Annotated in this window: 51 protein-coding genes (2 of these 51 cut by a window edge); 28 read left to right on the forward strand and 23 right to left on the reverse strand. The window is 68.3% G+C overall.

Translation table 11 applies throughout. The annotated features are described in order from the left end of the window. The 5 genes from AzCIB_RS03975 to AzCIB_RS03995 all read right to left on the reverse strand — a co-directional run. Positions 1–114 carry the start of a sensor domain-containing diguanylate cyclase gene (locus AzCIB_RS03975; RefSeq protein ID WP_050414693.1) on the reverse strand. 1,608 nt of this gene lie to the left of the window's left edge, so only the first 114 of its 1,722 coding nucleotides appear in the window; it begins with the start codon at positions 112–114; its stop codon lies off the left edge, out of view. An 80-nt stretch (positions 115–194) separates the two neighbouring features. After that, the gene (locus tag AzCIB_RS03980) at positions 195–1,352 is read right to left on the reverse strand and encodes an FAD-dependent monooxygenase (protein WP_050414694.1); all 1,158 of its coding nucleotides are present in this window, start codon (positions 1,350–1,352) and stop codon (positions 195–197) included. After that, positions 1,339–2,691, reverse strand: a complete 1,353-nt coding sequence (locus AzCIB_RS03985) for an aminopeptidase P N-terminal domain-containing protein (protein ID WP_050414695.1) — start codon at positions 2,689–2,691, stop codon at positions 1,339–1,341. Before AzCIB_RS03985 ends, AzCIB_RS03980 begins: the two co-directional genes overlap by 14 nt. A gap of 57 nt (positions 2,692–2,748) precedes the next feature. Further along, complete coding sequence (gene murU, locus AzCIB_RS03990; RefSeq protein ID WP_050418209.1) at positions 2,749–3,429, reverse strand: N-acetylmuramate alpha-1-phosphate uridylyltransferase MurU; 681 nt, start codon at positions 3,427–3,429, stop codon at positions 2,749–2,751. 8 nt (positions 3,430–3,437) lie between these two features. Continuing rightward, complete coding sequence (locus AzCIB_RS03995; protein WP_050414697.1) at positions 3,438–4,442, reverse strand: aminoglycoside phosphotransferase family protein; 1,005 nt, start codon at positions 4,440–4,442, stop codon at positions 3,438–3,440. 114 nt (positions 4,443–4,556) lie between these two features. On the opposite strand from AzCIB_RS03995, the gene AzCIB_RS04000 reads away from it, so the two are divergent. The 4 genes from AzCIB_RS04000 (at position 4,557) to rsmA (ending at position 10,280) form a co-directional block, all read left to right on the forward strand. Then, complete coding sequence (locus AzCIB_RS04000; protein ID WP_050414698.1) at positions 4,557–6,974, forward strand: LPS-assembly protein LptD; 2,418 nt, start codon at positions 4,557–4,559, stop codon at positions 6,972–6,974. 29 nt (positions 6,975–7,003) lie between these two features. Further along, the gene (locus AzCIB_RS04005; protein ID WP_050414699.1) at positions 7,004–8,323 is read left to right on the forward strand and encodes a peptidylprolyl isomerase; all 1,320 of its coding nucleotides are present in this window, start codon (positions 7,004–7,006) and stop codon (positions 8,321–8,323) included. 6 nt (positions 8,324–8,329) lie between these two features. Continuing rightward, entirely contained in the window at positions 8,330–9,316 is a 987-nt protein-coding gene (gene pdxA / locus AzCIB_RS04010; protein WP_232299352.1) for a 4-hydroxythreonine-4-phosphate dehydrogenase PdxA, read from the forward strand. A 178-nt stretch (positions 9,317–9,494) separates the two neighbouring features. Then, positions 9,495–10,280, forward strand: coding sequence for a 16S rRNA (adenine(1518)-N(6)/adenine(1519)-N(6))-dimethyltransferase RsmA (gene rsmA, locus AzCIB_RS04015; protein ID WP_157058416.1), 786 nt, complete (start codon positions 9,495–9,497; stop codon positions 10,278–10,280). Positions 10,281–10,354: 74 nt separating this feature from the next. Here rsmA and AzCIB_RS04020 read toward each other — a convergent pair whose 3' ends face one another. From AzCIB_RS04020 to AzCIB_RS04040, 5 genes are all read right to left on the reverse strand, one after another. Beyond that, on the reverse strand, positions 10,355–10,549 hold the full coding sequence (locus tag AzCIB_RS04020; RefSeq protein WP_050414702.1) for a YgaP family membrane protein: 195 nt from the start codon (positions 10,547–10,549) through the stop codon (positions 10,355–10,357). A gap of 91 nt (positions 10,550–10,640) precedes the next feature. Beyond that, the gene (locus AzCIB_RS04025; protein WP_050414703.1) at positions 10,641–11,318 is read right to left on the reverse strand and encodes a Crp/Fnr family transcriptional regulator; all 678 of its coding nucleotides are present in this window, start codon (positions 11,316–11,318) and stop codon (positions 10,641–10,643) included. A gap of 13 nt (positions 11,319–11,331) precedes the next feature. Beyond that, positions 11,332–12,093, reverse strand: a complete 762-nt coding sequence (gene xth, locus AzCIB_RS04030) for an exodeoxyribonuclease III (protein WP_050414704.1) — start codon at positions 12,091–12,093, stop codon at positions 11,332–11,334. A 153-nt stretch (positions 12,094–12,246) separates the two neighbouring features. After that, positions 12,247–12,789, reverse strand: a complete 543-nt coding sequence (locus AzCIB_RS04035; RefSeq protein WP_050414705.1) for a DUF3617 domain-containing protein — start codon at positions 12,787–12,789, stop codon at positions 12,247–12,249. A gap of 112 nt (positions 12,790–12,901) precedes the next feature. Further along, a complete protein-coding gene (locus AzCIB_RS04040; protein WP_232299353.1) occupies positions 12,902–14,299 on the reverse strand; it encodes an undecaprenyl-phosphate glucose phosphotransferase in 1,398 nt (465 codons plus the stop codon). A 428-nt stretch (positions 14,300–14,727) separates the two neighbouring features. On the opposite strand from AzCIB_RS04040, the gene epsL reads away from it, so the two are divergent. The 21 genes from epsL to AzCIB_RS04145 all read left to right on the forward strand — a co-directional run bounded on the left by epsL (position 14,728) and on the right by AzCIB_RS04145 (position 37,392). Continuing rightward, the gene (epsL, locus tag AzCIB_RS04045; RefSeq protein WP_083446867.1) at positions 14,728–15,927 is read left to right on the forward strand and encodes an XrtB/PEP-CTERM-associated polysaccharide biosynthesis outer membrane protein EpsL; all 1,200 of its coding nucleotides are present in this window, start codon (positions 14,728–14,730) and stop codon (positions 15,925–15,927) included. Between the two features lie 321 nt (positions 15,928–16,248). Further along, positions 16,249–16,719, forward strand: coding sequence for a hypothetical protein (locus AzCIB_RS04050; RefSeq protein ID WP_157058417.1), 471 nt, complete (start codon positions 16,249–16,251; stop codon positions 16,717–16,719). A 93-nt stretch (positions 16,720–16,812) separates the two neighbouring features. After that, the gene (locus AzCIB_RS04055) at positions 16,813–17,709 is read left to right on the forward strand and encodes an EpsD family peptidyl-prolyl cis-trans isomerase (RefSeq protein WP_050414707.1); all 897 of its coding nucleotides are present in this window, start codon (positions 16,813–16,815) and stop codon (positions 17,707–17,709) included. A 16-nt stretch (positions 17,710–17,725) separates the two neighbouring features. Continuing rightward, positions 17,726–18,577, forward strand: a complete 852-nt coding sequence (gene epsE, locus AzCIB_RS04060; protein ID WP_050414708.1) for a polysaccharide export protein EpsE — start codon at positions 17,726–17,728, stop codon at positions 18,575–18,577. A 13-nt stretch (positions 18,578–18,590) separates the two neighbouring features. Further along, positions 18,591–19,988 (forward strand): chain length determinant protein EpsF, encoded by a 1,398-nt coding sequence (epsF, locus tag AzCIB_RS04065; protein ID WP_050414709.1) that lies wholly within the window; start codon positions 18,591–18,593, stop codon positions 19,986–19,988. A gap of 4 nt (positions 19,989–19,992) precedes the next feature. After that, positions 19,993–20,862, forward strand: coding sequence for a chain length determinant protein tyrosine kinase EpsG (epsG, locus tag AzCIB_RS04070; protein WP_050414711.1), 870 nt, complete (start codon positions 19,993–19,995; stop codon positions 20,860–20,862). Between the two features lie 3 nt (positions 20,863–20,865). Further along, positions 20,866–21,828 carry a glycosyltransferase family 2 protein gene (locus tag AzCIB_RS04075; protein ID WP_050414712.1) on the forward strand — a complete coding sequence of 321 codons (963 nt, stop codon included), beginning with the start codon at positions 20,866–20,868 and terminating at the stop codon, positions 21,826–21,828. 1 nt (position 21,829) lies between these two features. Further along, positions 21,830–23,233 carry an O-antigen ligase family protein gene (locus tag AzCIB_RS04080; RefSeq protein WP_050414713.1) on the forward strand — a complete coding sequence of 468 codons (1,404 nt, stop codon included), beginning with the start codon at positions 21,830–21,832 and terminating at the stop codon, positions 23,231–23,233. Next, positions 23,230–24,657, forward strand: coding sequence for an Atrophin-1 multi-domain protein (locus tag AzCIB_RS04085; protein ID WP_083446868.1), 1,428 nt, complete (start codon positions 23,230–23,232; stop codon positions 24,655–24,657). Before AzCIB_RS04080 ends, AzCIB_RS04085 begins: the two co-directional genes overlap by 4 nt. Continuing rightward, positions 24,654–25,286 (forward strand): serine O-acetyltransferase, encoded by a 633-nt coding sequence (locus tag AzCIB_RS04090; RefSeq protein WP_050414714.1) that lies wholly within the window; start codon positions 24,654–24,656, stop codon positions 25,284–25,286. Before AzCIB_RS04085 ends, AzCIB_RS04090 begins: the two co-directional genes overlap by 4 nt. Next, positions 25,283–26,488 carry a glycosyltransferase gene (locus AzCIB_RS04095; RefSeq protein WP_050414715.1) on the forward strand — a complete coding sequence of 402 codons (1,206 nt, stop codon included), beginning with the start codon at positions 25,283–25,285 and terminating at the stop codon, positions 26,486–26,488. The genes AzCIB_RS04090 and AzCIB_RS04095 overlap by 4 nt, the downstream gene beginning before the upstream one ends. Beyond that, complete coding sequence (locus tag AzCIB_RS04100; RefSeq protein WP_050414716.1) at positions 26,485–27,669, forward strand: glycosyltransferase family 2 protein; 1,185 nt, start codon at positions 26,485–26,487, stop codon at positions 27,667–27,669. Before AzCIB_RS04095 ends, AzCIB_RS04100 begins: the two co-directional genes overlap by 4 nt. Next, positions 27,666–28,415, forward strand: coding sequence for a WecB/TagA/CpsF family glycosyltransferase (locus AzCIB_RS04105; RefSeq protein ID WP_050414717.1), 750 nt, complete (start codon positions 27,666–27,668; stop codon positions 28,413–28,415). Before AzCIB_RS04100 ends, AzCIB_RS04105 begins: the two co-directional genes overlap by 4 nt. Continuing rightward, complete coding sequence (locus tag AzCIB_RS04110; protein WP_157058418.1) at positions 28,412–29,485, forward strand: SGNH/GDSL hydrolase family protein; 1,074 nt, start codon at positions 28,412–28,414, stop codon at positions 29,483–29,485. Before AzCIB_RS04105 ends, AzCIB_RS04110 begins: the two co-directional genes overlap by 4 nt. Before the next feature lie 6 nt (positions 29,486–29,491). Then, complete coding sequence (locus tag AzCIB_RS04115; RefSeq protein ID WP_050414719.1) at positions 29,492–30,916, forward strand: MBOAT family O-acyltransferase; 1,425 nt, start codon at positions 29,492–29,494, stop codon at positions 30,914–30,916. 43 nt (positions 30,917–30,959) lie between these two features. Then, a complete protein-coding gene (locus AzCIB_RS04120) occupies positions 30,960–31,997 on the forward strand; it encodes a glycosyltransferase (RefSeq protein WP_050414721.1) in 1,038 nt (345 codons plus the stop codon). Continuing rightward, on the forward strand, positions 31,998–33,503 hold the full coding sequence (locus AzCIB_RS04125) for a lipopolysaccharide biosynthesis protein (protein ID WP_050414722.1): 1,506 nt from the start codon (positions 31,998–32,000) through the stop codon (positions 33,501–33,503). Between the two features lie 56 nt (positions 33,504–33,559). Beyond that, positions 33,560–34,378 carry a polysaccharide pyruvyl transferase family protein gene (locus AzCIB_RS04130; protein ID WP_050414723.1) on the forward strand — a complete coding sequence of 273 codons (819 nt, stop codon included), beginning with the start codon at positions 33,560–33,562 and terminating at the stop codon, positions 34,376–34,378. 58 nt (positions 34,379–34,436) lie between these two features. Further along, positions 34,437–35,759, forward strand: coding sequence for a UDP-glucose dehydrogenase family protein (locus tag AzCIB_RS04135; RefSeq protein WP_050414724.1), 1,323 nt, complete (start codon positions 34,437–34,439; stop codon positions 35,757–35,759). A gap of 84 nt (positions 35,760–35,843) precedes the next feature. Further along, complete coding sequence (locus tag AzCIB_RS04140; protein ID WP_050414725.1) at positions 35,844–36,947, forward strand: nucleotidyltransferase family protein; 1,104 nt, start codon at positions 35,844–35,846, stop codon at positions 36,945–36,947. A gap of 250 nt (positions 36,948–37,197) precedes the next feature. After that, positions 37,198–37,392 (forward strand): hypothetical protein, encoded by a 195-nt coding sequence (locus tag AzCIB_RS04145; protein WP_211165053.1) that lies wholly within the window; start codon positions 37,198–37,200, stop codon positions 37,390–37,392. A gap of 39 nt (positions 37,393–37,431) precedes the next feature. Here the strand turns inward: AzCIB_RS04145 and AzCIB_RS04150 are convergent, their stop codons facing one another. From AzCIB_RS04150 to AzCIB_RS04185, 8 genes are all read right to left on the reverse strand, one after another. Continuing rightward, on the reverse strand, positions 37,432–39,489 hold the full coding sequence (locus tag AzCIB_RS04150; RefSeq protein WP_050414726.1) for a M3 family metallopeptidase: 2,058 nt from the start codon (positions 39,487–39,489) through the stop codon (positions 37,432–37,434). Between the two features lie 158 nt (positions 39,490–39,647). Further along, complete coding sequence (locus tag AzCIB_RS04155; RefSeq protein ID WP_050414727.1) at positions 39,648–40,421, reverse strand: DUF2189 domain-containing protein; 774 nt, start codon at positions 40,419–40,421, stop codon at positions 39,648–39,650. A 227-nt stretch (positions 40,422–40,648) separates the two neighbouring features. Further along, positions 40,649–41,584: a phosphoribosylaminoimidazolesuccinocarboxamide synthase gene (locus AzCIB_RS04160; RefSeq protein WP_050414728.1), complete on the reverse strand. Its 936-nt coding sequence runs from the start codon at positions 41,582–41,584 to the stop codon at positions 40,649–40,651. A 71-nt stretch (positions 41,585–41,655) separates the two neighbouring features. Then, positions 41,656–42,945: a DUF3422 family protein gene (locus AzCIB_RS04165; protein ID WP_050414729.1), complete on the reverse strand. Its 1,290-nt coding sequence runs from the start codon at positions 42,943–42,945 to the stop codon at positions 41,656–41,658. 116 nt (positions 42,946–43,061) lie between these two features. Continuing rightward, a complete protein-coding gene (locus tag AzCIB_RS04170) occupies positions 43,062–43,751 on the reverse strand; it encodes a YiaD family glycine zipper/OmpA-like lipoprotein (protein ID WP_083446869.1) in 690 nt (229 codons plus the stop codon). A 98-nt stretch (positions 43,752–43,849) separates the two neighbouring features. After that, positions 43,850–46,420 (reverse strand): putative bifunctional diguanylate cyclase/phosphodiesterase, encoded by a 2,571-nt coding sequence (locus AzCIB_RS04175; RefSeq protein WP_050414731.1) that lies wholly within the window; start codon positions 46,418–46,420, stop codon positions 43,850–43,852. Between the two features lie 113 nt (positions 46,421–46,533). Next, positions 46,534–47,232: a methyltransferase family protein gene (locus AzCIB_RS04180; protein ID WP_050414732.1), complete on the reverse strand. Its 699-nt coding sequence runs from the start codon at positions 47,230–47,232 to the stop codon at positions 46,534–46,536. A gap of 84 nt (positions 47,233–47,316) precedes the next feature. Then, the gene (locus tag AzCIB_RS04185; protein WP_050414733.1) at positions 47,317–47,865 is read right to left on the reverse strand and encodes a glutathione peroxidase; all 549 of its coding nucleotides are present in this window, start codon (positions 47,863–47,865) and stop codon (positions 47,317–47,319) included. Between the two features lie 194 nt (positions 47,866–48,059). Between AzCIB_RS04185 and AzCIB_RS04190 the strand changes: the two genes are divergently transcribed. Continuing rightward, on the forward strand, positions 48,060–49,925 hold the full coding sequence (locus tag AzCIB_RS04190; protein WP_050414734.1) for a GGDEF domain-containing protein: 1,866 nt from the start codon (positions 48,060–48,062) through the stop codon (positions 49,923–49,925). A gap of 55 nt (positions 49,926–49,980) precedes the next feature. Here AzCIB_RS04190 and AzCIB_RS04195 read toward each other — a convergent pair whose 3' ends face one another. From AzCIB_RS04195 to pyk, 4 genes are all read right to left on the reverse strand, one after another. Then, on the reverse strand, positions 49,981–50,652 hold the full coding sequence (locus AzCIB_RS04195) for a hypothetical protein (protein ID WP_050414735.1): 672 nt from the start codon (positions 50,650–50,652) through the stop codon (positions 49,981–49,983). A 49-nt stretch (positions 50,653–50,701) separates the two neighbouring features. Continuing rightward, positions 50,702–51,766: a class II fructose-bisphosphate aldolase gene (fba, locus tag AzCIB_RS04200; protein ID WP_050414736.1), complete on the reverse strand. Its 1,065-nt coding sequence runs from the start codon at positions 51,764–51,766 to the stop codon at positions 50,702–50,704. 135 nt (positions 51,767–51,901) lie between these two features. Continuing rightward, positions 51,902–52,657: a 5,6-dimethylbenzimidazole synthase gene (bluB, locus tag AzCIB_RS04205; protein WP_050414737.1), complete on the reverse strand. Its 756-nt coding sequence runs from the start codon at positions 52,655–52,657 to the stop codon at positions 51,902–51,904. 53 nt (positions 52,658–52,710) lie between these two features. Further along, complete coding sequence (pyk, locus tag AzCIB_RS04210; protein WP_050414738.1) at positions 52,711–54,159, reverse strand: pyruvate kinase; 1,449 nt, start codon at positions 54,157–54,159, stop codon at positions 52,711–52,713. Positions 54,160–54,344: 185 nt separating this feature from the next. Between pyk and AzCIB_RS04215 the strand changes: the two genes are divergently transcribed. Both AzCIB_RS04215 and AzCIB_RS04220 read left to right on the forward strand, forming a co-directional pair. After that, the gene (locus tag AzCIB_RS04215) at positions 54,345–55,220 is read left to right on the forward strand and encodes a cache domain-containing protein (protein ID WP_050414739.1); all 876 of its coding nucleotides are present in this window, start codon (positions 54,345–54,347) and stop codon (positions 55,218–55,220) included. Positions 55,221–55,330: 110 nt separating this feature from the next. Next, positions 55,331–55,579, forward strand: a complete 249-nt coding sequence (locus tag AzCIB_RS04220; RefSeq protein ID WP_050414740.1) for a hypothetical protein — start codon at positions 55,331–55,333, stop codon at positions 55,577–55,579. Between the two features lie 102 nt (positions 55,580–55,681). Here the strand turns inward: AzCIB_RS04220 and AzCIB_RS04225 are convergent, their stop codons facing one another. Continuing rightward, positions 55,682–56,661, reverse strand: partial view of a phosphoglycerate kinase gene (locus AzCIB_RS04225; protein WP_050414741.1) — the 3' portion only. It continues 205 nt past the right edge of the window; 980 of the gene's 1,185 nt are visible here — the last part of the coding sequence; its start codon lies off the right edge, out of view; its stop codon occupies positions 55,682–55,684.

Consider the following 56,661-nt stretch of genomic DNA (forward strand, 5'->3'; position numbering starts at 1 on the left):
GACCGACTGTTCCTGGAAGTGCGTGTAGAAAAGTGCCATCGCCACGAGCACGACCGTGACTGCAACGCCGACCGCGAGGGTGATCTTGTAGCGAATCCGCATGTTCTTGTTCATGTGATGGAACGTTGGCGCCTGGATTGTCCGGCCGCAATCATATAACGAACGGCCGATTGCCGGCGGGGCCGGCGCCGTGCTCACGGCCAGGCGCGGGCGCCGAACATCATGCGGCGGGCGATGAAGTGGCGCAGCGGCGGCAGCATGTCGAGCGCGAACAGGGCAGCGCCGCGCGCGTGGTGCAGGAGGGCGAGCTCGTTGCTGAAGATGCGCACGAGGCTGTCGGTGAAGTTGATTGCGCCGAAGCGGTCGAGCCGGCGGGCATCGCGCCAGGCGGCGAGCGTGCCGGCGAGGCCGGGGTCGCCGCCATGGTCGAGGAGGGTGTGGGCGAGCGCCCATACGTCGCGCAGCGCGAGATTGAAGCCTTGGCCTGCGACCGGGTGCAGGGTCTGGGCGGCATTGCCAAGCCACACGGTGCGTTGGCCGACCGGATCGGTCCGGTAGCGCAGCACCAGCGGGTAGCGCAGCCGCCCGGCGACGCGCGCGAGCTGCACGCGGCTGCCGAAGCGGCGCTGGAGGTGTTCGAGGTAGGCGGCGTCGGGCAGGGCCAGGAGTTCGGTGGCACGCTGGGGCGAGGCGACATGCACCAGCGCGTACGCGTCGCCGTGGGGCAGCAACGCGATCGGCCCTTCGTTCGTAAAGCGCTCGAAGGCGGTATCGCGGTGGCTGCCGGCGATGCCCACGTTGGCGATGAGCGCGTGCTGGCCGTAGTCGCGCTCGACGATGTCCGGTGTGCCGGCCTGCAGGCCGCCTTCGGCACAGGCGACGAGGCGCGCGCTGGCGGTGGTGCCGTGGATGGCGGCGCCGCCGCCGGCGAGGCTCGCCGTCACTGAGTCCGGGCCGGCTGCGAGGTCGGCGACCTCAGTCTGGTCCATGACCGTGATGCCGGCGCGCTCGACGGCGTCGCGCAGGGCTCCGGCCAGGGCGCCTGCCTGGACGACGTAGCCGAGTGCAGGCACGCCGTAGTCGTCCGCTTCGAGCCGGGTGCGGCCGAAGCCGCCCTGCTGCGAAACGTGGATGTGGCGAATCGGCGTGGCCGGCAGTTCGTGCCACACGCCGAGCCGCTCCAGCGTCAGGCGCGAGCCGTGGGCCAGCGCGAGCGCGCGCGGGTCGGCGGCGACGGCGTCGCGCGGACGCGTGTCGGCCAGTGCGATCGCGAGGCCGCTGTCCTTGAGCGCAAGGGCGAGCGAGAGGCCGACCGGGCCGGCGCCGACGATCAGCAGGTCATGCTGCGCCATCGGCGGCCTCGCGCATGACGTCCTCGATGTCGGCGACCGAGCGCGGCGCCGCCTCGGTGATGTACTCGCAGCCGTCCTCGGTGACCAGCGCGTCGTCCTCGATGCGCACGCCGATGTTCCAGAACGCTTCCGGCACGCCTTCGGCGGGGCGGATGTAGCAGCCCGGCTCGACCGTCAGCACCATGCCCGGCGCCAGCGGTCGCCACTGGCCGTCGAGCTTGTATTCGCCCGCGTCGTGCACGTCGCGCCCGAGCCAGTGGCCGGTGCGGTGCATGTAGAAGCGGCGGTAATGGCCTTGTTCGAGGACTTCGGCGAGGCTGCCGGACAGGAGCTTGAGGTCGAGCATGCCCTGCGCGAGGACTTCGACGGCGGCGTCGTGCGGCATGTTCCAGTGTGCGCCGGGACGGATCGCGGCCTTCGCGGCCGTCTGGGCGGCGAGCACGAGTTCGTAGATGTCGCGCTGCGGGCCGCTGAAGCGGCCGTTAACGGGGAAGCTGCGGGTGATGTCGGAGGCGTAGCCGTCGAGTTCGCAGCCGGCGTCGATCAGCAGTAGCTCCCCGTCGCGCATCTGGCGCTCGTTCTCGATGTAGTGCAGCACGCAGGCGTTGGCGCCGCTGGCGACGATGGAGGGGTAGGCGGGGGCCTGGCTGCCGGCTCGGCGGAAGGCGTGGATCAGCTCGGCTTCGATCTCGTATTCGAAGCGCCCGGGGCGGGTCGCGGCCATTGCGCGGCGGTGGGCTTCGCCGGAGATGTCGCCGGCGCGGCGCATGGTCGCGATTTCGGCGGCGTCCTTGAGGATGCGCATCTCGTCGAGCTCCGCGCGCACGTCGCGGATTGCGTGCGGCGGAATCGCGCCGGCGCGGGCATTCGCGCGCACGGTATTGAGGGCGCGCATCACGCGGGCGTCCCAGTCGCCGTCGTGGCCGAGGCTGCACCACAGCGCGGCTTGTCCGGACAGGAGGTCGGGCAGGCGCTGGTCGAACTCGCCGATGGTCCAGGCTTCGTCGAAACCGAAGCGCTCGCGCGCGGCGTCCGGGCCGTAACGGTAGCCTTCCCAGATCTCGCGCTCCTCGTTCTTTTCGCGGCAGAACAGGATCGATTTCGGCGAATCGCCGGCGATCAGCACCACCACCGCCTCGGGCTCGCCGAAGCCGGTGAGGTAGTGGAAATAGCTGTCGTAGCGGAACGGATAGTTCGTGTCGCGGTTACGTGCGTATTCCGGGGCGGTCGGCACGACGGCTACGCCGCCGCCGAGTGCGTTCATGCGGGCGAGCAGGCGCTCGCGGCGGGCGCGGAAGGGGGCGATATCGAGCGTGGGGCGGTCGAGTGGCGTGTTCATCGGCTGATTATGGCATGTGCGCGGGTGTCGGATTCGACCGGACCCGCCGGGGCGCGTTCAGGCGCCGGTCCGTCGCAGTCGTGCGTCGAGTTCGGCGAGTCGCGCCGGGGTGCCGACGTCGAGCCAGTAGCCGGTGTGCGTCGTACCCCCGACGCGCCCGGCGTCCATCGCTTCGCGCAGCAGCGGTCCGAGCGCCGCGCGCGTGCCCGCGGCGATGCCGGCGAAGAGGGTGGGGTGGTAGATGCCGATGCCCGAGAAGGTCAGGCGCGGCTCGCCGTCGCGGTGGAGGCGCCCCGCGGCGAGACGGAAGTCGCCACCGGGGTGATGTTCGGGGTTTTGCACCATCAGCAGGTGGGCAAGGTCGCCGTCGGCCGCGAGCGTCGCGCCATGGGCGCGCAGGGCCGCGAGGTCGGCGTCGCAGAACACGTCGCCGTTCACGACGAGGAAGGGCGCGTCGCCGAGCAGCGGCATCGCCTGGCGGATGCCGCCGGCGGTCTCCAGCGCCTCGGCCTCGGGCGAGTAGCGGATGCGCACGCCGAAGGCGCCGCCGTCGCCGAGGGCGGCCTCGATCATCGCGCCGAGGTGGGCGTGGTTGATCGCGATGTCGGTGAAGCCGGCATCGCGCAGGCGCTCGATGTGCCACACGATCAGCGCCTTGCCGCCCGCCTGCAGCAGCGGTTTGGGGCAGGCGTCCGTCAGCGGGCGCATGCGTTCGCCGCGTCCGGCGGCGAGGATCATCGCGCGCATCAGAAGGTATAGCCGACTTCGACCGGTTCGGGGTCGAGGCGGTCGAGCAGTTTCAGCAGCGGGCCGAGGTCGCGGTAGCGCTTGCACGTGCGGCGCAGGTAGTCCATCACCAGCGGCATGTCGGCGAGGTAGCCGTCCTTGCCGTCACGGTGATACAGGCGCGCGAAGATGCCCAGCACCTTGATGTGGCGCTGCACGCCCATCCATTCATAGTCGCGGTGGAAATCCGAGAAGTCTTCCCGCACCGGCAGGCCCAGCTTGCGGGCCGCTTCCCAGTAGCGCGCGAGCATGTCGAGGGTAAAGTCCTCTTCCCAGTGGATGTAGGCGTCCTTGAACAGCGAGGCGAGATCGTAGGTGAGCGGGCCGTACACCGCGTCCTGGAAGTCGATGATGCCGGGGTTGGCCTGGTCCGGGAGGTACATCAGGTTGCGCGAGTGGTAGTCGCGGTGTACGAAGACCTGCGGTTCGGCGAGGTTCACCGCGAGGATGCGGTCGAAGGTGTCCATCAGCGTGACGCGCTGGCGGTCGTCGAGGGTGACGCCCTTGTGGCGCTCGATGTACCACTCGGGGAACAGCATCAGCTCGCGCAGCAGCAGCTCGCGCGAGTATTCGGGCAGCACGTCGGGTCGGCTCGCGCGCTGGATCGCGATCAGCGAGCCGAGGGCGTCGGCGTAGAGGTGCGCGGCGTTGTCCTTGTTCAGCGCGGCGAGGTAGGTCGTGCTGCCGAGGTCGGAAAGCAGCAGGAAGCCCTGGTCGAGGTCCTGCGCGAGCACTTCCGGGACGTGTGCGCCGGCGGCGCGGAACAGCTCCTCGACCTTCAGCCAGGGGCGGCAATCCTCGCGCTCGGGCGGGGCGTCCATGACGACCAGGCTGGGGCTGCCGTCGGCGAAGTTCACGCGGAAATAGCGGCGGAAGCTGGCGTCGGCCGATGCGGGCGTCAGCGCGAAGGTCTTTCCGGACATTCGGGTGGTCAGCCAGTCGTTCAATTGGGCAAGTCTGTGCACCGGGTTCTCCGCAACGCTTCGTGTAAAATCCGCGAGTTTATCAAAAGGCCGGGGCCGTGCCGGACACGCGCCGCCGGCGATGAAACCAGGATTGGGGAAAGCGCTTTGCGCGATATGCGATTGAGAACACAGCTGCGGGCGATCCCGTTGCTGCTGTGCTGTTTCTCGGGCTCGGCCCTGGCGGCCGGACTGCCGCCGCTGGTCGTGTCGCCGGACCTGCTCGGAGGCGGCAGCCCCCGCGTGCCGGCGAAGCCTGCGCCCGCTGCGGCACCGGCGGAGTCCGCGCAGCCCGCGGGCGGCACTCGTCCTGCAGCGACGACGCCTGCCGTCGCGACACCGACGCCGGCGGCGAAGACGCCCGCACAGGCGACGGCCGCATTGCCGCCGGGTGCGACCGAGGTGCGTGCCCGGAGCATCCGCGGCACGCGCTCCGTCGAGCTCCTGGCGGAAGGCGATGCCGAGCTGCAGCGCGACGATCTGCTGCTTTCCGCAGACAAGCTGAGCTACCGCGAGCTCGACGACGAGGCGCATGCCGAGGGCAATGTGCGGCTCAAGCGCGGCGAGGACAGCATGAGCGGACCGGAGGCGCGGCTCAAGCTCGAGGAGCGTCTGGGCTCGTTCGAGTCGCCGACCTACCGCATCAAGCGCCAGTCGACCGCGCCGGTGCAGCCGGGCGAGACACCGCGCGAGGTCGCCGGGGGCGGTTCGGCCGATGTGCTGTATTTCGAGGGCGAGAACCAGTACCGCCTGAAGAACGCGACCTGGTCGACCTGCGAGGCGAGCGATCCCGACTGGTACCTGAAGGCGAGCGACCTGCACCTCGACTACGACCGCGAGCTCGGCACCGCGCAGGGCGCGAGTCTGGTGTTCCAGGACGTGCCGATGCTGTGGTGGCCGTGGGCGGAGTTCCCGCTTGTCGGCCAGCGCCAGTCCGGCTTCCTCGCGCCGACCTTCGGCATGTCGAACAAGGTCGGTCTCGACATCTCGGTGCCCTACTACTGGAACATCGCGCCGAACTACGACGCGACGATCGCCCCGCGCGTCATGGGCCGCCGCGGCGTGCAGCTGGCGACCGAATTCCGTTACCTGACGCCGACGCAGGCCGGCGAGGCGCGCGTCGAATACCTGCCGCGCGACAACGTCACCGGCGAGGAGCGTGCGCTGGGCTCCTTCCAGCATACGCAGGTCATCACGCCCAGCCTGTTCGCGGCGATCGACTGGAACGGCGTCACCGACAAGGAGTATTTCGAGGACCTCAGCTCGCGCGTGTCGGTCGCCTCGCGTGCGAACCTCGTGCGCAAGGGCACGCTCAGCTATGCGGGCAGCGAGTGGTGGAACGCCTCCGCGCTGGTGCAGAGCTACCAGACCCTGTCGGGCGGCGAGCCGTACCGCAAGCTGCCACAGCTGCTGCTGAACGCCAACCGCGGCGAGCTGATCGGCGGTTCGGCCTTCGCGTTCCGCGGCGAATACGTGCAGTTCGACCATCCGGATTCAAATGTTGCCGAAGGCAGCCGCTTCACGCTCCATCCGCAGGTGTCGCTGCCCTTCGAGCGCGCCGGCTATTACGTCACGCCCAAGGTCGGACTGCATTACACGCAGTACGACCTCGACCGCGACCTGACCGGCAACAGCCGCTCGATCACGCGCTCGGTGCCGATCTTCTCCGTCGACAGCGGCCTGTTCTTCGAGCGCGATGCCAATCTGTTCGGCCGCGACTTCCTGCAGACGCTGGAGCCGCGCGTGTTTTACGTCAAGACGCCGTTCCGCGACCAGACCGACATCCCGGTGTTCGATTCGTCGCGCTACGACTTCGGCCTCGCGCAGATCTTCTCGGAGAACCAGTACTCCGGCGGCGACCGCATCGCCGATGCGAACCAGGTGACGGCGGCGGTGACCACGCGCCTGATCGACCCTGAATCCGGCGGCGAACGCCTGCGCGCGACCGTCGGCCAGCGCTTCTACTTCGACGACCAGCGCGTGACGCTGCCCGGCGAGGAACCGCGCACCGGCCGCCGCGCCGACGTCCTCGGCCTCTTCAGCGGCTACGTGATGCCGAAGACCTGGCTCGATTCGACCCTGCAATACAACCCGCGCGACATGTGGACCGAACGCTTCAACGTCGGCGTGCGCTACCAGCCGGATTTCGCCAAGGCGCTGAACCTCTCCTACCGCTATTCGCGCGGCCGGCTCGCCGACGAAAGCGACAAGGTCCAGGATCTCGCCCTGTCCGGCCAGTGGCCGCTGGGCGGCGGATGGTACGGCGTCGGGCGCGTGACGCGCTCGCTGACGGAGGATCGCATCACCGAGGCGATCGCGGGCATCGAGTACGATGGCGGCTGCTGGGTGGTGCGCACCGCGGTGCACCGCTTCGCGACCGACCCCAATGACGTGACCCAGGCCGTGTTCGTGCAGCTCGAGCTCAACGACCTCGCGAGCGTGGGCACCAGTCCGGTCAATCTGCTCAAACGCAGCGTCGGCGGTTATGGGAAGATCAACGATCCCGTCTCCGATCGCGTTTTCGGCGCCGAATGAACTCCCCAACATCCACACCACGACAGAACATGATCCGAATTTCCTCGCGCCTGTGCATCGCCCTGGTCCTCGGCCTGGCCGGCGCCCCCGCGCTGCTTCCCGCGCATGCGGCGCTTGCGCGCCCGGTCGCGGTCGACCGCATCGTCGCCGTCGTCAATAACGAGGTCATCACCACGCTGGAGCTGCGCGAGCGCGTCCAGCAGGCGCAGCGCCAGCTCGCCCGCCAGGGCACGGCCCTGCCGCCAGCCGACGTGTTCGAGCGCCAGGTGCTCGAACGGCTGGTGCTCGAGCGCGCGCAACAGCAGCTCGCTGCGGAAACCTCGCTCAAGGTCGACGACGCGACGCTGGAGCGGGCGATCGGCCGCATCGCCGACAACAACCGCATGAGCATGACCGACTTGCGCCTTGCGCTGGAAAAGGACGGCATCACGTGGAACCGCTTCCGCGACCAGATCCGCTCCGAGATCCTGCTCACGCGCCTGCGCGAGCGCGACGTTGACAGCCGCATCGTCGTCACCGACGCGGAGATCGAGAACTTCCTCGCGAACAACGCCGATGCGCTGTCGGGCGAGGAGTTCCACGTCGCCCACATCCTCGTGCGCGTGCCTGAAGGCGCAACCATGCAGCAGCAGTCGGAGCGCCTTGCGCGCGCCGAGAGCGTCGTCGAGCGCCTGCGTGCGGGCGAGGATTTCGGCCGGCTGGCGGCCTCGTATTCGGATGCTCCGGACGGCCTGAGCGGCGGCGATCTCGGCTGGCGCGGGCGCGACCGCATGCCGGTGCTGTTCGCGGATGCCGTGCGCCAGATGCAGCCGGGCGAGGTCTCGAAGGTCATTCGCAGCCCGGCGGGCTTCCACATCGTCAAGCTCGTCGAGCGCCGCGGCGGGACGGCGGCGGGACTGCAGCAGATGCAGCAGACGCGTGCGCGCCACATCCTGATCCGCACCTCCGAGATCGTGACCGACGCGGACGCCGAGAGCCGTCTGAGAGGCCTGCGCGAGCGCGTCGTCAACGGCGGTAACTTCGCGGAACTGGCGAAGGTGAATTCGGCCGACCTGTCGGCAGCGAAGGGCGGCGACCTCGGCTGGGTCAATCCCGGCGACACGGTGCCCGAGTTTGAGCGTGCGATGGAGGCGCTGAAGCCGGGTGAAGTCAGCTCCCCGATCAAGTCGCCCTTCGGCTGGCACCTGATCCTGGTCGAGGAGCGCCGCATGCAGGACGTCACCGACGAGCGCAAGCGCGCCGCCGCGCGCAACGCCCTGCGCGAGCGCAAGGCCGAGGAGGCTTACGAGGAATGGCTGCGCCAGCTGCGTGACCGCACCTACGTCGAGTACCGCATGGAGAAGGAGTAAGCCGGCGTGCCGGGGTTGCCCACGAGGTTGCCTGTCCTCGCCGTCACGAGCGGCGAGCCGGCCGGGGTCGGACCGGAGCTGTGCGCGCATCTGGCCGGGCGCGGCTGGCCGGTGCGTACCGTCGTCCTCGGCGACATCGGGCTGATCCGCGAGCGTGCCGCCGGCCGCGTCGCGGTGGTGCCCTTCGATCCCGCATGCGATGCGGCGCCGGCGAACGCACTCGAAGTCCTGCATGTGCCGCTGGCGGTGCCGGCGCGCGCCGGCACGCTCGACGCGGCAAACGCCCCCTACGTGCTCGCGCTGCTCGACCGCGCGCTGGCGGGCTGCCGCAGGGGCGAGTTCGCCGGGATGGTGACGGCGCCGGTGCACAAGGGCGTCATCAACGACGCCGGGGTGCCCTTCAGCGGGCATACCGAGTATCTCGCCGAGCATACCGGCACGCCGCTGGTGGTGATGATGCTGGTCGGCGGCGGCATGCGCGTCGCGCTGGCGACGACGCACCTGCCGCTCGCGGCGGTGCCGGCGGCGATCACGGGCGAGCTGCTGGAGGCGACGCTGCGCATCCTGCACGGTGACCTGGTGCGGCATTTCGGCCTGACGGCGCCGCGCATCCTCGTCGCCGGCCTGAATCCGCATGCGGGCGAGGGCGGTCACATGGGGCGCGAGGAGATCGAGGTGATCACGCCGGTGCTGGAGAAGCTGCGCCGCGAGGGCATGCAACTCGCCGGACCGCTGCCCGCCGACACGCTGTTCGTGCCGCATACGCTGGAGCAGGGCGACGCGGTGCTGGCGATGTACCACGATCAGGGGCTGCCGGTGCTCAAGCACGCGAGCTTCGGCGGCGGCGTGAACGTGACGCTGGGCCTGCCGATCATCCGCACTTCGGTCGATCACGGCACCGCACTCGATCTTGCCGGAACGGGAAAGGCCGATCCGGGTAGCCTGTTCGCGGCGGTCGAGCTGGCGATTGCCATGGCGGGCGCAGGCGGCTGAATGCAAGTAAGAACAATGCGGATCGCGCCCTGCGCGCCAGCCGCCCCCGCCAGGGGGCCTTCCGGTGCTCGTTGGCGCGTGGCGGACGCCTCGCCCCGAAAGGCACCCTGACGGGGGCTGCGCCGTGCCCGCGTCGGCGTATTGCGCCTGCGCTTCGCCTATGTGAATGAGACAATCAATGACCGAGCATCACGCGCGCAAGCGCTTCGGGCAGAACTTCCTGTCCGACCCCAACATCATCCGCAAGATCGTCGATGCGATCCGCCCTGCCGTGGGCGACACCATCGTCGAGATCGGCCCGGGGCTCGCGGCAATGACCGATCCGCTGGTCGAGCGCCTCGGGCACATGCACGTGGTCGAGATCGACCGTGACCTGATAGCGCGCCTGAAGGAGCGCTACACGCCGGAGCGCCTGACGATCCATGAGGGCGACGCGCTGAAGTTCGATTTCGGCACCCTGGGCGCGCCGCTGCGCGTGGTGGGCAACCTGCCGTACAACATCTCGACGCCGCTGTTGTTCCATCTCGCGTCCTTCGCCGAGAGCGTCACGGACATGACCTTCATGCTGCAGAAGGAGGTCGTGATGCGCATGGTGGCCGAGCCGGGGACCGAGGAGTACGGACGCCTGTCGGTGATGCTGCAGTACCGTTTCCGCATGGGGCGCCTGTTCGACGTGCCTCCGGGGGCGTTCCGCCCTGCGCCGAAGGTGACTTCCAGCATCGTGCGCATGGTGCCGCTGCCGCCCGACCAGCTCGGCGCCGAGGACGAGGAACTGCTTGGCCGCATCGTCGCGGCGGCCTTCGGGCAGCGGCGCAAGACGCTGCGCAACACGCTGCGCGATTTTCTCGACGAGCAGGACTTTGCGGCCTTGGGCGTGGACTCGGGGTTGCGCGGCGAGCGGCTGAGCGTTACGGACTACGTCAATATTGCGAACCACGTCGCGAAGAAGGGCGGCTCCGCGTAGTTCGGGCGGAATCCGAGCCGTAAACGACAAAAAGCCGGGTCGCCCCGGCTTTTTTGCGACGTCGCGAAGGACGTTCAGGCCTTCTTCATCGGGCAGGTGTTGAGGCCGAAGATCGAGTAGGCCGGGCACCAGCCCATCAGGCCGGTGGCGAGGGGCACGACGCCGATCCAGGTCCAGGGGGCGCCGATGCCCATGATCGCGAGACCGATCAGGACCAGGCCCGCGACGATGCGAAGGATCTTGTCGATGCCGCCGACGTTTGCATTCATGATTTGCTCCGGGGGTTGTCTAGGTTTGCGAGCGTATTTCAACACTCGCCGGCCCCCCGGTCTGTAACCTCGGTTACACAGCCCCGATCGCTCAGGTTTGCCGGCCGTCGCTTGCGATGCGGCGCAGGCCCGCGGGGTCGAGAATTTCGATCTGTTCGCGCGACAGCTTCACCAGGCCCTGTGCGGCGAAGCCCTTCAGCAGGCGGCTGACGAACTCGCGCACGCTGCCGAGCTCGTCGGCGAGCTGCTGGTGCGTGACGTGCAGGAGGCGTCCCTTGCCGAGGAGCTGGGCGGCGAGGCGCTGGTCGAGGCGGTGGAAGGCGACTTCCTCGATGAGCTGCATCAGGTCGGCGATGCGCTCGGCGAAGAGGTGGAACACGAAGCTGCGGAAGGTCGGTTCGGCGAGCAGCGCGTCGAACTCGGGCTTGGGCAGCATCAGCAGCACGGTGTCGGTCTCGGCGATGCCGCGCGCGTTGTAGTCGTCGTGCCCGAGCAGGCAGGACGAGGAGATGATGCAGGTCTCGCCCGGCGTGACGCGGTACAGCGGCAGCTCGCGGCCGTTCGGTGCGCATTTGACCACGCGCACCGAGCCTTCGACGACGAAGGGAAAGCCTTCGCAGGCTTGATGGTCGTCGAACAGCAGGGTGCCGGCCGGCACGCGCGCCCAGCGGCCCGCCGCCAGCAGTCGCCCGCGCGCGGCTTCGGGCAGCGCTCCGATCATCGGATAGTGGGCGGCGGCGAGGGCGGGGTCCGGGGTCGGCGTGCTCATGGCGGGGCGGTGCCTACAGGTCGAGCTCAACGACCACCGGGGCATGGTCGGACGGGCGTTCGAGCTTGCGCGGGGTCTTGTCTATCGCGCAGGCGCGGCAGTTTCCGCGCAGCGCCGGCGAGACGAGGATGTGGTCGATGCGCAGGCCGAAGTTGCGACGGAATGCGCCCATGCGGTAATCCCACCACGAATAGCTCTTCTCGGGCTGATCGAAGAGGCGGTAGGCGTCGGCGAGGCCCAGTTCGGTCAGCGCGGCGAATGCGGCCCGTTCGGGCGGCGAGACGTGGATCTCTTCCTTCCAATCGGGGTGCGCGTCGCGGTCTTCGGGGGCGATGTTGAAGTCGCCGGCCAGCACGAGGCGCTCGTGGGCCTTCATCTCCTCGCGCAGCCACTCGGTGAGGGCAGCGAGCCAGCGCAGCTTGTATTCGAATTTGTCGGAGCCGACGGCCTGGCCGTTGGGAAAGTAGGCGCTGACGACGCGCACGCCGCCGATGGTGGCGGCGATGATGCGCTTCTGTTCGTCGGCGAAGCCGGGCATGTCGCGCGTCGTCTCATCCGGCGCGTGCGGACTGAGGATCGCGACGCCGTTGTAGGTCTTCTGGCCGTTGAACACCGCGCGGTAGCCGGCCGCCTCGAGTTCGGCGGCGGGGAAGGCCTTGTCTTCCATCTTGAGCTCCTGCAGGCACAGCGCGTCGGGCCGGTTGGCGGCGAGCCAGTCGAGCACGTGGGGCAGGCGGACCTTGAGGGAGTTGACGTTCCAGGTGGCGATTTTCATGGGTGAGTTGGCAGTCGGATGGCGGGTTTCCGCGGGCCGGTGCGCCACGAGCGCGTGGCGCCGACAATGCCGGCATTCTGCACGACCTGGCGATTCCTGTGGCGATATGCGCCGCCAGTCGCCTCCCCGCCGCGGCGCTCGCGAAGTGGTGCGCTAGCCTTCGCGCCGCGCGCCGCAGTCGGCGCCGAGCCAGCGCGCGTCCGTATCCATCTGCATGTCCCCGCGCTGGGAATTCATGTGCACCCGCGTCGTGAAGCGTTCGGGCGTCTGCACGTTTGCCTCGAAGTTGCCCGTGGCGGTGGGTTGTGTGCAGGTGAGATGGCCGCGCACGGTGCTGCCGGATTTCACGACCTTGTCGAGCGTGCAGTTGCCTTCGGTCTTGCCCGAAAAGATGGTGTCGGATTTCGCCTGTTCGGGCGTGATGCAGCTACGCACGGTGCCGTCGTTGCCGAGGCTGGCGCCGCGTGCGGCCATCTGCTGCTCGACCATGCGCCGCATGTCGGGGGGAAGGCTGCGGAGGTACTGCTGGGCCTGGGCCATCTGCGCGGACATGTCGGGTAGGCCGGCGATGTTGAGCCGGGTCGAACGGAATTCCCACAGGCCGGGGCGGATGTCCGTCGGCTGTGCGGCGCCGGCAAGGCCGGTCGCGGCCAGGCCGGCGGTGAGGAGGAGGGCGCGGTAGCGGGCAGGGATCATGATCGGGCTTCGTGAAACAGCAGTTTGACGGCGCGCGGCGCGCTTGGTTTCACGCACGTCCTCGCGGGCAGGTCGCGCGCCGGCGCCAGGCGCCGCATTTGCCGACCTCGCTTCAATACGCGTTGGGGTCGCGCACGACCATCAGCGCGGTCCTGACGATGATCCAGAGGTCGAGGCCGAGCGACCAGTTGCGCAGGTAGTCGAGATCGTACTCGATGCGCTTCTGCATCTTGTCGAGCGTTTCGGTTTCGCCGCGGTAGCCGTTGACCTGTGCCCAGCCGGTGATGCCCGGCTTGACCTTGTGGCGGATCATGTAGCCCTTGATGAGCTTGCGGTAGGCCTCGTTGTGCGCGACGGCGTGCGGTCGCGGGCCGACGATGCTCATGCGTCCCTGCAGCACGTTGACGAACTGCGGCAGCTCGTCGAGCGAGGTGCGGCGGATGAAGGCGCCGAAGGGGGTGATGCGGCTGTCGTTGCGGGTGGCCTGGCGCACGCTGGCGCCGTCGTCGCAGACGGTCATCGAGCGGAACTTGTAGACGAGGATCTCCCGGCCGTCGAGGCCGTAGCGGCGCTGCTTGAAGACGACGGGGCCGGGGGAGGAGAGCTTCACGCCGAGGGCGACGGCCAGCAGCAGGGGGCTCAGCAGCAGCAGGATGAGCAAGGCGAGCACGAAGTCGGAGCCGCGCTTGACGATGTTGTTGAGGCCGGTGAAGGGCGTCTCGCACACGGCGACGACCGCCATGCCGCCGACGTTGTCGACGCGCCCCTGGATCAGGTCGGTGACGAAGATGTCGGGCACGAAGTAGATCGATGCGGTGGTGTCCTTGAGGTCGTCGAGCAGGGCGAGGATGCGCGGTTGCGGGGCCATCGGCAGCGCCAGGTAGATCGCCTCGACCCGGCGGCGCTTGACGAACTCTGCGAGCCCGGCGAGCGGTCCGAGCAGCGGTGCGCCATCGGTGTCGGGCAGCCGCACGCGCGGGCGGTCGTCGAAGAAGCCGACCACGCGGGTGCCGAGGTAGGGGTGCTCGCGAAACTCGCGCGCGAGTTTCAGGCCGATGTCGTTGACGCCGGCAACGACGGCGATGCGCTGGTTGTCGCCGATCGCCATCCATTTCGGCAGGGCTTGCCGCGCGGCCGCATGGACCGCGACGAGTGCGACCGGGGTGGCGCAGAACCAGGTCACGAGCATCGCGTACGGAAAGTAGTGCAGGTAGCCGCTGGCGTAGCCGAACGCCCCCGCGGCGGCGGTGAACAGCAGCCAGTTGGTTGCGACCTTGCGCACCATGGTCCGCGTGCTTTCATGTAATCCGATATTGCCGGGAAACGTCAGCGCGAAGGCGAGTGCGCCCAGGATCATATAGGGCGGACTCAGCAGGCGTTCGCCGTGCCATGCGGCGCAGGCGTATAGAAGTGCGACGACGGTGACCGGATCGATGAATGCCTCGATTGCGCCGCTCAACGTGAAGCTGCCGCGCAGCAGGCTGCCTTGTCTATCCAGAGCTGCAAGCATGATGTCGGGAATTGAGTTTTGTGCGCTGCATGATTCCGTCCGTTTGCGGCGAATTTGACGCGAGGACGGTGCCGAGAGCGATTGTCAGAATCGTTCTTGGCATCTTACGGGAGAGGCTCCGACGTGGATGCGCTTTTGTAAGTAAAAATATTCGCGCAAATGTTGTTGAGCGTGTGGCGGAAGAATTCGCGAAATTGATGCCGGGTTGCAGGTGCGGATTGAAAAATCATAAAAAACTACGCAAAAACAGAAGGATGTTGTGTTTATCCATGATTTCGAAATGGGTTTTAGGTCGATGACTTTGTCGTTTGGCCAGCTCTTGAATATCGCAATCAACGACTTAGAACACTTTTTAATGTGCTTACAAGCTTTATTTTTATCCGATCTATTTCGACTATTCTTGCGCCGAAGAAAATGGCACGGCAGGCATGAGATATTTCAGTTCGATTACGTGTGCGATTACCGTTGCATCGGCTTTCCTGTACGAAGGAGCGCATGCCGATGAAGGGGATGCACTCAATTTCGGTATCAGTCAGTCGATTCGGTACGAGAGCAATCTCTATCGGATCGATGACGATGAGCGCGCGCCCGAAAACAAGGCGCACGACACGGTGAGCGAAACCGGAATTGGCCTGAAGTTCGACCGGCGCTACGGGCGTCAGCGCTTGCTGGCGGATGTGAACCTCGTCAGCGCGCGCTACGCGGTGCATGACGAACTCGATTACGACCGGCCGGATGCCCGGCTGGGCTGGGAATGGCAACTGGGTAACCGCTGGAGCGGAGAGTTGGGCCACCTGTATCGCGAGTCGCTGACGGGCTTCGACGAGGCGGGCGGTACCGAACGCAATCTGAATGCTTATGCCCGCACGCATGCCAGCGCCGACTACTGGTGGCATCCCCGCTGGGCCGTCGGTGCCGGGTTTGCGCATGCGCGGAGCCGGTTCGACAGCAGCGATGCCGATGCGGCCGAGTTCGATGCCGATACGGTGGACCTGAATCTCACCTACCGGCCGCCCACCGGCAACCATGCGCGGCTGACGCTGCGCGACACCGACGGGCAGTACCCGAACCGGCCGGCCGTGGCGGGCTCGATTCGCGATTACCGGCAGCAGGAGCTGCGGCTCAGCGGAGAGTGGCAACTCTCAGGCGCGACGCGGGTTTCGGGCTTCATCGGGCAAACCCGGCTCGAATACCGGCGGGCGCCGGAACGTGATTTCCGGGGGACGATCGGACGCGTCGGAATCGTCTGGGATGCGACCGCGAAGACGTCGGTGGATCTGAGCGTGAGGCGCGAGATCGGTGCCCAGCAGGACCTTGCGGCCAACTATGCGGTGACCGACGCGGTGCGGCTGGCGCCGAAGTGGAATGTCACGGACAAGATGAGTCTCGGTGCGGGACTGGAGTGGCGCCGCCGCGACTACCGCGGCGACCCGCAACTGGCGGGAGCGGGCGCGACGCGCGAGAAGCCGGAGGACAGGAGTTACCGCTATGGCCTGCATGCGGAGTACCGGCCGATGCGTGCGCTGAGCGTCGCGTTCAGCGTGCAGCGCCAGGTGCGGGATGGTTCGCGCAGCCTGAGTGCCTATTCGGCCGATACCGCCGATCTGTCGATGCGCTTCCGCTTTTAGCGCGGCAATTGCTATGAATCGCGATGCCCTGTTCGGGGGTGCGAACGCACCGCGCCGGCATTCGACTGCACTCGATTGGTGCCGGATGAGCGGATGTCGTGCGGCAAATGAAAGGATTCATTTCGTGATCGTTGCAAATATATTGAGAAATGAAAACGAGTTTTTCCTTTATTGACTACGGTTTTTTACGTGGTTATGGTGCAAAGCAATAAATCGAATAATCCGGCCCGCTAGCGTAAGAAAATGATTGGAAATTGAATAAGGGTCGGAATGATGCAGGCGCGCATGAGGCGCTTGCATCCCAATAGAGAGGTAATGCCCATGTCCATCATCGACAGAAGAATGGTCGTTGTTTCGGCGTTTCTGTTTGCCGTCGCTCCTGCAGCCTTGGCCAATACCGTGACCCTGTCGGGTGACGGCGTGACGATCCGCTACGAGGACCGGGCCGCAGAATTGACCGGTGCGCCGTCCTTGATCGCGACCGGGATGATGACTTCGCTTGCCAGCGTCGCCGGTGCGCGTGTCGATGCGCCTGCGCCAGTGGCCGGGCTGGAAGCCGCGTCCGGCGTGGCGCCGCAGGCCGGGGCGGCGGCCGTTTCGGCCGTCGGGCGCGAGGCTGCGCCGCGTTCCTTTGCCGAAGGCGTGGCTTTGCGTTTTTCCCTTGGTGCTGCGGACGAGGGGGAGGGCGGAGTCGATTCGCTGCTCCTGGCGGGGTTCGCGCTTTTTGCCCTGATTGCGCGTCAGCGGCTTGCGGCGATGCTGCGTGTCCGCAATTCGCCGTTATTCCAGTAATTGCGGTGCGCGCAATTGCGCGGCGCTTGGTGCCGGGCAATTGCCGACATCAATTGGATGTTTCCGGGTTCATTCCATTTTTCGGGTAGGTCGATGTCTTCGGCTGCACGCTGCGCATTTCCTGTTGTCTTCATCGCGGTCTTTCTCCTCAATGCCTGCAGCAAGGGCGAGGCGGAAGGCAAGCCGGCGTTCGGGGTGATTGCCAAAGTGAATGAGCAGGAGATTCAGGCAAACGAGCTGAATTCGGTTGCGGCCCGCGTCGCGACGCAGGGCGCGGCCGACGAGGGAACGCTCGAGCGCCTGATCGACCAGGAGCTGATGGTGCAGCAGGCGCGCGAGCGCAGGCTCGATCGCGATCCGCGCGTGCTGCAGTCGTTCGAGGCGGCGCAGCGGGAGATCCTCGCGCGCGCCTACCTCGAGCAGGTGACGGAGCAGATTCCGCCGCCGGGCGATGCCGAGATCTCGGCCTTCTATGCCGCCAATCCGGAGCTGTTCGCGCGCCGCCGGATCTACAGCCTGCAGGAGTTGGAGATCCGCATGCCGGCGGAGCGTTTTGGCGAGCTGGAACGCCTGAGCACGAAGGCGGCGAGCGTGCACGAGGTGAAGGATTGGCTCGCGCGCGAGCAGATCGAGTTCCGCCTCGCGACCGCGGTGAAGCCCGCCGAGCAGTTGCCGCTCGAGAGCCTGAAGGGCTTTGCACGCATGAAGGACGGGCAGATGGTGGTGAGCCGGACCGGGAGCGGTGCGCTGCTGATCCATCTCGTCACGTCGCGCGAACAGCCGATGGATGAGGCCGCCGCGCGCCCGATGATCAAACGCTATCTGGTGAATGAACGCAAGACCGCGCTGGCGAAGGCGGAAGTCGAGCGTCTGCGCGGCGGCGCACGCATCGAGTATGCGCCTGCGGCGTCGTCCGCGACCGCTGCGGCACCGGCGGAGGCTTCGCAGGCGGACGCCGCGGAGGTGCCGCTTGCGCCCGTATCCCAATGATCGAGGAAGAGCACCCATGCCGTTGTCGAAACTGTTCCGAGTCCTGTCCCATCTGCCACTGCTGACGTGTCTGGCGTGCGCGCCGGCGTGGGCGGCCCCGCTGGGGGCGGTGGCGGTGGCCGCGCCGGTCGAGGAGAACGCGCGCGAGTACGTGCTGGGGCCGGGCGACATCGTCCGTATCAGCGTCTTCCAGAACCCCGACCTCACGACCGAGGGGCGGGTGTCGGAGACCGGCGCGCTGACCTTCCCGCTGATCGGCAGCGTGCCGCTGGGCGGGCGCACGGTGTCGGCTGCCGAAGCGCTGGTCGCGGAGCGCCTGCGGGCGGGCGGTTTCGTGCTGCAGCCGCAGGTAACCGTGCTGCCGGTGCAGATCCGCGGCAATCAGGTCGCGGTGCTGGGGCACGTTAATAAGCCGGGACGCTATCCGCTCGACACCTTCAACGTGCGCGTGACGGACATGCTCGCGAACGCCGGCGGGATCGCCGCGGGCGGCGACGACGTGCTGGTGCTGGTCGGTGTACGCGACGGCCAGCGCATCCGGCGAGAGCTCGATCTGCCGGCGCTGTTCCAGCGTGGCGATGCCGATGCGGACGTGATGCTCTCCCCCGGCGACGTGATCTACGTGCGGCGCGCGGACGTGTTCTACATCTACGGCGAGGTGCAGAAGCCGGGCGCCTTCCGCCTCGAACGCAACATGACGGTGATGCAGGCGCTCGCGACCGGCGGCGGGCCGACGCTGCGCGGCACGGTTCGCGGGCTGCGCATCCATCGCCGCGCCCCCGACGGCAATCTCGCGGTGATCGAGCCCGCGCTGGAAGACCGCCTGCGGCCGGACGACATCATCTACGTGAAGGAAAGCCTGTTCTGAGGCGGGGTCGATCATGAATCTGGGGCAATTCCTGCGCGTCCTGCGTGCGCGCTTCGGGCTGGTGTGCGCGGTGGTGTTCGTCGTGATGGCGGCGGCGTTCGCGGTGAGCATCGTGCTGCCGCAGAAGTATTCGGCCGAGACCATGCTGGTCGTCGACGCGAAATCGGCCGACCCGATGGCGGGCGGGATGATGCCGTCGCAGCTGATTGCCGGCCACATCGCGACCCAGGTCGACATCATCGGCTCGGAGCGCGTGGCGCTGCGCGTCGTGGAGCTCGCGGGGCTCGATCGCCTGCCGCAGTTCCAGGAACAGTGGCAGGCGGCGACCGAGGGTACCGGGGACCTCCGCGCCTGGATCGGAGCGGTGCTGCGTTCGGGCCTGGAGGTGAAGCCGGCGCGCGAGAGCAACGTGATCCGCATCCGCTACACGGCCTCGCAGCCCGAGTTCGCGGCGATGATCGCCAACACCTTCGCGAAGGCCTACATGGAGACGGCCCTGGAGCTGCGGGTGGAGCCGGCACGCCAGTATGCGCATTGGTTCGACGAGCGTACGCAGGGCCTGCGCGAGGAGCTGGAGGCGGCGCAGAAGCGCCTGTCGGACTATCAGCAGAAGCACGGCATCGTCACTGCGGACGGCCGTCTGGACGTCGAGACCGCGCGGCTCGCGGAGCTGTCGAGCCAGCTCGTGCAGGTGCAGGGGCAGCGGGCCGAGAGCCGGTCGCGCCACAGCCAGGCGGGGTCGGCCGAATCGCTGCCGGAGGTCACGCAGAACCCGCTGATCGCGAACCTGAAGGCCGATCTCGCCCGGCGCGAGGCCGAGCGCGAGCAGATGCTCGGCCGGCTGGGGCCGAACCATCCCGAGGTCGGCAAGCTCGCCGCGGTGATCGATTCGCTGCGCCAGCGTGTCGGCGCCGAGACGCAGCGCATCGCCGCGTCGCTGGGTACCTCGAGCCGCATGAGCGCGGCGCGCGAGGCGGAGGTGGCGGCGGCGGTGCAGGCGCAGAAGGCGCGCGTGCTGCAGCTGCAGGCGCATCGCGACCAGATCGCGGTGCTGCAGCGTGATGTCGAGGGCGCGCAGAAGGCCTACGACCAGGTGGCGCAGCGCCTTGCGGCGACCAGCCTGGAGAGCCAGGCACAGCAGATCAACGTGGCGGTGCTGACGCCCGCGGCGACGCCGATGTGGCCGTCCGGTCCGCGCCTGCTGATCAAGCTGGCGCTGGCGCTGGTTGTCGGCGTCGTGCTGGGAGTGGGCAGCGCGCTGCTGATCGAACTGATCGACCGGCGCGTGCGTGGCGAGGATGACCTCGCAGGGCTGCCGGGTGTGCCGGTGCTCGGCAGCGTGCCGGGCAGCCGGCGGGGCGACCGGGCTAGCCGGGCGCGAGTGTCGAGTCGAACTGCTGGAGCTTATTGATCCCATGAACGCACCCCTGAGCAGCGCCCTCGATCCCAAGGGCGAGCATTCGATCGGCGCGATCCTGATGGCAGCCGGACGCCTGCGCGCCGACGAGAATGAACGCATCGCGCGCCTGCAGCGCGACAAGGGCCTGCGCTTTGGCGAGGCCGCGGTGGAGCTGGGCCTCGCGAGCGAGCGCGACATCCGCTACGCGATGGCGCGGCAGTTCGACTACCCCTGCCTGCAGCCGGGCGACAGTAAGGTGTCGAGCAGCGTGGTCGCCGCGTTCAGTCCGTTCTCGGCGCAGGTCGAGGCGCTGCGCGCGCTGCGCAGCCAGCTGATGCTGCGCTGGTTCGACCCGTCCGCGGGGCGCAGGCTGCTGGCGGTGGTCAGCGCCGAGCGCGGCGCCGGACGCTCGTGGATGGCGGCGAACCTGGGCGTGGTGTTCTCGCAGCTGGGGCTGCGCACGCTGCTGATCGATACCGACCTGCGCCGGCCGTCGCTGCATACCCTGTTCGGCATCGACAGCCGCAGCGGACTCTCCGCGCTGCTCCTCGGCCGCCCCGCGCCGGACGCGATCCGGCCGGTGCCCGGTCTGCGCTCGCTCGCACTGCTGCCCGCGGGGGTGGTGCCGCCGAACCCGCAGGAATTGCTGTCGCGCCCGGTGCTGGCGCAGTTGCTGCAGCAGTACGCGACGGCCTTTGACATCGTCATCCTGGATACCGCTGCGGGCGACCGCTGCGCCGACGGCGTGATGGTGGCGGCGCGCGCGCGCGCGGCGTTGATGGTCGCCCGGCGCAACGTGAGCCGCATGGCGGCAGTGCGCCGCTATGCGGAGCGCCTGCGCGAGTCCGGCGTGGGCCTGGCCGGTGCCGTGATGAATGGGGACTGAGACATGAGCCGCCTGACCGACGACCCCGAGATCGCCGCCGCGCAGCAGGTGTTGCGCCGCGTGCCTGCGCCGCTCGTGAGCGTGGTGATTCCGTCCTACAACCGCGGGCACGCGATTGGTGCGTGCATCGCCAGCGTGCTGGCGCAGACGCTGGAGGATTTCGAGATCGTCGTCGTGGACGACGCCTCGACCGACGACACGCGCGAGCGCGTCGCGGCGATCGGCGATCCGCGGGTGCGCTACGTCGCGCATGAGCACAACCGCGGCGGGGCTGCGGCGCGCAACACCGGCGTGCGGGTCGCGACCGGCGACTTCATCGCCTTCCTCGACAGCGACGACAGCTGGGCGCCGCGCAAGCTCGAGCGGCAGATCGCGCTGCTGGGCGAGCGCGGGCCGGAGTACGGCCTCGCGTACACCTGGTTCATCGGCCGCGACCGCGACGGCCACGAGGTGTCGCGCTCGGACCGCAGCCTCGACGGCAGCGTCGCCGATGCGCTGCTGGTCGCGAACCACGTCGGCACCTTCTCCAGCATCGTCGTGCGGCGCGACGTGTTCGAACGCGTGGGCGGTCTCGACGAAGGCCTCAGGAGCTGCCAGGACTGGGATCTGTCGATCCGCCTGAGCCGCGTGACGAAGTTCTGCTGCGTCGAGGACTACCTGGTCTCGTACTTCCACAATGGTGCCGACAAGCATCGCATCTCGTCGAATCCTGCGTCCCTGATCCAGGGGCACCGGCGCATGCTGGAGAAGTTTTCCGACGAGTATGCGCGCCTGCCGCGCGAGCAGGCCGCGCAGGCGCTGAGGGGCTTCCTCGACGTGTTCGCGGGCGCCGGGTCGTTCGAGGACGTGCTGCGGCTCGGCCGTCGCATCGTTGCGACGACGCCCCGTCCGGGCAGCGCGCTGCTGTGCGGCGTGGCGCTCGCGCGGGCGGCCAAGCGGCGCATGACGGGGCGCTTCGGGTACTGACGTGGGCTACGCGGTGCAATCGCCCCCTCCTGCCGTGCTGACCGGCGGCGCGCTGCTCGTCGCGCTGGCGGTCGGGCTGGCGCTGCCGCTGTACGCGGAGGCGATGTCCGGGAGCGTCGTGCGGCTGCTGGCGCTGCCGGCACTGCTGGTGCTCGCGATCGTCTTCCTGTACGACCGGCTGATGCTGCTCGCGCTGGTGCTGCTGCTGCGCGCGGCGGGCGACCTGGTGTTCGAGAACACGCGCGTCGCGGTGGGCGGCCTCGCGATCGGCTTCGGCGGGCTGGTGAATGCCTTCGTGATCCTGATCGCCGTGCTGCTGGTCGCGGCGCGGCCGGAGCGCTTTCCGCGCCGGATGGGCGCGCCCTGGGCAGGCTTCCTGATCGCGGCACTGGTCGGCGTGGGCATGGCGCCGAACGCCGGCGACGCGGTGCGGAGCTACCTCGGCCTGCTGTCCTACTTCGCGGTCTTCGTCAGCGCGTTCCACTTCGTGAAGGGCGAGGGCGATTTCAAGGTGTGCGTGAAGCTGGTGCTGCTGTCGTCGCTGCTGCCGGCCGCGTACGGGTTCGCGGAGCTGGCGCTGCACGGGCTGGCTGGCGGCCTGCAGGCCTTCCGCCTGAAGAGCACCTTCAGCCATCCGAACATCTTCGCGTTCTACCTGACGCTGGTGCTGCTGCTGGCGCTGTACGCGCTGAAGAGCCCGGCGGTCGTGCTGACGCCGCTGCGCCGCGCGCTGCTGACGGCCTACGTGCCGGTGCTGCTGGGCCTGCTGCTGCTCACGCAGACGCGCAGCGCGTGGGTCGCCTGCTTCGCGATCTTCGCGCTGTATGCGCTGATGTTCGAGCGGCGCTACCTCGTCTATCTGCTGCTCGCGCCGGCGCTTGCGCTGCTGGTGCCGGGGGTGCACGAGCGCGTCCTCGATCTGGGCAGCGGCAACGAGATCGTGCAGTACGCGAAGCTCAATTCCTTCGCGTGGCGCCTGCAGATCTGGGAGTACGGCCTGCGCTGGATCGGCCCCGGGAACCTGCCGCTCGGCTATGGGCTGGGCGCGTTCAAGCATTTCGCGCCGGTCTTCTTCCCGTACTCGGGCGGGGTGAATTTCGGCGCGCACAACATCTACGTGCAGATCCTGTTCGAACTCGGCGTGCTCGGCCTCGCGGCCTTCGCGTGGCTGTTCGCACGCCTGTTCGCGACGCTGCGGCGCATGGCCGCGGTCGACCGCCTCGGCGCCTTCGTCGCGATTGCGCTGGTCGTCGAGTACCTGATCATTTCCGCATCGGACAACGTCCTCGCCTATCTCGCCTTCAACTGGTACGTGTGGTTCGTGCTCGGCGCCGCCTGCGCCGTTGCGCTGAGCCGGACGGCGACGGCAAGCGCGGCGACGCAGACGGAAGGAGACACAGCATGACAAATATCATCCGGCGCCCCCCGGGCGCGCGCGTTGCATCGTTCGCGGCCTGCGGGCTGGCGCTGGCACTCGCCGGCGGCGGCGTCGCGGCGCAGAACGGGACGGTGTGGGGTAGCTATGAGACGCCGTTCGCGGCCACTTCGCCGTGGAACAGCCGCCCCGTGAACCCGAAGTTCAGTGATTTCGTGATTCCCAAGTCGGACTACTACCCGTCGATCGCCGAAGGGGCTTGGTCGACCGGCGTGTTCGTCGCGGGCAGCGAGGATCCGCCGGTGACCGTGGTCGGGCCGCCGAACAGCAAGGGCGTGTGGGACCCCGATGCGGGCGTCCATCGCACGGTGGCGATCCCGCGTTGGCCCGCGGACGTGATACCGGCCAGCGCTGCGGATGGGCACGCGGACATCGTCGATCCGGTCGCCGGTGTCATCCATTCCTTTTACAAGCTGCGCCAGTCGGCGGGGCAGTGGATGGCTGCGCAGTACGCGTGGACGCGCCTCGACGGGCGCGGCTGGGGCGATCCGGCGCACTACTTCCAGGGCGCGCGGGCGGCCGCGGTGCCGACCTCGGGCGGTCTGATGCGCAAGCACGAGATCGACGACGGGCGGCCGCTGTACCGCCATGCGCTGGCGATGTCGCTGACCTACAACGCGTTGTCGGCGAATCCGGCCTATGTCTTCCCGGCCACGTCGGCCGACCGTGACGCGGCGACGACCAATACCGGCAAGATCCCCGAAGGCGCGCTGGTGATGCTGCCGCCCGAGTTCAACGTCGGCAGCATCCAGACGCCGGCCGTGCGCAAGGTGGCCGAGACGCTGAAGACCTATGGCGCCTACGTCGTCGACCGCAACCGCGGCACGCCCTACGTCATCTACGTCGAGAACGGGTCGGGCTTCAACCTGCATCGCGGCGGCTGGAACACCGTGGCGGCGGCGGATCTCGAACGCATCCGCCAGGGGCTGCGGCAGGTGGTCGCGGTCGACGGCTGGGTCGATGGCGACGATCGGCCCGTCGAGGCGGAGCGCAATCTCAACCTGCTGTCGATGCGCGGGCCGTGGACGCGGACGAGCGGCACGGTATCGGGCAGCTTCGAGACCTGGGCGCAGGCGGTCGTGTTCCCGCCGAGCGCGAGCGCGACGGTGATGGTGAACAGCAGCGGCCGCAGCCTGCACCCGGTCGCATGGGCGGTGCCGGTCGCCGGCCAGGGCTATCGCCTGCGCGCGATCGCGACCGGCGGTGCGCGCCTGCGCCTGCAGCTGCGCGACAAGGCGAGCGGCGCGACGGTGTTCGACAGCAAGGAACTGAACAACGACGAGGTCGCCGACTTCGTCTGGCCGGGCGGGACAGTGACGCCGGTGGTGACGGTGACCAGCGGCATCGGCAGCGGCTCGACGGTGCGCGCCGAACTGCTGAGGACGGGCGGATGAGCGCGTCGTCGCATAGCCCTGGGGGCGACGCGTTGCGTGCGCCGCGCGATACCGATTGGGCTGCGGACCTGCGCCGCTGCGGCCTGCGCCGCCCCTTCCTGAAGGAGCAATCGATCTGGGCCGTCGCCGTGTATCGCTTCGGCCGCCGCGTCGATGCACGTCCGGACGGTGTTGCGAAGCGGCTGCTGACGGCGGGCTACTGGCTTGCCTTCCGCGTCGTCGAAACCGTGGTCGGCATCAGCCTGCCGAAGGCCGCGCGGATCGGCGGCGGGCTGCGCATCTGGCACTTCGGCGGCGTGTTCGTGCATCCCGGCGCCGTGATCGGGCGCAACTGCACGCTGCGCCAGGGCGTGACGATCGGCAACCGCCACGAGGGTGGCCCGGCGCCGGTGATCGGCGACGACGTCGAGTTCGGCGCCTACGCGCAGGTGCTGGGGGGTGTGCGCATCGGCCGGGGCTGCCGCATCGGCGCGCTGTCGGTGGTGCTGTGCGACGTGCCCGACGGCGCGACCGCGGTGGGGGCGCCGGCGCGCATCGTCGGCGGAGGTGGCGCCGCGGCGCGGCGAGCGATGGAAGAGGAGAGGCAAGTGGTGGAAGTCGACAATCTCGTCGCGGAGGGCGGACGTTGAGGATCGCCTACCTGATCAACCAGTACCCGAAGGTGAGCCACAGCTTCATCCGGCGCGAGATCCTCGCGCTGGAGCGGCAGGGCTTCGACGTGCTGCGCATCGCCGTGCGCGGCTGGGATGCGGAGCTCGTGGATGCCGAGGACCGCGCCGAGCAGGCGCGCACGACCTACCTGCTGCGGGACGGCATGGGGGCGCTGGCGAAGGCGGTCGTGCAGGTCGCGCTGCACCGCCCCGGCCGCTTTCTCGCGGCACTGCGGCTCGCGCTGCGCATGGGACGCCGCGCCGACCGGCCGTGGCCCTACCACCTCGTCTATCTCGCCGAGGCCTGCCGCGCCTTGCCGGCCCTGCGCGAATTCGGCGCGCGCCACGTGCATGCCCATTTCGGCACCAACCCGGCCGAGGTCGCGATGCTGATCGAGGCGCTCGCGGGCGTGCCCTACAGCTTCACGGTGCATGGGCCGGACGAGTTCGACAAGCCCGGCTTTCTCGGCACCGGCGAGAAGATCCGCCGCTCCGCCTTCGTCGTCGCGATCAGCTCCTTCGGCCGCAGCCAGCTCTTCCGCTGGGCGGCGCACCGCGACTGGGAGCGCGTGAAGATCGTGCATTGCGGGCTGGAGCCGGCCTTCCATTGCGTGCCGGCGACGCCGGTGCCGGCCGCGCCGCGCCTGGTGTGCGTCGGCCGCCTGTGCGAGCAGAAGGGCCAACTGCTGCTGGTCGAGGCGCTCGCGCGGCTGGCGGCGCAGAACATCGACTTCGAGATGGTGTTCGCGGGCGACGGCGAGCTGCGTGGCGAGATCGAACGCCTCGTTGCCCGGCACGGCCTGCAGGGACGGATCCGGATCACCGGCTGGATCAGCAGCGAGCAGGTGCGCGACGAGATCCTCGCCGCGCGCGCGCTGGTGCTGCCGAGCTTCGCCGAAGGCCTGCCGGTCGTCATCATGGAAGCGCTCGCGCTGCGCCGGCCGGTGGCCACGACCTATGTTGCGGGCATCCCCGAACTGGTGCGCCCGCAGGAAAACGGCTGGCTCTTTCCGGCCGGGTCGGTCGAGGCGCTCGCCACCGTGCTGGAAACCGTGCTGGCGGCGCCGGCCGCGGAGCTCGAACGTATGGGCGAGGCGGGGCGCCGGCGCGTGCTCGAGCGCCACGATGTGGACCGCGAGGCGGCGAAGCTCGCGGACTACTTCCACGAGGCTTGCGCATGAGCATCGTGTCCGCGCTCCTCGCCATCGTCCCCGCGCTGCTCCTCGTGCCGGTGGTCCTGCTGTTCGTGCAGATCCTCGTCGCACTGCCGCCGCGCCGGCGCCGGCCGGTTCCGGCGGCGCCGCGTCCGCGCGCCGCGGTGCTGGTCCCGGCGCATGACGAGGCGCTCGGGATCGCCGCGACGGTGCGCGCCATCCGCGCCCAGCTCACCGACGGCGACCGCGTCGTGGTCGTCGCGGACAACTGCAGCGACGACACCGCAATCCTTGCGCGCGCGGCCGGTGCCGAAGTGATCGTGCGCAACGACCCGCAACGCCGCGGCAAGGGCTACGCGCTCGACTTCGGCATGCGTTACCTGGAGGCGGCGCCGCCGCAGGTGGTCGCGATCGTCGATGCCGACTGTCGCCTCGCCGAAGGCGCGCTGGACCGCCTCGCGCGCAGCTGTGGTGCGAGCGGGCGACCGGTGCAGGCGCTGTACCTGATGTATGCGCCGCCCGGCTCCGGTCTCAAGGCGCGCATCGCCGAATTCGCCTGGGCGGTGAAGAACCGTCTGCGCCCGCTCGGGTATGCGCGGCTGGGCCTGCCGTGCCAGTTGATGGGTTCGGGGATGGTGTTCCCGTGGGCAACGCTGTGCGCCGCCGAGCTCGCGAGCGGCCACATCGTCGAGGACCTCAAGCTGGGGCTGGATCTGACCGCGGCCGGGCAGGCCCCGCTGTTCTGCCCCGACGCGCTGGTGGGCAGCGAGTTCCCGCGCTCGACCGAAGGCGCGCGCACGCAGCGCACGCGCTGGGAGCACGGCCACCTCGCGACGATCGTCGGCGCCGCGCCGCGCCTGCTGCGCGCGGCTTTCACCCGCCGCAATCTACGTCTCGCGGCGCTCGTGCTGGACCTGTGCGTGCCGCCGCTCGCGCTGCTGACGCTCGCCGTCGTGGCGGTGTTCGCGGTCACCGGCGCGCTGTTCGCGGCCTCCGGGGCGGTCCTGCCCTTCGCGCTGGCCGCGCTCGCGTGCGCGCTGCTTGCGACGTCCGTGCTGCTGGCGTGGGCCGCCTGCGGCCGCGACAGCGTCTCCTTCGCCGATCTCGTCCGCGCGCCCCTGTACGCGCTGTCGAAGATCCCGCTCTACCTGCGCTTCCTCGTCCGCCGCCAGGTCGACTGGGTGCGCTCCCGCAGGGATGCCTCATGACTCCGCCAACCGTATTGCAAGCGCGCTGGACCCAGGTCCTGCGCCATCTCCTGACCATTCCCTCCGAAGACGACGCGGCGCGGCTCGTCGAAGAACTGGCCGCCGGGCGACAGCCGCGCATGCTCGCCTTCGTCAATGCCCACGCGATGAATTCCGCCGTCGGCGACTTCGAGTTCTACAAGGCGCTGTGCGATGCCGACGTGCTGCTGCGCGACGGCTCGGGCATGGCGACGCTGTTCCGCATGCTGGGCGGCGATCCCGGGCTCAACATGAACGGCACCGATTTCATCCCGCTGCTGCTCGAAGCGTATCGCGGCCGGCGGGTGGCGCTGTGGGGGACCTCGGAGACCTGGCTTGCCGCGGCCGCCGCACGCTGCGCCGCGGACTTCGGCGTCGAGGTCGTCTCGTGCGAGAACGGCTTCCATTCGTCCGCGCACTACTGCGAGGCGGTGCGGCGCACGCGGCCCGAGCTGATCGTGCTCGGCATGGGCATGCCCAAGCAGGAAACGGTCGCCCGCCTCGTGCGCGCGACCGCCGCGGGCGCACCGCTGATCGTGTGTGGTGGCGCGGTCATCGACTTCCTCGGCGGCAAGGTCGAGCGCGCGCCGCGCTGGATGCGGCGTGTGGGCATGGAGTGGGCCTACCGCTTCGCGCGCGAGCCGCGCCGCCTGTTCCATCGCTACATCATCGGCAACCCGCTGTTCATGCTGCGGGCGTGGCGCTGCCGCGCGGCCTGGGCACGATGAATCGCGCATCCGGACCCGGCCGGCGCGTCGCGGCGATCGTCCTGTCGGCGGCGCTGCTCTTCGTCGCCGTCGAAACCGCGCTGCAGGTCCGCTCGCATCTGCGCTTCGGCCAGAGCGTGTTCAACGCCCTGCGCGGCGAGACGCGCTACGTCGACGACGCGCGCACCGGGCTCAAGCTCCTGCGCCCGAACCGGGTGTTCCCCGGCAGGGAAGTCGAGATCCGCAGCAACAGCCTCGGCCTGCGCAGTCCGGAGCTTGCGCCGCAGCGCACGCCGGGCAGCCTGCGCGTCGCCGTCGTCGGCGCATCGACGGTAATGGGCGAGCTCACCCGCAGCAATGACGCGACCTTCCCGGCCCTGCTCGGCGAGCGCCTGCGTGCGCGCTACCCGCAGCGCGACATCGAGGTCGTGAACGCCGGCATCTCCGGCTACCGCCTCGCCGACCAGCTGCGCATGCTGGAAAAGGTCGTGCTGCCGCTGACGCCCGACCTCGTTATCGTCTATCCCGGCTTCAACGACTTCGCCGACTACTGCCGCGACAAGGCCCCCGCATCGGCCACGCTGCGCCAGGGCCTGCCGCTCGTGAGCCTGCCCGGTTGGCTGCTCAGCGTCGACGCTGTGCGGCGCCACACCGCGTTCCTGCGCGCCGCCGCGCCGGGCAGGCAGGCCGTGCTCGACCCCGCCGCGGTCGACCTGCAGCCCTATCGCGCGCGGCTCGAGCGCCTCATCGCGAAGGCGCGTGACGCCGGCGTGCCGCTCGTGCTCGCGACCAACGCGCGCGCCTACCGCCCCGAGCAGCCGCTCGAGGAGCAGATGCGGCTGTCGGCGCAGGCGCGCTACTTCAATCCGTGCTTCGATCTGGCGGGACTCAACGCGCTCTACGACCGCCACAACGGCGAGATCCTCGAGGTCGGACGGCGCCTGGGTGTCCCGGTGTTGCCGCTGCACGAACGCATTCCCGGCGGCCGCGAGTACTTCGCCGACGCCAGCCATTTCACGCTTGCCGGCGAGCGGCTCGCGGCCGACGCGATCTTCGCCTTCCTCGTGCGCCGCGGCCTTCCCGGCGCCTGATCCGCGATGTCCTTCCAGTCCCTGCATTTCCTGCTGTTCCTGTGTGTCGTGTTCGCGCTGAACCGGTACTTCCTGCACCGCCTCGACGCGCGCAAGAACCTGCTGCTCGCCGCCAGCTACTACTTCTACATGTGCTGGGACTGGCGCTACGCCGGCCTGCTGCTCCTGATGAGCGCGGTGAATTTCGTCGCCGGGCGGCGGATCGAGGCGAGCGGGCGCACGCGCGACCGCAAGCTGTGGCTCGCCTTCGCGCTCGCGGCATCGCTCGGCGTGCTGGCCTGCTTCAAGTACGCGAACTTCTTCATCGACGGCGCCGCGCACCTCCTCGCGTCCTTCGGCTTCGAAGCGGAGCTCCCGGTGCTGCAACTCCTGCTGCCGGTGGGCATCTCCTTCTTCACCTTCCAGAGCCTGTCCTACACGCTCGACATCTTCCGCGGCCGCGAGCGCGCGAGCGCCAGCTTCCGCGACTTCGCGCTCTTCGTCGCCTTCTTCCCGACCGTGCTGTCCGGGCCGATCACGCGTGCGCGCCAGTTCCTGCCGCAACTCGAGCAGCCGCTGCCGGACAGCCGCGAGCGCGTGGAGGAGGGGCTGGTGCTGATCCTGCGCGGCTTCGTGAAGAAGATGGCCTTCGCCGACGTGGTCGCGGTGCATCTGGTGAATCCCGCCTTCGCGTCGCCGGCCGACTACTCGCCGCTCTTCCTGATCGTCGCGGTGTATGCCTTCACCTTCCAGCTCTACATGGATCTCTCCGGCTACACCGACATCGCGCGCGGCGTCGCCAAGCTCCTCGGCTTCGAGCTGCCGACGAACTTCGACCGCCCCTACCGCGCGCTCAGCGTATCGAACTTCTGGCAGCGCTGGCACACCTCGATGTCGGGCTTCTTCCGCGACTATCTGTACTTCGGCATCGGCGGCTCCAAGCGCGGCAACGTGTATGTGAACCTCTATATCACCTTCGTCGCGATCGGCTGCTGGCACGGCGCGGGGTGGAACTTCGTGCTGTACGGCCTGATCCACGGCAGCTGCGTGTGCTTCGAGCGCTGGCGCCGCGGCCGGCGCGAGGCGCGTGGCCTGCCCGCCGAGCCGCAGGGCGCGCTGCCCCGTCTCCTCGCGCTGCTGCTGACCTTCCAGATCATCGCCCTGTCGCGCATCCTGTTCCGCGCGCCCGACCTCGACAGCGCCGCCGCCTACGTCGCGGCGATGCTGCAGCCGGTGGTTGCCACCCCCGCGGCGCCGTTCACCGCCGTCGGACTCACGACGCTGTTCGTCGCGGTGCTGCTGCACTACCTGCCGCCGCGCCTCTTCGAGCACGCCGCCCGCGGCTACCTGCGCGCGCCGGTCGTGCTGCAGGGCGGGGCGCTCGCGGGGCTTGCGCTGGCACTGCTGGCCTTCTCCTCCGGAGGGGCCTCGTTCATCTATTTCCAGTTCTGAGCCCGCCGCAAGCGGGCCCAGTCGATACCTACCGGAGACCCTCATGGCAGCCAGCCTCGCCATCGAAAACCGGCAAGCGCCGATCCGCGTCCTGCAGTCGCTGCGACAGCAGGCCGACGACAACCCCTACGTGAAGCAGGTCGTCGCGGCCGTGTCGCCCCATGTCGACGTTGCCTTCTTCTCCTGGCGTACGGCGCTGTTCGGCCGCTACGACGTGTTCCACGTACACTGGCCCGAATTCCTGCTGCGCGCGCCGGACCGCAGCCGGCCGCTGCAATACGCGCTCTTCCTCGCGCTGCTCGTGCGCACGGCCCTGGCGCGCCGCCCGGTGGTGCGCACCCTGCACAACCTCGAACCGCACGAGGGCGCGAACCGCTTCGAGCGCTTCCTGCTGGAACGCCTCGACCGACACACGCGGGTGTGGATCCGCCTCAACGCCGTGACCGCCGACCGCGCGCCGCACACCGTGACGATCCTGCACGGCCACTATCGCGACTGGTTCGCCCACCTGACCGTGCCCGATCCGGTGCCGGGCCGCCTGTTGTACTTCGGCCTGATCCGCCCCTACAAGGGCGTCGAAACCCTCATCGACAGCTTCCTGCGTCTCGACCCCGCGCTCGCCCCGGATGCCGAACTGCGCATCGTCGGGCACGCCTCCACCGAAGGTCTGCGCCGCCGCATCATCGACGCCTGCAACACCGACGCGCGCATCGGCGCGCTGCTGAGCTACGTCGACGATGCGACGCTCGCGACCGAGATCGGCCAGGCCGAGCTCGTCGTGCTGCCCTTCCGCCGCATGCTCAACTCGGGCTCGCTGCTGCTCGCGCTGTCGCTCAACCGCCCGGTGCTCGTCCCGCGCAACGAGGCCAACGAGGCGCTGGCCGAGGAGGTCGGCCCGGGCTGGGTGTACATGTACGACGGCGACCTCGACCGCGACGTGCTGCTCGGCGCACTGTGGCACGTGCGCAACGCCCCGCGCGCGCCCATGCCGGACTTCTCGCGCCGCGAATGGAGCGAGGCCGGCGACCGCCATTACCGCGCCTACATCGCCGCGCTGCGTGGCGAGCCGGTCGGGGACTGAATGCGCACCGGCAACGTCTCCGCCGCGACGCCCGCATCGGCCGCTATCACCCCGCGCCTGGGCCGGCTCGCGGCACGCGGCGCGCTGCTCACGATGGGCGGGCAGGCGTGCAAGATCCTGCTCCAGTTCGGCGGCATCGTCGTGCTCGCGCGCCTGCTGTCGCCGGGCGACTATGGCCTGCTCGCGATGGTCACGGCAATCGTCGGCATCGGCGAGGTGCTGCGCGACTTCGGGCTGTCGTCGGCCGCCGTGCAGGCCCGCAGCGTCTCGCCCCAGCAGCGCAGCAACCTCTTCTGGATCAACAGCGCGATCGGCCTGCTGCTCGCGCTCACCGTGTTCGTAGCGGCGCCCGCGATCGCGGCTTTCTACGCGCAGCCCGCGCTGCAGCCGATCGCGCAGGCGCTCGCCCCGAGCTTCCTCCTCAACGGCCTCGCGACCCAGTTCCGCGCCCAGCTCAACCGCGACATGCGCTTCGGCCGCTTGGCCGCCGCCGACGTCGGCGGCCAGGCGCTGGGCCTTGCCGCCGGGGTCACGCTCGCGCTGCGCGGCCACGGCCACTGGGCGCTCGTCGCCCAGCAGCTCGCCCAGGCGCTCGGCACGCTGCTGCTCCTCGCCGCGACCAGCGGCTGGCGTCCCGGCCTGCCGCGTCGCGGCGCGGAGATGGGAGGCTTCCTGCGTTACGGCGGCAACCTCATGAGCACCCAGCTCGTCGTCTACCTCAGCCGCAACGTCGATGCGCTGATCATCGGCCAGCGCTTCGGCGCCGAGCTGTTGGGCCTGTACAACCGCGCCAGCCAGCTGCTGATGCTGCCGCTCAACCAGATCAACGCGCCGGCGACCTCGATCGCGCTGCCGGTGCTGTCCCGCCTCCACGACGACAGCGAGCGCTATGACCGCTTCCTGCTGCACGGGCAGGCGGTGATGCTGCATGTCACGCTGGCGATCTTCGCCTTCGCCGGCGCGCAGGCCGAGCCGCTGATGGTGCTCGTGCTGGGGGAGCAGTGGGCCCCGGCCGTGCCGCTGTTCCAGATCCTCGCCGTGGGCGGCGCCTTCCAGGTCGCCGCGCAGGCGAGCTACTGGGTCTTCCTGTCGAAGGGCCTCACCGCCTCGAACCTGCGCTTCACGCTCGTCTCCCGCGTGCTGCTGATCGCCGGCATCGTCTTCGGCGCGCAGTGGGGCGCGCAGTGGGGCGCGCAGGGCGTGGCGACGGCCTATGCATTCGGCGTCGCGCTCGGGTGGCTCGGCGGGCTCTTCTGGCTGCGCGCCTCCGGGGCGCCGGTCGGTGCGATGGGCCGCAACGCGCTAGGCGTGATGCTCGCCTACGGCCTGTGCGGCCTCGCCTCGGCCGCCGCTGCGCAGGAGTGGGCGAGCTCGCTCGTCGGCCGGCTTGCATTCGGCACGACGGCGATGATCGCCGCCTTCCTGCTGCTCGTCGCACTCTGGCCGGCCTTCCGCCGCAGCGTCATGGACATCCTGCGCAGCCGCAACCTGCTGCGCGCGCGCTGAACCCCGCGCAATGCATGCCTCCTTCCCCACCTACCCGAATCCACTCGACGGAAACGATGCTCAAGCGAATCAGATCCCTGTTCGAACCGGCGCCCAAGCCGCAGGCGCCCGTCTCCGCGCCGCTGCCCTACCGCCACGTGTCGCTGTTCCACTGGCGACCGGCGAACGGCAGCGTGAACTTCGGTGACCACCTATCGCAGGTCGTCGTGTCGCGCGTGCTCGGCCTACGCGGCCTGACGCTCGACGACCAGGTCGAGCAGTCCGCGCGCCTGCTCGCGATCGGCTCCATCCTGCACTTCGCGGCGCACGATGACGTCGTGTGGGGATCGGGCGTCAACGGCAAGGTGCCCGAGTCCGCCTTCACCGCGCAGCGGCTCGACATCCGCGCGGTGCGCGGCCCGCTCACCGAGGAGTTCCTGCGCAGCCGCGGGCACCGCGTCCCGATGGTGTATGGCGACCCGGCCCTGCTCGTGCCGCACCTCTACGCCGGCCGCTTCCGCCCGATCGCCGAGAAGGCGCACGTCTTCGTCCCCAACCTGCACGACCTCCGGCTCGTCGCCGGCAAGCCCGACGTCGTCTCGCCGCTCGCGGGCTGGAACACCGTCGTCGCCGAGATCCTCAAGGCGCGCCTGGTGCTCGCCAGTTCGCTGCACGGCCTCGTCATCGCCGAGGCCTTCGGCATTCCGGCGCGCTATGTCCGCCTCAGCGAAACCGAGAACCTGTTCAAGTACCGCGACTACTACTACGGCACCGGGCGCACGGACTTCGAATACGCGACCTCCATCCCGCAGGCGCTGGAGATGGGCGGCATGCCCGCCTTCGACTTCGATCCGCGTCCGCTGCTCGACGCCTTCCCGTGGGACCTGTGGCGTTGAACCCCGCCCATCGCACGGCCATCCAAACAGACAAATCGATAGAGAGGGGAGAGCCCCAATGAAACTGACCGTCATCGGCACCGGCTACGTCGGCCTCGTCTCCGGCGCCTGCCTTGCCGACGTGGGCAACGACGTGCTGTGCCTGGACGTCGACGCCGCCAAGATCCGCATCCTCGAGGACGGAGGCATCCCGATCCACGAACCCGGCCTGCTCGAGATCGTGCGGCGCAACGTCGAGGCCGGGCGCCTCGCCTTCACCACCGACACCGAGCGCGCCGCGCGCCACGGCGAGATCCAGTTCATCGCCGTCGGCACCCCGCCCGACGAGGACGGCTCGGCCGACCTGCAGTACGTGCTCGCCGCCGCACGCGCCATCGGCCGTCACATGGACGGCTACCGCGTGATCGTCGACAAGTCCACGGTCCCGGTCGGCACCGGCGACAAGGTGCGCGCCGCGATCGCCGACGAACTCGCCGCGCGCGGCGTCGAGCTGCCGTTCTCGGTGGTCTCCAACCCCGAGTTCCTCAAGGAAGGCGCCGCGGTGGACGATTTCATGCGCCCCGACCGCATCGTCGTCGGCGCCGACGACGAGCGCGCGATCGGGCTCATGCGCCGCCTCTACGCGCCGTTCCAGCGCAAGCACGAGAAGCTCGTGGTGATGGACGTGCGCTCGGCCGAGCTCACCAAGTACGCCGCCAACGCGATGCTCGCGACGCGCATCAGCTTCATGAACGAGCTCGCGAACCTCGCCGAGATGCTCGGCGCCGACATCGAGCTCGTGCGCCAGGGCATCGGCTCCGACCCGCGCATCGGCTGGCACTTCCTGTACGCCGGCTGCGGCTACGGCGGCTCGTGCTTCCCCAAGGACGTCAAGGCGCTGATCCGCAGTGCCACCGAGCACGGCGGCGAGCTCAAGGTGCTGACCGCGGTCGAGGCCGCCAACGACGCCCAAAAGCGCGTGCTGGTCGACAAGATCGTGCGCCGCTTCGGCGAAGACCTCTCCGGCCGCCGCTTCGCACTGTGGGGCCTCGCGTTCAAGCCCGACACCGACGACATGCGCGACGCCCCCAGCCGCGTGCTGATCGAGGAGCTCTTCCGCCGCGGCGCGCGCGTCACCGCCTGCGACCCGGTCGCGATGCGCGAAGCGGAGCGCATCTTCGGCGACGAGCCGCGCCTCGCCTTCGCCGGCCGCCCGAAGAGCGCGCTCGAAGGGGCCGACGCGCTGGTGATCGTCACCGAGTGGAAGGAATTCCGCAGCCCCGACTTCGAAGCGATCCGCAGCCGCCTGCGCCAGCCGGTGATCTTCGACGGCCGCAACATGTACGAACCCGGGCGCATGCGCGACGAGGGCATCGAGTATTTCGGCATCGGCCGCGCCTGAGCCGTTCCCGTTTCAATCCCCGCGACCGTGCGGCCGTGCGCCGCGCGGTGGGGCTCCCTTTTCATCCATGAGAGAGGTGTCGCTATGGCAAAAGCAATGATTCTGGCTGCGGGGCAGGGCACGCGGGTGCGCCCGCTGACGAAGAACGTGCCCAAGCCGATGGTGCCGATTCTCGGCAAGCCGGTGCTGGAATACCTGATCGAGCATCTCGCACGCTTCGGCGTGAATGAGATCATGATCAACGTCGCCTTCAATCACCACAAGATCGAGGACTACTTCCGCGACGGCCACCGCTGGGGCGTCGAGATCGGCTACTCCTACGAAGGCGTGCGCGACCACGGCGAGATCGTGCCCAAGGCGCTCGGCTCGGCCGGCGGCATGCGCCGCATCCAGGACTTCGGCGGCTTCTTCGACCAGACCACGCTGGTGATCTGCGGCGACGCGCTGATCGACCTCGACATCCGCGCCGCCCTCGACGAGCACCGCCACAAGAAGGCGCTCGCGAGCGTCGTCACGCTCGAAGTGCCGCGCGAGCAGGTGCAGAACTACGGCGTCGTCGTCACCGATGCGAACGGGCGCGTGAAGTCCTTCCAGGAGAAACCCAGCCCCGCAGCCGCGAAGTCCACCCTCGCGAGCACCGGCATCTACATCTTCGAGCCGGAAGTCATCGACCTGATCCCGCCCGGGCGCGAGTTCGACATCGGCAGCGAGCTCTTCCCGTTGCTCGTCGCCGAGGAGCGCCCCTTCTACGCCCAGACGCGCTTCTTCAACTGGATCGACATCGGCCGCCTCACCGACTACTGGGCCGTGCTGCAGCGCGTGCTGCGCGGCGAGATCGCGCAGATGGACATGCCCGGCACCGAGATCCGACCCGGCGTGTGGGTCGGCCTCAACACCGCGATCGAATGGGACAGCGTGCAGGTCGTCGGCCCCGTCTACATCGGCTCCGGCGTGCGCATCGACCCCGGCGTATCGGTCATCGGCCCGACCTGGATCGGCCACGGCAGCCACCTGCGCGCCGGCTCGCGGGTCGAGCGCAGCATCCTGTTCGAATACACGCGGGTCGGCGAAGGCCAGCGCTTCAGCGAGAAGATCCTCTCGCCGCAGTACTGCGTGGACCGTTCGGGCGAAACCCTCTACGTCGGCGACGACCGCACCGAACTGCGCTGGGGCGACGCGCGCGCCTGAGCCGCTAGCGCGGGGATCGGCCGGGTATGTCACGGGGCCGCCCGGCCGGCGGCGACGCCGCGACCGCCCCACGGCGAGCCGCTGCCGCGTCGGCCGTCTTTACATCCTATTTCACATTTGTCGCGGGAACCGCAGCATGCGACCGTATGTCTTTGTAAATATGACTGGTTCGCGTGCGTGGCGTGAATCGTGCTTTCCGCTTTATCAGGGGGGACTGGTCTTCAGTCCTTGAACACTTCCGGCGTCCCGCATGGAGATCGCGATCGTGGAATACCATGGAACCGAGATGCGCGTGGATTGGGTGATGCGCCAGTACGTCGAAACCATCATCCAGTATCTTGCCCGCGGTGGGAGTCTGGCGAACGCGCGAATGAACATGACCGAGCGCGGCGTTCCCGTCCACGTGCAGGACCGCGTGTTCGAAGGTCACGCCGCGCTGCAGTGACCCGCGGGAGCGCTGCAGCGCAGCGCCCCCGTCAGGTCGTTACGCCTCCACCATGCCGTTGTGGCGCAGCAGCGCATCGACGCGCGGTTCGCGTCCGCGGAAAGCCTTGAACGACTCCAGCGCCGGGCGGCTGCCGCCCACCGCGAGGATCTCGCGCCAGAAGCGCTCGCCGGTGTCGCGATCGAGCAGCGTGCCCTTGCCGGCGCCGGCCTCCTCGAAGGCCGCGAACGCGTCGGCCGACAGCACCTCCGCCCACTTGTAGCTGTAGTAGCCCGCCCCATAGCCGCCCGCGAAGATGTGCGAGAAGCTGTGCGGGAAGCGGTGCCAGGCCGGCGGGAACATCACCGCGACCTCGCGGCGTACCTCGTCGAGCAGCGCCATCACCTGCTCGACCGGCACCGGGCCGGTCGATGCGTCCGGCTCGCTGTGCAGGCGCAGGTCGAACATCGAGAACTCGAGCTGGCGCACCATCTGCATGCCGCCCTGGAAGTTCTTCGCCGCGATCATCTTGTCGAAGAGTTCGCGCGGCAGCGGCGCGCCGGTATCGACATGGGCGGTCATGCCGGAGAGCACGTCCCACTCCCAGCAGAAGTTCTCCATGAACTGGCTCGGCAGTTCCACCGCATCCCATTCCACGCCGTGGATGCCCGACACCGCCAGGTCATCGACGCGCGTCAGCAGGTGGTGCAGGCCGTGGCCGCATTCGTGGAACAGGGTCAGCACGTCGTCGTGCGTGAAGGTCGCCGGCTTGCCGCCCACCGGACCGGGGAAGTTGCACACCAGGTAGGCGACCGGCGTCTGCACGCCGCGCATGTTCGAATAGCGGCTGCGCGCCGAATCCATCCACGCTCCGCCGCGCTTGGTCTCGCGCGCATGCAGGTCGAGGTAGAAATGGCCGACCGTCGCCCCCGCCTTCTCGATGCGGAAGAAATGCGCGCTGGGATCCCATTTCGGCGCCTCCTCGGCGACGATGTCGACGCCGTACAGGCTGCGGATCACGCCGAACAGGCCTTCGAGCACCTTCGGCTCGGGGAAATACTGTTTCACCTCCTGTTCGGAGAACGCATAACGCGCCTGGCGCAGCTTCTCCGACGCGTAGGCGAGGTCCCACGGCTGCAGCGGGGCCAGTCCCAGCCCGGTGCGTGCGAAATCCTTCAGCGCGGCGAGATCCTGTTCGGCAAAGGGCTTCGCCTTGGCCGCGAGTTCGCGCAGAAAATCGAGCACCTGTGCGGGCGACTCGGCCATCTTCGCGACCAGCGAGACCTCGGCGTAGCTCGCGTAGCCCAGCATCTTCGCTTCTTCGGCGCGCAGCGCGAGGATTCGCCCGATCAGCGGGCCGTTGTCGAGTTCCGGCTTGCCCTGCTCGGACGCACGCGTCGCGTAGGCACGGTACATGCGCTCGCGCAGCGCCTGGCTGTCGGCGTACTGCATCACCGGCAGGTAGGAAGGCATCTGCAGCGTGAATTTCCAGCCCGGCTTGCCTTCGCGCTCGGCGGCGGCACGCGCGGCGTCGATCGCGTCCTCGGGCAGGCCTGCGAGTTCGGCCTCGTCGGTGATCCACTCGGCGTGGGCGTTGGTCGCGTCGAGCAGGTTCTCGGAGAACTTCGCCGCGAGCGCCGACATCTCCTCCTGGATCGCCTTGAAGCGCGGCTTGTCGGCGTCCGGCAGCTCCGCGCCGGACAGGCGGAAGTCGCGCAGCTCGTGGTCGATGATGCGCCGGCGTACCGGCGGCAGCTGGTCGTACTCGGCGCTGTTGAAGAGCTGGCGGAATTTCTCGAACAGCTCCAGGTTCTGGCCGACGTCGGCGTAGAAGCTGGAAACCTCCGGCAGCAGGGCGTTGTACGCCTCGCGCCACTCGGGCACGTCCATCACGCTGTGCAGATGGCCGACCACGCCCCACGCGCGGCCGAGGCGTTCGCCTTCCTCGGTGAGCGGCGTGACGAAGTTGGCCCACGTGGGCGGCGCCGGGTCGGAGACGAGGTCCGCGATCAGCGCGCGGTTCTCGTCGATGAGCTGGCGGATCGCGGGGGCGACATGTTCCGGCCGGATCTCGTCGAAGCGCGGCAGGCTGGTGAAATCGAGCAGGGGATTGGGCATGCGTTTCTCGGCTGGCGCAATGATCGTTCTGGAAGGGGCGGGAACAGCGCTGCGAGTCGGGCGCGCGCGCAGCCCCGGCCGGTCATTCTAACCGCAGGGGCCGTGGGGCGTGCGCGGCGATCGGCGCCGCCGGCGCACGCGGGAACGCGCGTGCCGGCTTACTCGACGAGATCCTTGTAGGCATGCCACGTGGCATGGCCGACGAGCGGCAGCAGCACCACCATGCCAATCATCATCGTCGCGAAGCCGAGCCCGATCAGCAACACGATCAGCGCCGCCCATACCGCCATCGCGCCGAGGTTGAAGCCGACCGCACGGGCGCTGGTCATCATCGCCGTCACCATGTCGCTGCTGCGGTCCATGAGCATCGGCACGGACACCACGGACAGCGCGAACACGAGGCAGGCGAGTGCACCGCCGACGATGAGGTAGGAGACGACGAAATGCACGTAGTTGCCGGACAGGAACACATCCTGGAAAAAGTTCGCCATGTCCGGCGGAACGTCGTGATAGAAGAGCGCGAACAGGATCGCCGACAGGCGCTCCCAGCCGAGCAGCACGAAGGCGAGAAAGGCCCCGTAGTACAGCAGGTGGTCGCCGTGTCGCGCCAGTCCCTTCACGGAGTCGGCAAAGCCGGCGTCCTCGCCGCGCTCGTGGCGGCGCGAAATCTCGTACAGGCCTGCCGCGGCCAGCGGTCCGACGAGGAAGAAACCGGAAATCGCCGCAGTGAACAGGTAAGGCATGTCCGTCGCGTAGGCGAGGATCAGGTAACCGAGCACGGCGAAGATCAGTCCGTAGCTCAGGCTCGCACCCATGTTGGCGCGCATGTCATCCCACCCCATGCGCAGCCACTGCAGCGGCCGCGCTGCTTCGACCTGCCTGACGTGGGGAAGGGTGAAATGACGGTCGAGGGAATTGTAGGACTTGTCCATGGCAGCCTCCTTGGAGTTGGAAGTACCAGAGGGCGGCTCCGTGCGGCGTGGCCGCGATGGGGATGGCCCCCGGGTCGAGTGTTAGAGCGGCCGGTTTCGGGCAAGTTCACCCACTTCGCGACAAGCCTGCGACGTCGATTCAGTGACCAGCGGGCGGCGGGCGTGGAAAGGCCCGCCGTCCCCGGCAGGGTGCCGGGAAGGGCGGGCCTTCGAAGGGCGCTACGTACTCAGGCCAGCGTCTGGCCGGTCAGGCGCTCGTAGGCTTCGCGGTACTTCGCGGCGGTGCGCGCGATCACTTCCGCGGGCAGCGACGGTCCCGGCGCCTTCTTGTTCCACGTCAGCGTCTCGAGGTAGTCGCGCACGTACTGCTTGTCGTAGCTCGGCGGGCTGATGCCTTCGCGGTAGCTGTCGGCGGGCCAGAAGCGCGAGGAGTCGGGCGTCAGGGCCTCGTCGATGAGGTGCAGCGTGCCGGCGGCATCGACGCCGAATTCGAATTTCGTGTCGGCGATGATGATGCCGCGCCCGGCGGCGTAGTTGGCCGCTTCGGTGTACAGCGCGATGGCCGCGTCGCGCGCCTGTGCGGCGAGCTGGGCGCCGTTCCTGCCGGTGCCCGCGAGTTCGTTGACCAGCGCGGCGGCGCAACGCGTCTGCGCTTCGGCGAAGGAGATGTTCTCGTCGTGGTCGCCGACTTCGGCCTTGGAGGCCGGCGTGAAGATCGGCGCGGGCAGCTTCGCCGCCTGCTGGAGCCCCGCCGGCAGCTTGATCCCGCAGATCGCGCCGGTGTCCTGGTAGTCCTTCCAGCCCGAGCCGATCACGTAGCCGCGCACCACGGCCTCGATCGGCAGCGGCTTGAGGCGCTTCACCACCAACGCGCGGCCGCGCACCTGCTCGCGTTCGTCCGCCGCCACCACCGATTCCGGATCGATGCCCGTGAGCTGGTTCGGCACGATGTGGCCCAGGCGCGAGAACCAGAAGTTCGCCATCGCGGTCAGCACGCGACCCTTGTCCGGAATCGGGTCCGGCAGGATCACGTCGAAGGCGGAGAGCCGGTCGCTGGTGACGATCAGCAGCTTGTCGGCATCGACGGCGTAGATGTCGCGCACCTTGCCGCGCCCGAGCAGCTGCAGGCTCTTGATGGAGGATTCGAACAGGGGAGTGGCCACGATGGAAACTCTTTCAGGGCAAAGCGCAATTATAGGACAGCTTGGGCGCCGGCTACCCCTCAATGGCCACCTCAATGACCGCCTTCCTCGGCGGTGAGCTGGCGGCGCATGCGGCGCAGCCCCAAGGCGACGAGTCCCGCGATGACGGGGATCGACACCGCCGTGACGACCTCGGGTGTAGCCGGATGGATGTAGTCCTTCGCGCCCTTGGCGAGGTACTGCACGAGCTGCGAGCCGTAATACGTGATCGCGACGACCGACAGGCCCTCCACCGTTTCCTGCAGGCGCAGCTGCAGCTTCGCGCGGCGGTTCATCTGGCCGAGCAGCTCCTGGTTCTGGCGTTCGAGCTCGATCTCCACGCGCGTGCGCAGCAACTGCGAGTTGCGCACGATGCGGCTCGACAGGTCCTCCTGCCGCCGCGCAACCGTCGCACAGGTATCGATCGCCGGCGTCAGGCGCCGTTCCATGAATTCGCGTACCGGCGGGTAACCCTTGACGCGCACCTCGCGCAGGTCGTCGATGCGCTGGCGCACCAGCCGGTAGTAGGCGGCCGCTGCGCCGAAGCGGTAGGTCGTGCGCGCGACCGAACGTTCGACGTGCGCGGCGAGCCGCGTCAGACGGCCCAATACGTGGCGCTCGTCCTCGGGGGTGGCGGCCGCCCCCATCGCGTCCATCAGGTCGGCCAGTTCATCCTCGGCGAGCGCCAGCAGCCGGCCGACCTCCTTCGCGACCGGGAAGGCGAGCAGGGCCATCACGCGGTAGGTCTCGATCTCGAGCAGGCGCTGCACCGTGCGTCCCGCCTGGCGCGGAGTCAGCGAGGCGTCGAGGACGAGGAAACGCGAGAAGCCGTCGGCGATCTGGAAGTCCGTGAAGACCCAGCCCGCGCCGTCGGCGATCTGCGATGCGACCGAAGTCGTTCCGGTCGGCGACAGCTGTGCGAGCACCGTCTCGGGGGCGACCTCATCGACGCCGCGCAGCTCGATGTGCGTGGCGACCAGCAGCTGGCCGGGGATCTCGCGCCGCCACGCGGCAGGCACGTCGAGCAGCGGGTTGTCGTCGCTCGTGCCGCTGAAGTCGATGCGGCGCACGAAGGTGTAGCTGGTGAATTCGTTGTGGCGTTCCCACTTCAGGCGGAATCCGCCGGCATCGAGGAAGACGTGCCCGGACGAGGCGTCCGGCGGCGCCAGTTCGAACTGTTCGGCGAGCAGGCGCAGGTGGTCCGCTTCGCGTTCGGCGCTGCCGTCGACGTGCAGGAAGGCGAGGTAGGTGACGAACTCCGGCGTTTCCAGCGTGACCGGGGGGCGCGCGTGGACTTCGTCGTTCAGTTTGTGGCGGAGCGGATATTCGTCGAACAGGGGCATGGCGCGGCAGTTGGGTTGGACGCGCTAGGGTAGCGACCGCGGGGCGATAACGAAAGCCCCGCCGCGCCCGGGCATCGCTGCTGCGGGCAGGGCGGGGCTGCAGGAGGCCGGTGCGATCAGTAGCGGGGGCCGGGGGCCGGCTGCATACCGGGCTGCTGGGCCTGCGCGGGCACGATCAGCACTTCGACGCGGCGGTTCTGCGCGCGTCCCTGCGGCGTTCCGTTGTCGGCGACCGGTCGCGATGCGCCGTAGCCGACGGCGATCAGCCGGCTCGATTCCACGCCACGCTGGTTCATGTAGGTGCGCACGGAATCGGCGCGGTTTTCGGACAGCGCCTGGTTCATGCTCGCCGCGCCGGTCGAGTCGGTGTGACCCTCGATCTGCACGATGGTGTCGGGGTATTGCTGGATGCTCTGCGACAGGCGCGACAGCACTGGCTGGAACTGCGGCTTCACGTCGGCACGGCCGGTGTCGAAGGTGATGTTCTCGGGCGCCTGCAGGCGGATCGTGTCGCCCTGGCGCTGCACCTGCACGCCGGTGCCGGCCATCTGCTGGCGCAACTCGGCTTCCTGCTTGTCCATCTGGCGGCCGACCAGGCCGCCGACGGTCGCGCCGATCGCAGCGCCCACCAGGCCGCCCGTCGTGCGGTTGCCCGAACCGCCGACGACGTTGCCCAGGATCGCACCGGCGCCGGCGCCGATGGCCGCTCCGCGGGTGGTCTGAGCGTGTTCGCCGTAGAACGGATTCTGCGCACACCCTGCGACCGTCAGGATCGACAGGGCCGCGACGATCAATGTTTTTTTCATTATTGCCTCCTGGGTTGAAAAGAGCGAACTGCCCTATTTTGAGCGCGTCCGCCCGCCCGGGGTTCCGGGAAGCATAACGAATTGTAAATGTTCGGGGTTCAGGTGCTGATGCCGATGGCCTGTTCGATGGATGGTGTCGGGCGCTGGATGTGATAGCCCTGGGCGAGATCGATCGACTGGGCGACGACCTTGTCGAGCACCTCCGCGTCCTCGACATACTCGGCCACGGTGCGGATGCCCAGCTCGCGCGCGAGCGCGACGATGCTGCGCACGAGGGCGCGATCCTTGTCGTTGTGCTTCATGCCGAGGATGAAGTCGCCTTCGATCTTCAGGAAGTCGATCGGGAAGCGCTTCACGTAATGGAAGGAGGAGAAGCCCGAGCCGAAGTCGTCGATCGCGAGACGGAAGCCTTCGCCCCGCAGGGTGTTGATGAAGCGTTCCAGCAGGGCCATGTTCTTGATCGTCTCGCGCTCGGTGATCTCGAACACGATGCGCGACGGGTCGAAGCCCGACGCACTGGCGATGCGCCGCGTCTCCTGCACGAAATCGTTGAGCACCAGCGCGCGCGGCGACATGTTGAGGAACAGCAGGCCCTGGTAATTGGCCGCGGTGGCCGCCTCGAGCGCGCGCTCCATCAGGATGTAATCGAGCTTGTGCATCAGCCCCATTTTCTCGGCGATCGCGACGAAGGCGTCGGCGACCAGGATGGAGCCGTCGTCGAGACGGATGCGCGCGAGCACTTCGAGCGCCTCGACCTTGCCCGTCTTCGGGTCGATGATGGGCTGGTAGTAGGGGATCACTCCGCGCGCCTCGACCGCCGCGAGGATCAGCATGCTCTTCTCGGACAGCGAGCGGAACACCTCGACGACGTCCTGTTCGGTGGGGATCGCCACCCGGCCTTTGCCATCGGCCTTGGCGCGATACATCATGCTGTCGGCGAACAGGAACAGGTCCTTGGTCTCGATGGCGTGGTCCGGATAGACCGCCATGCCGACCGACAGCGAGCCGTTTACGCGCGTATTGTCCGGGGTCTCGATCGCCAGCAAGGTCACGGCTTCGATGATGCGCTGGGCGACCTCGATGGTGCCGGCGAGGTCGGTCTCGGGCAGGATCGCGACGAACTCGTCGCCGCCGTAGCGCGCGAGCAGGTCGTCCTCGCGGATCGCCTGACGGATGGTCGTCGCGACCTCCTGCAGGAACACGTCGCCGAAGCCGTGGCCGTAGGTGTCGTTCACCGACTTGAAGTTGTCGGCGTCGATCATCAGCAGTCCGAACTTGTAGCCGTGACGCCCCGAGCGCGTCGCCTCGCTGTCGAGCAGCTCCCAGAACACGCGCTGGTTGTAGAGGTTGGTCAGCGGGTCGCGCGTCGCGTAGTACTCGAGGTCTTTGGTGTACTTGTCGATCGCCTTCACCGAGCCGACCACGTTCAGCAGCGTCGACAGGATGCTCTCGACCACCAGCCAGCGCGTCGCGTCGGTGCCGGCCTGGGCCTGCATGCCGATGCCGACGATGCCGCCGATCTTGGGCGCCTCGACCAGCAGGGACTTCGTCTGCACCTCAATGTCGCAGCGCACCAGCTCCGGCGCGTTGCGCGAGCTGTCGGCGATGTTGTGCTCGATGCTCACGGCGTAGCCGTCGGCGAAGTAGGGGTTGCGGCGCAGCGATTCGCGCACGGTCTCCTCGAACAGCTGCCGGCTCTCCGTCGACGGCGCGTAGCGCCAGAACACCTCGAGGTCGAAGACGTCCTCGCCGGTCTTGAAGATCGAGAACAGCGCGTAGGCCGGCATCACGCCGTCGATGTCGATGAGCAGGCGATTCACATACTCGCGCCAGTCCTTGACGACATCGGACGTGAGGATGAATTTCTCCAGCAGGCGGATCTCGAACTCGAGCATGTCCTTGTCGACGGCCACGCTGCGGACGCGCTCGGTGAGCTGCCTGACCTCGGTCACGACCGGGCTGAATTCGCTGAAGCCGAAATCGAGCGAAGCGTTTTCGAGTTGCTTCAGGTCCGAAAGCCGGGTGATCGAGCGTATGTTCGTCGCAAAGCCCGCGATCGCCTTGTCCAGCCGGCGGCGGATATACATCACCATCAACAGCGTCGCCACGATCGCCACCGGCACCACCGGCGCGAAGGCGAACATGAACTGGCGGTTGCCGGCCTCGAGGAGCGGTCGGATGTCCTGGCGCACGTCGATCACGCCCAGCACTTCGCCGGGCTTCGCGTTCGTGTGGCATTGCCGGCATTCGGCCTCGGCGCGCAGGGCGTTGATGAAGCGCACTTCCGGGCCCTGATCGATGCGGCGGCTCTCGCCGGTCGCAATCACCTCGAGGATCGCCGCATCCATCTCGCGCTGCTTGATCTCGCCGAACAGTTCGGTGACGCGCGGCGCGCGGTAGATCGCGATCTGGTGCTGGGTATTGTCCACCGAACGCTCGATCGCGCGGATGAATTCCTCAAGCTGCGTGCGCGTCCAGCCGGTGCGCATCAGCTGGAACATCGACTGGAAAGTCACTTCCGCGAAGGTGTTCGCGTCGCGCATCGCCTCCTCGCGGATCGAGCGCTCGTAGAGATTGGAGACCACGTACTGGGTGGCGACCGCGAGCGCCGTCGAGAAGACGACGGCAGCAGTCAGCAGGAGTCCGCGGATGGTCTTGATCGGAGTCATTGCGTATGGCGATCCCGGACTTGCGCAGGCGCTGCACGCGGTCACCGCCGGGGACCGGTCTGACGCCCGACGCGGAGTGTAAGAACGCGTAACAAAAAGGAAATTTCCGCGGACTATACTCCCACGCCCCCATTACGGAAAGCCTTGTTCCGGGCGGGTGAATCGCCTTCCGCGAGGAGCGCTTCGGCCTGCTCGCGCGTAAGGAATCGGCCCGGCAGGGGGATCAGCCCGGCAACGGCGGCACGATAGCGGGCGTAGGGGGCGCCGTGCAGCGCGAGGAGCTTACGCTCCTCGAGCAGGGAGCCGATCCAGAGGTAGGCGGTGATGCACAGCGACGACGTCAGCCGCGCGGCATCCATGTCGCGCGTCCACAGGATCAGCAGGCCCAGGAAGTACCACGGGTGGCGCACGATGCGGTGCAACGGCGACAGTTGCAGGTGCCCTTCCGCGTGCGCCGGCGGTTGCGCATCCGCGCGCCACTGAGCGAGGCCCGAAAAGCCTCCCATGTCGTAATGGCGGGTCGTCCACACGAAACCTGCCACGGCCGCGAGCGCCACGGCGTTCGCGATCCAGGCGCCGACGCCGGACCATTCCCACAGCAGCGGGCCGCGCAGTTCGAAGGTGAGCCATGCGGGCGGCACGAGCAGCAGCACCGCGATGGCGTTGAAGGCCAGCCGGTAGCCGCGCGTCGCGGCAGGCCAGTGCCGTGTGACGAATCCCTTCGCCGCGAACGAGGCCAGCAGGGAATGGATCAATCCGTACAGCGCCCACACGGCGACGAGGATGGCGAGCTGTGCGGCGGACGGTGACATGGGCGGCCTCGGCGGTGTCGCGTGCGGGCGGATCCCGCGGCGAGCGGGATGATGTCACGATTGCCCGCACGCGGTCGTGCTTTCCTACAGCGCGCGTTCGATCGCCTCGCGCACTTCCCGGGAGTCCGGCTCGACCCGGCTCGGGAACGACGCGGTCACCTTGCCGTTGCGATCGACCACGTACTTGTGGAAGTTCCAGCGCGGGGCGCCCGACTGCCGCGCGAGTTCGCGGAACACCGGATGGGCGCCGTCCCCGCTGACGCCGATCGGCGAGAACATGTCGAAACTCACCCCGTAATTCACGAAGCACACCTGCGCGGCCTCGGCCTCGTTCGCGGCTTCCTGACGAAAATCGTTCGACGCGAAGCCGAGGACCATGAGGCCGCGGTCCTTGTACTGCCGGTGCAGCGCTTCGAGCGCCTTGAACTGTCCCGTGTAGCCGCAGTGGCTGGCAGTGTTGACGATCAGCAGTGGCTTGCCGCCGTAGCGCTGGCGCAGATTGACGACCTCTTCCGAGTGCAGACGACGCATGGAGTGATCAAGGTAGGTGAGGCCGTCGGCGGGGCCGGCCGCGGACGCGCCGAGGGGGAGCAGCAGGGCGGCACACGCCGCCGCGGAGAGTGCGCGGATCATTGGTTTTCTCGCTGTTGGGGCTGGGGTGTCACTGAGACCCCGGAAGTCCGGTTCGAGTTCGTCGCGGGCGCGCAGCGGCGATGCCAGGAGCAAAGGTGAACATCCCCCATTTCCGGGTGTTACAAAGCTTTTCAGGGCATAATTGCACCCCGGCGAAACAATCAAGCGGGGAGGCGCGCACCCCCGGAGTCCGAATGAATCTGAATCGAAAGATGACCCTGCTGTTCGGCGGCATCGCTGTGGGCACACTGGTGATGCTGATCCTGATCAGCCTTTATGCCTTCCGCAGCTATTCGATCGCCTCGTCGACGGCGCACGTGCGCACGGCCGCAGAAATCGTGCGCGTACATCTGACCGAGTCGATGATCCAGGGGGTCATCGACAAGCGCGAACAATTCCTCAACCGCCTGCTCGAGGTCCAGGGGCTGCGCACGGCGAGGGTCGTGCGCTCCACGCACGTGAATGAACAGTTCGGCGCCGGCATGAACCGCGAAATGAACGCGGACGAGATCGAGAAGCTCGTGCTCGCCGACGGCCAGCCCCGCTACGAGATCCGCGACGAAGCCGGCGATTCGGTGTTCCGCGGCACCATTCCGTTCGCCGCCTCTTCGCGCGGCACCCCGAACTGCCTGCAGTGCCACAAGGTCAACGAGGGGACGGTGCTCGGCGCGGTCACGATGGAGCTTTCGCTCACCGAGCTGAAGGAAAAGGCGCTCATGACCGTGACCTGGATCAGCGTCACCATGGCGGTGTTCGCGGTGCTCTCCATCCTTCTCGCCCGGCGTCTGATCCTGCCGGTCGGCTCGACTGCGCAGGCGGTGGAGCGTGCAGTGCACCGCGCGCTGAAGGGCGACTTCAAGGGGCGCGTGGAAAAGCGTACCGACGACGAGATCGGCCAGATCGCCAGCGAGACCAACAACCTGCTCACCTTCCTCGACGATGGCCTCGCGCGCATCAGCCAGCGCGTGGTGCAGCTCACCGGCCGCACCCTGCGACAGGACGACAACCAGCTCGAGGTCGCGATCGACATGGTCAACGGCCTCGCCGATGCGTCCAGCTTCAAGCAGGCGATCGAGGAAGACGAGACCAAGGCCGAGATATTCGACCGTTTCGGCCGCGTGCTGACCGACCAGTTCGGCGTGCGCGAATTCTCCATCTACGAGACCTCCGGGCCGAAGCAGCTGGAACCCTTCATGGTGGACGGCGTGCAGGGCGGCTCGTGCCGCTGGTGCGATCCGCAGATCCTCGTGCGCAGCGACATGTGCCGCGCCAAGCGCTCCGGGCACACCGTCGATGGCCTGACCCAGCCGGGCATCTGCTATGCGTTCAAGCAGCCCGACGATACGGGGGAGACGCGCCGCCACTATTGCGTGCCCATCATGCAGTCCGGCGCGGTGGGCAGCATCGTCCAGCTCGTGGTGCGTGGATCGGAGGCCGCGCGCTTCCATACCCAGGTGCCGTACGTGAACGTCTATGTGCGCGAGATGGCGCCGGTCCTGGAGGCCAAGCGCCTGACCGAGACGCTGCGCGAGTCCTCGTTGCGCGATGCGATGACGGGTCTGAACAACCGCCGCTTCCTCGAGGAATACGTCGACACCCTGGTCGCCACGGCGCGCCGGCGCAAGATCGAGCTGGCGATCATGGTGCTGGACATCGACTACTTCAAGATGGTGAACGACACCTACGGCCACGATGCCGGCGACGCGGTGCTGAAATCGCTGGCCGCGGTGCTGCGCACTTCGGTGCGGGCATCCGACATGGTCATCCGCTTCGGCGGGGAAGAGTTCCTCATCGTCCTGCAGGAAACCGAGGCGGAGAATGCGCTGCGTGTCGCCGAGAACATCCGCGCGACCGTCGAGGATCTGAAGATCCAGATCGGGGGCGCCGTGCTGCAGAAGACGATCTCGATCGGCCTGGCGATGTTCCCCGAGGACAGCGAAACCTTCTGGCAGACGGTGAAGTTCGCGGACGTGGCCCTCTATCGCGCGAAGGATGACGGCCGCAATCGCGTCGTGCGCTTCAGGTCCGAGATGTGGGAAGGGCACGCCGACTCGTACTGAGCGGCGGGGCTGGCGGAAGTCTTCGCGGGGACGGCCCGCTGCGCGGCGGGCCGCCTCAGCTGGTCTTTTGCCAGATGGCGATGAGGGCGTCGCGGTGCGCGGCGAGTTCGCCGGGCGCCACCTCGATCACCGGGCCGCTCAACGTGTGTCCGGCACAGGCGCCGCGCAGTCGCACGTCCGAGCCCTGGATTGCCACCACCAGTCCGTCCTGGTTGGCCTGCAAACGGCTCTGGCGGTCCTGGTCGCTCACCAGCACGCTGCCGTTGGTGAGGTTCAGTCGCGCGTTGAGTGTGGCGTCCTTGCCCGAGTTCAGGCGCGCCCCGACTACGCAGGCCACCATGCGGAACTCCCCCGCCAGCGCGAGCGCATGCCGGCGCAGGAAGCGCGCGCGCTCGACGTCGGTGAGGGGCACGCGCCCGGCCGTGCGCCGCGCGAGCTGGTCGAGCTCGTCGTCGGTGAGGTGCGGGCCGGCGGCGACCAACTCCTCGCGGGGAACGGCCGCAGCCGCGGTGTTCAGAACGTCGAGGTGATGGTGGTGGGAAACCACCGCGATGCCAGCCTTCCCGAGCTGCTTTGCCGTCACCGTCGGCATTCCCTGCAGCACCATCGCGCCGAGCAGTTCCTGCACGGCCTTGCATAATTTCTCATGGTTGCCGTCGAGAAATGCGGCGGGCGCTTCGAGTTCGAACTCGAAGCCGACGGTGAGCTTAAGATTTGCCTTGGGCATGGGGCTGCGCATGGGCACCGCGCCCGAAGGCGCGAGCCGGGTAAATGTCTTAACGGACGACTTGCGTGAGCTCGCCGGACTTGTAGCGCGCGGCGATCTCTTCCAGCGACGCCGGCTTGATGCGGCTCGCCTGACCGGCGCAGCCGAAGGCCTCGAAGCGCGCCTTGCACACCAGCTTGGCGGCTTCGCGGGCCGGTTTCAGGAACTCGCGCGGATCGAATTTCGACGGGTTCTCGAACAGGAACTTGCGCACCGCGCCGGTCATCGCGAGGCGGATGTCGGTGTCGATGTTGATCTTGCGCACACCGAACTTGATCGCGGTCTGGATCTCCTCGACCGGCACGCCGTAGGTTTCCTTCATGTCGCCGCCGTACTGGCGGATGATTTCGAGCAGCTCCTGCGGCACGCTCGACGAGCCGTGCATCACCAGGTGGGTGTTCGGCAGGCGCGCGTGGATCGCCTTCACGCGCTCGATCGCGAGGATGTCGCCGGTCGGCTTGCGCGTGAATTTGTAGGCGCCGTGGCTGGTGCCGATCGCGATCGCCAGCGCGTCGCAGTCGGTCTGCTTGACGAAGTCGGCCGCCTGGTCGGGGTCGGTGAGCAGCATCGAGTGGTCCAGCGTGCCTTCTGCGCCGATGCCGTCTTCTTCACCGGCCTGGCCCGTCTCCAGCGAGCCGAGGCACCCCAGTTCGGCCTCCACGGTGACGCCGATGGCGTGCGAGAACTTCACGACCTCGCGGCTCACCGCGACGTTGTACTCGTACGAGGACGGGGTCTTGCCGTCTTCCATCAGCGAGCCGTCCATCATCACGCTGGAGAAGCCGGAACGGATCGCGCCCATGCAGATGGCGGGCGACTGGCCGTGATCCTGGTGCATCACGACGGGGATCTGCGGATAGGCCTCGACGGCGGCGTCGATCAGGTGGCGCAGGAAGGCTTCGCCGGCGTACTTCCGGGCGCCGGCCGAGGCCTGCATGATCACCGGGCTGTCGCACTCGGCCGCAGCTTCCATGATCGCCTGGACCTGCTCGAGGTTGTTGACGTTGAACGCCGGCAAACCGTAGCCGTTTTCGGCGGCGTGATCGAGCAGCTGGCGCATGGAAACGAGGGGCATTGTCCTTCTCCGGTATCAAGTGCAGGCACGACAGACGTGCCGGGTTGCGAATTGGCTCGCATTTTAGCGTTTGTTGGGCGGCGGTGGGTCCGGCGAAGGAAACGGCATGCAAATACCTGCCGCCGCGCCGTCCTGTCAGAGTGGCGGCAGGCCCCGCGCCGCGAGTGCCTGGGCTGTACGCAGCGCCTCGCGCAGCGATCCGGCGTCCGCGCTGTCGCCGCCCCAGCCGTCGAAATGCACGAGCTCGTCGAGCGGCAGGCGCTGGCGCCAGCCGGCACTCTGCAGTTCCGGCTGGTCGAGGAAGTGGCTGACGTGTCCGATGCACAGGTAGGCGACCGGCATGATGCGATCGGGCAGCGAGAGGATCTCGCGGATCGCCGACTGGCGGAAGATGCTCACCCAGCCCACGCCCAGCCCTTCGGCGCGGGCGGCGAGCCACAGGTTCTGCACCGCACACACCGAGCTGTACAGATCCATCGCCTTGATGTGCGTGCGGCCGATCACCACCGGGCCGGCGCGGTCCCGGTCGCAGGTGACGCACAGGTTGATCGGCGCCTCGAGGATGCCCTGCAGGCGCAGGCCGGAATACACCTCGCGCTGCTTGCCCTCGAACATCTGTGCGGCTTCGGCGTTGGCGAGCGTGAAGGCGTCGTGCACGCGCTGCTTCACGGCCTGGTCGCGGACCAGGACGAAGTTCCACGGCTGCATGAAGCCGACCGACGGCGCGAAGTGCGCGGCGGTGAGGATGCGCGCGAGCATGTCGTCGGCGACCGGGTCGGGCAGGAACTGGCCGCGCACGTCACGGCGCGCGAGGATGTTGCGATACACGGCAGCGCGCTCGGCGTCGTCGAAATGATGGTGGGCCTGTTGGCCAGGGGCGGCGCTCTTCATCGATTCCTCTTGCGAAGTGCAGTGGACGGCGAACGGACCAGGTTGCCGCTGATTCATTGGTCGTTGAGGTGCGGTGCCGGATGTTCGCCGACGCGCACGATCTTGAGCGTGTTCGTCCCGCCGGAGGCGCCGATCGGCTCCCCGATCGTCAGCACGATGAGGTCGCCGTGCTCGACGACGCCCTGGTCGAGCAGGATCTGTTCGGCCTCCCACAGCATCAGGTCGCGGTCCTGATGCGTCTGCGACATCAGCAGGGGGAAGACCTCGCGGTACAGCGTCATCTGGTTGCGCGAGGCCAGCTCGGGCGTCAGCGCGTAGATCGGCACGCCGCTGTTGAGGCGGCTCATCCACAGCGCGGTCGAGCCGGTCTGCGTCAGCGAGGCGATCGCCTTGACCTTGAGGTGCCAGGCGGTCCAGATTGCCGCCAGCGCGATCGACTGGTCGATGCGCGTGAACACGCGGTTGAGCACTTCGCGATCGAGCGTGACCTCGGCCGACTTTTCGGCTTCGAGGCACACGCGGCTCATCGCCTCGACGACATCGACCGGGTACTTGCCCGATGCGGTCTCCGCCGACAGCATCACCGCATCGGTGCCGTCCAGCACCGCATTGGCGACGTCGGAGACCTCCGCGCGTGTCGGCACCGGGCTGCCGATCATCGATTCCATCATCTGCGTCGCGGTGATCGTCAGCTTGTTGCGGTCGCGTGCCGCGCGGATCATCTTCTTCTGCAGCGCCGGGACGGCTGCATCGCCGACCTCGACAGCGAGGTCGCCGCGGGCGACCATGATGCCGTCCGAGGCGTCGAGGATCTCGTCGAGGTTGGCGACCGCCTCGGTGCGCTCGATCTTCGCGATCAGCAAGGCCTCGCAGCCGGCCGCGCGCAGGAGCTGCTGCGCCATGTACATGTCAGCGGCGCTCTTGGGGAAGGAAACGGCCACGAAGTCCACGCCGATGAGGGCGGCGGTCTTGATGTCGTCCATGTCCTTCGCGGTCAGCGCGGGCGCGGTGAGGCCGCCGCCCTGGCGGTTGATGCCCTTGTTGTTCGACAGTTCGCCGCCCACCCGCACGGTGGTGTGGATCTCCGCGCCGACGACGCGGTTGACGACCAGCTTGATGCGCCCGTCGTCGAGCAGCAGCACGTCGCCCGTCTTCACGTCCCGGGGCAGGTTCTTGTAGTCGAGGCCGACGCGCGTCATGTCGCCCAGCTCGCAGCGCGCATCGAGGATGAACTCCGCATCCTTGTGCAGGTGCACCCGGTCGCCGGCGAACTTCCCGACGCGGATCTTGGGGCCCTGCAGATCGGCGAGGATGCCCACCGGCCGGCCGGCTCGCTCGGAGGCGTCGCGGATTGCGGCGGCGCGGGCGATGTGGTCTTCTGCCTTGCCGTGCGAAAAATTCATGCGCACGACGTCGATCCCCGCATGCACCATGCGTTCCAGAACTTGCGGGTCGGACGAGGCCGGGCCCAGGGTGGCGACGATCTTCGTGTGGCGCAGCATGTTTTCTCCGTGTCGATATGCATCCGAGAACACGATTCTACCTGCGCGCGAAAGGGCGACGGGGCCGACATGGCCGCGATGCGCGGCGTCTCGCCCTTGGGCTGGGCTCGTCCGCCCTCTCGACAGATGCTGAAGCTTCCTATAATTTTGTCTTCATCAATTCAAATACCGGACTTCCGAACGCCATGAAACTTGCTCCCGTCGCTTCGTTGTGTGTGCTCATCCTGATGACGCCGCCCTTGCTTGCAGCCGACCCCGCGCCCGCGCCGGGACAGGGCACCCTCGTGCAGCGTGCCGACGAGAATCGCAGCCTGCGCCTGCTCGACAAGGCGGTGGCGCGTTTCCGCGAAGTCGGCGATGCGGCGTTCGACGAATTCAACCGCGCGCCGCAGTTCAAGGACCGCGAACTCTATGTGTACGCCCTGGGGACGGACGGCACCATGCTCGCGAGTGGCGGCTCCTCGGTGGTCCTGGTAGGGCGCAACGTGGCGACCATGCAGGATGCCGCCGGCAAGCCCTTCTTCCGTGAAATGCTCGACGTCGCGGCGAAGAGCGAGGCAGGGCGGGTCGAGTATCGCTGGCTCAATCGCGTCGACAACCGCGAGGAGCCGAAGGTGACGCTGTTTCGCAAGGTCGGCGAGCGCATCATCGCGGTCGGCTATTACGTGCCGCGGGCGACTCCGGCTCAGGCCCGGGAGTTGCTGAACCGGGCGGTTGCGGCGGTGAAGGAGAAGGGGGCGCAGGCGGCCGTTGCGGCCTTCAACGCGCTCGACGGTGGCTTCGTGCAGGACGATCTCTACGTGTTTGCGATCGACATGAATTCGCAGCGTTTCCTTGCGCACGGTGCGATGCCCAAGCTGGTCGGCAGCGACGGTCGCGCGGTGCGCGATCCCAAGGGCAAGGCGATCGTCGCCGATATGGTGAATATCGTCAGCCGCAAGGGCGAGGGCGAGCTCGACTACGCGTGGCGCAACCCGGTTACCGACAAACTGGAAACCAAGCATTCGTTCATCCGGCGCGTGGATGACATGCTGGTCGGCGTCGGCTATTACATGCGCTGACGCATCCGGTTGACCTCCGACAATATTCCGCGGAGGTCGATCCGGGAGAATGCACGCCGTCGGATGCCATGCCGTCCGGCGAACGTTTACCCCTGAAGGATGAAGCGCCCATGATCGACGACGTTACCCGCACCCTGCTCGACAGCCTGCCGCGCGGCGGCAGCTACGACCTTTCGGTCGCTCACGATCCCGCGAGCAACCTGCACGCGCTGACCATCGTGATCGACGGCCAGACCTTCCAGCCGGGGATCGGTTACGGCAGCAGCGACGAGTTCGAATTCGACCGCGAGCAGATCGCGGCGTATCTCGTCACGCGCAAGCAGAAGTGCGGCGGCTGCGGGAGTTGCAGCTGCGGCTGAGTGCCCGTTCGGCGCCCTCTGCAATGAAAACGGCCACCCGCGGGTGGCCGTTTTCATGTCGGGTCCGCGGCGCTGCCGGGCCCGCATCGTGCGAGGGCGTCCTCAGTCGTTGAAGCGCTCTTCCAGCGCTGCGATCGCCGGCAGGGTCTTGCCTTCCAGGAACTCGAGGAAGGCGCCGCCGCCGGTGGAGATGTAGCCGACGTCCTGGGCGATGTGGAACTTCGCGATCGCCGCGAGCGTGTCGCCGCCGCCTGCGATGCAGAAGGCGTCGGAGTGGGCGATGGCGGAGGCCATCATCTTCGTGCCGCCGGCGAACTGGTTGTGCTCGAACACGCCCACCGGGCCGTTCCACACGATGGTCCCGGCGTGGGCGATGATGTCGGCGAGCTTCGCCGAGGTCTTCGGGCCGACGTCGAGGATGCGGTCGTGCGTGCCGACCTCTTCGACCGGGATGCGGTTCGCGCGCGCCAGCGCAGAGACTTCGTCCGCGACGACGACGTCGACCGGCAGCGGTACTTCTGCACCGCGTGCCTTCATGATGTCCATGACGGCCTGTGCTTCCTTGACCAGTTCGGGCTCGGCGAGCGAGTCGCCGATGCGGTGGCCCGACGCGAGCAGGAAGGTGTTGGCGATGCCGCCGCCGACGATCAGTTGGTCGACCTTTTGTGCCAGGGTCTTCAGGATCGTCAGCTTGCTCGACACCTTGGCGCCGCCCACGATCGCGACCAGCGGGCGGGCCGGGTTCTCGGTGGCCTTGGTGAGCGCGTCGATCTCCGCGCCCATCAGCATGCCGGCGCACGCGACCGGTGCGAAGCGCGCGATGCCGTGGGTCGTCGCCTCGGCGCGGTGCGCAGTGCCAAACGCGTCATTGACGTAGATGTCGCACAGTGCGGCCATCTTCTTCGCCAGTTCTTCGCTGTCCTTCTTCTCGCCCTTGTTGCAGCGGCAGTTTTCGAGCAGGACGACTTCGCCCGGCTTCACCTCGAAGCCGCCTTCGACCCAGTCGCGGATCAGGCGCACGGGCTTGTGCAGCAACTCGCCCAGACGCACCGCGATCGGCGCGAGCGTGTCCTCGGGGTGCA

The organism is Azoarcus sp. CIB (assembly GCF_001190925.1).
Classification (GTDB): Bacteria; Pseudomonadota; Gammaproteobacteria; order Burkholderiales; family Rhodocyclaceae; genus Aromatoleum.

Bases quoted from the DNA above. Each gene is read 5' to 3' on its own strand.
- AzCIB_RS03980 (WP_050414694.1), bottom strand. From the start codon at position 1,352: ATGGCGCAGCATGACCTGCTGATCGTCGGCGCCGGCCCGGTCGGCCTC.
- AzCIB_RS03985 (WP_050414695.1), bottom strand. From the start codon at position 2,691: ATGAACACGCCACTCGACCGCCCCACGCTCGATATCGCCCCCTTCCGC.
- murU (WP_050418209.1), bottom strand. From the start codon at position 3,429: ATGATCCTCGCCGCCGGACGCGGCGAACGCATGCGCCCGCTGACGGAC.
- AzCIB_RS04000 (WP_050414698.1), top strand. From the start codon at position 4,557: ATGCGATTGAGAACACAGCTGCGGGCGATCCCGTTGCTGCTGTGCTGT.
- AzCIB_RS04005 (WP_050414699.1), top strand. From the start codon at position 7,004: ATGATCCGAATTTCCTCGCGCCTGTGCATCGCCCTGGTCCTCGGCCTG.
- rsmA (WP_157058416.1), top strand. From the start codon at position 9,495: ATGACCGAGCATCACGCGCGCAAGCGCTTCGGGCAGAACTTCCTGTCC.
- AzCIB_RS04020 (WP_050414702.1), bottom strand. From the start codon at position 10,549: ATGAATGCAAACGTCGGCGGCATCGACAAGATCCTTCGCATCGTCGCG.
- AzCIB_RS04025 (WP_050414703.1), bottom strand. From the start codon at position 11,318: ATGAGCACGCCGACCCCGGACCCCGCCCTCGCCGCCGCCCACTATCCG.
- xth (WP_050414704.1), bottom strand. From the start codon at position 12,093: ATGAAAATCGCCACCTGGAACGTCAACTCCCTCAAGGTCCGCCTGCCC.
- AzCIB_RS04035 (WP_050414705.1), bottom strand. From the start codon at position 12,789: ATGATCCCTGCCCGCTACCGCGCCCTCCTCCTCACCGCCGGCCTGGCC.
- AzCIB_RS04040 (WP_232299353.1), bottom strand. From the start codon at position 14,299: ATGCTTGCAGCTCTGGATAGACAAGGCAGCCTGCTGCGCGGCAGCTTC.
- epsL (WP_083446867.1), top strand. From the start codon at position 14,728: ATGAGATATTTCAGTTCGATTACGTGTGCGATTACCGTTGCATCGGCT.
- AzCIB_RS04050 (WP_157058417.1), top strand. From the start codon at position 16,249: ATGTCCATCATCGACAGAAGAATGGTCGTTGTTTCGGCGTTTCTGTTT.
- AzCIB_RS04055 (WP_050414707.1), top strand. From the start codon at position 16,813: ATGTCTTCGGCTGCACGCTGCGCATTTCCTGTTGTCTTCATCGCGGTC.
- epsE (WP_050414708.1), top strand. From the start codon at position 17,726: ATGCCGTTGTCGAAACTGTTCCGAGTCCTGTCCCATCTGCCACTGCTG.
- epsF (WP_050414709.1), top strand. From the start codon at position 18,591: ATGAATCTGGGGCAATTCCTGCGCGTCCTGCGTGCGCGCTTCGGGCTG.
- epsG (WP_050414711.1), top strand. From the start codon at position 19,993: ATGAACGCACCCCTGAGCAGCGCCCTCGATCCCAAGGGCGAGCATTCG.
- AzCIB_RS04075 (WP_050414712.1), top strand. From the start codon at position 20,866: ATGAGCCGCCTGACCGACGACCCCGAGATCGCCGCCGCGCAGCAGGTG.
- AzCIB_RS04085 (WP_083446868.1), top strand. From the start codon at position 23,230: ATGACAAATATCATCCGGCGCCCCCCGGGCGCGCGCGTTGCATCGTTC.
- AzCIB_RS04090 (WP_050414714.1), top strand. From the start codon at position 24,654: ATGAGCGCGTCGTCGCATAGCCCTGGGGGCGACGCGTTGCGTGCGCCG.
- AzCIB_RS04100 (WP_050414716.1), top strand. From the start codon at position 26,485: ATGAGCATCGTGTCCGCGCTCCTCGCCATCGTCCCCGCGCTGCTCCTC.
- AzCIB_RS04105 (WP_050414717.1), top strand. From the start codon at position 27,666: ATGACTCCGCCAACCGTATTGCAAGCGCGCTGGACCCAGGTCCTGCGC.
- AzCIB_RS04110 (WP_157058418.1), top strand. From the start codon at position 28,412: ATGAATCGCGCATCCGGACCCGGCCGGCGCGTCGCGGCGATCGTCCTG.
- AzCIB_RS04115 (WP_050414719.1), top strand. From the start codon at position 29,492: ATGTCCTTCCAGTCCCTGCATTTCCTGCTGTTCCTGTGTGTCGTGTTC.
- AzCIB_RS04120 (WP_050414721.1), top strand. From the start codon at position 30,960: ATGGCAGCCAGCCTCGCCATCGAAAACCGGCAAGCGCCGATCCGCGTC.
- AzCIB_RS04125 (WP_050414722.1), top strand. From the start codon at position 31,998: ATGCGCACCGGCAACGTCTCCGCCGCGACGCCCGCATCGGCCGCTATC.
- AzCIB_RS04130 (WP_050414723.1), top strand. From the start codon at position 33,560: ATGCTCAAGCGAATCAGATCCCTGTTCGAACCGGCGCCCAAGCCGCAG.
- AzCIB_RS04135 (WP_050414724.1), top strand. From the start codon at position 34,437: ATGAAACTGACCGTCATCGGCACCGGCTACGTCGGCCTCGTCTCCGGC.
- AzCIB_RS04140 (WP_050414725.1), top strand. From the start codon at position 35,844: ATGGCAAAAGCAATGATTCTGGCTGCGGGGCAGGGCACGCGGGTGCGC.
- AzCIB_RS04145 (WP_211165053.1), top strand. From the start codon at position 37,198: ATGGAGATCGCGATCGTGGAATACCATGGAACCGAGATGCGCGTGGAT.
- AzCIB_RS04150 (WP_050414726.1), bottom strand. From the start codon at position 39,489: ATGCCCAATCCCCTGCTCGATTTCACCAGCCTGCCGCGCTTCGACGAG.
- AzCIB_RS04155 (WP_050414727.1), bottom strand. From the start codon at position 40,421: ATGGACAAGTCCTACAATTCCCTCGACCGTCATTTCACCCTTCCCCAC.
- AzCIB_RS04165 (WP_050414729.1), bottom strand. From the start codon at position 42,945: ATGCCCCTGTTCGACGAATATCCGCTCCGCCACAAACTGAACGACGAA.
- AzCIB_RS04170 (WP_083446869.1), bottom strand. From the start codon at position 43,751: ATGAAAAAAACATTGATCGTCGCGGCCCTGTCGATCCTGACGGTCGCA.
- AzCIB_RS04175 (WP_050414731.1), bottom strand. From the start codon at position 46,420: ATGACTCCGATCAAGACCATCCGCGGACTCCTGCTGACTGCTGCCGTC.
- AzCIB_RS04180 (WP_050414732.1), bottom strand. From the start codon at position 47,232: ATGTCACCGTCCGCCGCACAGCTCGCCATCCTCGTCGCCGTGTGGGCG.
- AzCIB_RS04185 (WP_050414733.1), bottom strand. From the start codon at position 47,865: ATGATCCGCGCACTCTCCGCGGCGGCGTGTGCCGCCCTGCTGCTCCCC.
- AzCIB_RS04190 (WP_050414734.1), top strand. From the start codon at position 48,060: ATGAATCTGAATCGAAAGATGACCCTGCTGTTCGGCGGCATCGCTGTG.
- AzCIB_RS04195 (WP_050414735.1), bottom strand. From the start codon at position 50,652: ATGCCCAAGGCAAATCTTAAGCTCACCGTCGGCTTCGAGTTCGAACTC.
- fba (WP_050414736.1), bottom strand. From the start codon at position 51,766: ATGCCCCTCGTTTCCATGCGCCAGCTGCTCGATCACGCCGCCGAAAAC.
- bluB (WP_050414737.1), bottom strand. From the start codon at position 52,657: ATGAAGAGCGCCGCCCCTGGCCAACAGGCCCACCATCATTTCGACGAC.
- pyk (WP_050414738.1), bottom strand. From the start codon at position 54,159: ATGCTGCGCCACACGAAGATCGTCGCCACCCTGGGCCCGGCCTCGTCC.
- AzCIB_RS04215 (WP_050414739.1), top strand. From the start codon at position 54,345: ATGAAACTTGCTCCCGTCGCTTCGTTGTGTGTGCTCATCCTGATGACG.
- AzCIB_RS04220 (WP_050414740.1), top strand. From the start codon at position 55,331: ATGATCGACGACGTTACCCGCACCCTGCTCGACAGCCTGCCGCGCGGC.